At 65.2% G+C, this 57,671-nt stretch carries 46 protein-coding genes, 1 tRNA gene and 1 pseudogene (1 of these 48 running past the window's edge); 25 read left to right on the top strand and 23 right to left on the bottom strand.

What is annotated here, in order from left to right; all coding sequences use genetic code 11:
* A pseudogene (locus tag G513_RS24475) lies at nt 1–240 on the top strand (type II toxin-antitoxin system VapC family toxin); it begins 96 nt to the left of the window's first position.
* Between the two features lie 194 nt (nt 241–434).
* On the opposite strand, the gene G513_RS0116810 reads toward G513_RS24475, so the two are convergent.
* A complete protein-coding gene (locus G513_RS0116810) occupies nt 435–1,313 on the bottom strand; it encodes a fatty acid desaturase family protein (RefSeq protein ID WP_022978027.1) in 879 nt (292 codons plus the stop codon).
* 140 nt (nt 1,314–1,453) lie between these two features.
* Between G513_RS0116810 and G513_RS0116805 the strand changes: the two genes are divergently transcribed.
* A complete protein-coding gene (locus G513_RS0116805) occupies nt 1,454–2,470 on the top strand; it encodes an AraC family transcriptional regulator (protein ID WP_022978026.1) in 1,017 nt (338 codons plus the stop codon).
* A 116-nt stretch (nt 2,471–2,586) separates the two neighbouring features.
* Here G513_RS0116805 and G513_RS0116800 read toward each other — a convergent pair whose 3' ends face one another.
* A complete protein-coding gene (locus G513_RS0116800; RefSeq protein ID WP_022978025.1) occupies nt 2,587–3,435 on the bottom strand; it encodes a UDP-2,3-diacylglucosamine diphosphatase in 849 nt (282 codons plus the stop codon).
* A 258-nt stretch (nt 3,436–3,693) separates the two neighbouring features.
* Between G513_RS0116800 and G513_RS0116795 the strand changes: the two genes are divergently transcribed.
* The 9 genes from G513_RS0116795 (at nt 3,694) to G513_RS0116755 (ending at nt 12,074) form a co-directional block, all read left to right on the top strand.
* On the top strand, nt 3,694–4,953 hold the full coding sequence (locus G513_RS0116795) for an efflux RND transporter periplasmic adaptor subunit (protein ID WP_022978024.1): 1,260 nt from the start codon (nt 3,694–3,696) through the stop codon (nt 4,951–4,953).
* The gene (locus tag G513_RS0116790; protein WP_022978023.1) at nt 4,950–5,954 is read left to right on the top strand and encodes a TlpA family protein disulfide reductase; all 1,005 of its coding nucleotides are present in this window, start codon (nt 4,950–4,952) and stop codon (nt 5,952–5,954) included. The genes G513_RS0116795 and G513_RS0116790 overlap by 4 nt, the downstream gene beginning before the upstream one ends.
* Complete coding sequence (locus G513_RS0116785; protein ID WP_022978022.1) at nt 5,951–6,634, top strand: ABC transporter ATP-binding protein; 684 nt, start codon at nt 5,951–5,953, stop codon at nt 6,632–6,634. Before G513_RS0116790 ends, G513_RS0116785 begins: the two co-directional genes overlap by 4 nt.
* Before the next feature lie 156 nt (nt 6,635–6,790).
* Nucleotides 6,791–7,948 (top strand): ABC transporter permease, encoded by a 1,158-nt coding sequence (locus G513_RS0116780; RefSeq protein WP_022978021.1) that lies wholly within the window; start codon nt 6,791–6,793, stop codon nt 7,946–7,948.
* A gap of 83 nt (nt 7,949–8,031) precedes the next feature.
* Complete coding sequence (locus G513_RS0116775) at nt 8,032–9,216, top strand: ABC transporter permease (protein ID WP_022978020.1); 1,185 nt, start codon at nt 8,032–8,034, stop codon at nt 9,214–9,216.
* Nucleotides 9,217–9,261: 45 nt separating this feature from the next.
* On the top strand, nt 9,262–9,630 hold the full coding sequence (locus tag G513_RS0116770) for a hypothetical protein (RefSeq protein ID WP_156891763.1): 369 nt from the start codon (nt 9,262–9,264) through the stop codon (nt 9,628–9,630).
* Nucleotides 9,631–9,740: 110 nt separating this feature from the next.
* A complete protein-coding gene (locus G513_RS0116765) occupies nt 9,741–10,133 on the top strand; it encodes a nuclear transport factor 2 family protein (RefSeq protein WP_022978018.1) in 393 nt (130 codons plus the stop codon).
* Between the two features lie 66 nt (nt 10,134–10,199).
* Nucleotides 10,200–11,009: an SHOCT domain-containing protein gene (locus G513_RS0116760; RefSeq protein ID WP_022978017.1), complete on the top strand. Its 810-nt coding sequence runs from the start codon at nt 10,200–10,202 to the stop codon at nt 11,007–11,009.
* A 93-nt stretch (nt 11,010–11,102) separates the two neighbouring features.
* Nucleotides 11,103–12,074, top strand: a complete 972-nt coding sequence (locus tag G513_RS0116755) for a 2-oxoadipate dioxygenase/decarboxylase family protein (protein ID WP_022978016.1) — start codon at nt 11,103–11,105, stop codon at nt 12,072–12,074.
* Between the two features lie 129 nt (nt 12,075–12,203).
* On the opposite strand, the gene G513_RS0116750 is transcribed toward G513_RS0116755, so the two are convergent.
* From G513_RS0116750 to ptsP, 4 genes are read right to left on the bottom strand one after another with little or no spacing between them, the layout of a single operon-like run.
* A complete protein-coding gene (locus G513_RS0116750; protein WP_022978015.1) occupies nt 12,204–13,499 on the bottom strand; it encodes a carbohydrate porin in 1,296 nt (431 codons plus the stop codon).
* A gap of 37 nt (nt 13,500–13,536) precedes the next feature.
* Nucleotides 13,537–15,249 carry a PTS fructose transporter subunit IIC gene (locus G513_RS0116745; RefSeq protein WP_022978014.1) on the bottom strand — a complete coding sequence of 571 codons (1,713 nt, stop codon included), beginning with the start codon at nt 15,247–15,249 and terminating at the stop codon, nt 13,537–13,539.
* Nucleotides 15,246–16,322, bottom strand: coding sequence for a 1-phosphofructokinase (pfkB, locus tag G513_RS23685; protein WP_022978013.1), 1,077 nt, complete (start codon nt 16,320–16,322; stop codon nt 15,246–15,248). Before pfkB ends, G513_RS0116745 begins: the two co-directional genes overlap by 4 nt.
* Nucleotides 16,319–18,829, bottom strand: a complete 2,511-nt coding sequence (ptsP, locus tag G513_RS0116735) for a phosphoenolpyruvate--protein phosphotransferase (protein ID WP_022978012.1) — start codon at nt 18,827–18,829, stop codon at nt 16,319–16,321. Before ptsP ends, pfkB begins: the two co-directional genes overlap by 4 nt.
* 174 nt (nt 18,830–19,003) lie before the next feature.
* On the opposite strand from ptsP, the gene G513_RS0116730 reads away from it, so the two are divergent.
* From G513_RS0116730 to G513_RS23675, 3 genes are all read left to right on the top strand, one after another.
* Nucleotides 19,004–19,987 carry a LacI family DNA-binding transcriptional regulator gene (locus tag G513_RS0116730; protein ID WP_022978011.1) on the top strand — a complete coding sequence of 328 codons (984 nt, stop codon included), beginning with the start codon at nt 19,004–19,006 and terminating at the stop codon, nt 19,985–19,987.
* Between the two features lie 66 nt (nt 19,988–20,053).
* Complete coding sequence (gene modA, locus G513_RS25110) at nt 20,054–20,848, top strand: molybdate ABC transporter substrate-binding protein (RefSeq protein ID WP_169560681.1); 795 nt, start codon at nt 20,054–20,056, stop codon at nt 20,846–20,848.
* Nucleotides 20,849–20,943: 95 nt separating this feature from the next.
* Nucleotides 20,944–22,563, top strand: a complete 1,620-nt coding sequence (locus tag G513_RS23675) for an alkaline phosphatase D family protein (protein WP_084711595.1) — start codon at nt 20,944–20,946, stop codon at nt 22,561–22,563.
* A gap of 6 nt (nt 22,564–22,569) precedes the next feature.
* Here G513_RS23675 and G513_RS0116715 read toward each other — a convergent pair whose 3' ends face one another.
* From G513_RS0116715 to thiS, 4 genes are all read right to left on the bottom strand, one after another.
* Nucleotides 22,570–23,604, bottom strand: coding sequence for an NADP(H)-dependent aldo-keto reductase (locus tag G513_RS0116715; protein ID WP_028475664.1), 1,035 nt, complete (start codon nt 23,602–23,604; stop codon nt 22,570–22,572).
* Nucleotides 23,605–23,621: 17 nt separating this feature from the next.
* Nucleotides 23,622–24,359, bottom strand: a complete 738-nt coding sequence (gene trmB / locus G513_RS0116710) for a tRNA (guanosine(46)-N7)-methyltransferase TrmB (RefSeq protein WP_051144478.1) — start codon at nt 24,357–24,359, stop codon at nt 23,622–23,624.
* Between the two features lie 8 nt (nt 24,360–24,367).
* Nucleotides 24,368–25,174 carry a thiazole synthase gene (locus G513_RS0116705; protein WP_028475663.1) on the bottom strand — a complete coding sequence of 269 codons (807 nt, stop codon included), beginning with the start codon at nt 25,172–25,174 and terminating at the stop codon, nt 24,368–24,370.
* A 77-nt stretch (nt 25,175–25,251) separates the two neighbouring features.
* Nucleotides 25,252–25,452: a sulfur carrier protein ThiS gene (gene thiS / locus G513_RS0116700; RefSeq protein WP_028475662.1), complete on the bottom strand. Its 201-nt coding sequence runs from the start codon at nt 25,450–25,452 to the stop codon at nt 25,252–25,254.
* Nucleotides 25,453–25,596: 144 nt separating this feature from the next.
* Between thiS and G513_RS0116695 the strand changes: the two genes are divergently transcribed.
* On the top strand, nt 25,597–26,754 hold the full coding sequence (locus G513_RS0116695) for a DUF3047 domain-containing protein (protein WP_022978006.1): 1,158 nt from the start codon (nt 25,597–25,599) through the stop codon (nt 26,752–26,754).
* A gap of 86 nt (nt 26,755–26,840) precedes the next feature.
* Nucleotides 26,841–26,914 (top strand) — tRNA-Gly (locus G513_RS0116690).
* Between the two features lie 72 nt (nt 26,915–26,986).
* Here the strand turns inward: G513_RS0116690 and rfaD are convergent.
* Together rfaD and glnE are read right to left on the bottom strand one after the other, a co-directional pair.
* Nucleotides 26,987–27,922 carry an ADP-glyceromanno-heptose 6-epimerase gene (rfaD, locus tag G513_RS0116685; RefSeq protein WP_022978005.1) on the bottom strand — a complete coding sequence of 312 codons (936 nt, stop codon included), beginning with the start codon at nt 27,920–27,922 and terminating at the stop codon, nt 26,987–26,989.
* On the bottom strand, nt 27,919–30,693 hold the full coding sequence (gene glnE, locus G513_RS23670) for a bifunctional [glutamate--ammonia ligase]-adenylyl-L-tyrosine phosphorylase/[glutamate--ammonia-ligase] adenylyltransferase (RefSeq protein ID WP_022978004.1): 2,775 nt from the start codon (nt 30,691–30,693) through the stop codon (nt 27,919–27,921). Before glnE ends, rfaD begins: the two co-directional genes overlap by 4 nt.
* A gap of 159 nt (nt 30,694–30,852) precedes the next feature.
* Between glnE and G513_RS0116675 the strand changes: the two genes are divergently transcribed.
* From G513_RS0116675 to G513_RS0116655, 5 genes are all read left to right on the top strand, one after another.
* A complete protein-coding gene (locus G513_RS0116675; protein WP_022978003.1) occupies nt 30,853–32,130 on the top strand; it encodes an NAD(P)/FAD-dependent oxidoreductase in 1,278 nt (425 codons plus the stop codon).
* Nucleotides 32,131–32,289: 159 nt separating this feature from the next.
* Complete coding sequence (locus tag G513_RS23665) at nt 32,290–33,378, top strand: OmpA family protein (RefSeq protein ID WP_022978002.1); 1,089 nt, start codon at nt 32,290–32,292, stop codon at nt 33,376–33,378.
* Between the two features lie 80 nt (nt 33,379–33,458).
* Nucleotides 33,459–34,526: an OmpA family protein gene (locus G513_RS23660; protein WP_169560679.1), complete on the top strand. Its 1,068-nt coding sequence runs from the start codon at nt 33,459–33,461 to the stop codon at nt 34,524–34,526.
* A 39-nt stretch (nt 34,527–34,565) separates the two neighbouring features.
* Entirely contained in the window at nt 34,566–36,131 is a 1,566-nt protein-coding gene (locus G513_RS26140; protein WP_022978000.1) for a hypothetical protein, read from the top strand.
* Nucleotides 36,132–36,142: 11 nt separating this feature from the next.
* Nucleotides 36,143–36,892: a hypothetical protein gene (locus G513_RS0116655; RefSeq protein WP_022977999.1), complete on the top strand. Its 750-nt coding sequence runs from the start codon at nt 36,143–36,145 to the stop codon at nt 36,890–36,892.
* A 145-nt stretch (nt 36,893–37,037) separates the two neighbouring features.
* On the opposite strand, the gene G513_RS0116650 is transcribed toward G513_RS0116655, so the two are convergent.
* The 6 genes from G513_RS0116650 to styA all read right to left on the bottom strand — a co-directional run bounded on the left by G513_RS0116650 (nt 37,038) and on the right by styA (nt 44,557).
* Entirely contained in the window at nt 37,038–38,474 is a 1,437-nt protein-coding gene (locus G513_RS0116650; RefSeq protein WP_022977998.1) for a DNA recombination protein RmuC, read from the bottom strand.
* Nucleotides 38,475–38,638: 164 nt separating this feature from the next.
* Nucleotides 38,639–40,876, bottom strand: coding sequence for a hypothetical protein (locus G513_RS0116645; protein ID WP_156891762.1), 2,238 nt, complete (start codon nt 40,874–40,876; stop codon nt 38,639–38,641).
* 74 nt (nt 40,877–40,950) lie between these two features.
* On the bottom strand, nt 40,951–41,967 hold the full coding sequence (locus tag G513_RS0116640; RefSeq protein WP_169560677.1) for a helix-turn-helix domain-containing protein: 1,017 nt from the start codon (nt 41,965–41,967) through the stop codon (nt 40,951–40,953).
* A gap of 146 nt (nt 41,968–42,113) precedes the next feature.
* Nucleotides 42,114–42,590, bottom strand: coding sequence for a styrene-oxide isomerase StyC (gene styC, locus G513_RS0116635; RefSeq protein WP_245563140.1), 477 nt, complete (start codon nt 42,588–42,590; stop codon nt 42,114–42,116).
* Between the two features lie 134 nt (nt 42,591–42,724).
* The gene (gene styB / locus G513_RS0116630; RefSeq protein WP_022977995.1) at nt 42,725–43,231 is read right to left on the bottom strand and encodes a styrene monooxygenase NADH-dependent flavin reductase subunit StyB; all 507 of its coding nucleotides are present in this window, start codon (nt 43,229–43,231) and stop codon (nt 42,725–42,727) included.
* 51 nt (nt 43,232–43,282) lie between these two features.
* A complete protein-coding gene (gene styA / locus G513_RS0116625) occupies nt 43,283–44,557 on the bottom strand; it encodes a styrene monooxygenase subunit StyA (RefSeq protein WP_022977994.1) in 1,275 nt (424 codons plus the stop codon).
* 221 nt (nt 44,558–44,778) lie between these two features.
* On the opposite strand from styA, the gene G513_RS0116620 reads away from it, so the two are divergent.
* The gene (locus G513_RS0116620) at nt 44,779–45,660 is read left to right on the top strand and encodes a LysR family transcriptional regulator (RefSeq protein WP_022977993.1); all 882 of its coding nucleotides are present in this window, start codon (nt 44,779–44,781) and stop codon (nt 45,658–45,660) included.
* Nucleotides 45,661–45,703: 43 nt separating this feature from the next.
* On the opposite strand, the gene G513_RS0116615 is transcribed toward G513_RS0116620, so the two are convergent.
* On the bottom strand, nt 45,704–47,203 hold the full coding sequence (locus G513_RS0116615; RefSeq protein WP_022977992.1) for an aldehyde dehydrogenase family protein: 1,500 nt from the start codon (nt 47,201–47,203) through the stop codon (nt 45,704–45,706).
* Between the two features lie 166 nt (nt 47,204–47,369).
* A complete protein-coding gene (locus tag G513_RS23650) occupies nt 47,370–48,047 on the bottom strand; it encodes a TetR/AcrR family transcriptional regulator (RefSeq protein ID WP_211219699.1) in 678 nt (225 codons plus the stop codon).
* A 467-nt stretch (nt 48,048–48,514) separates the two neighbouring features.
* Between G513_RS23650 and G513_RS23645 the strand changes: the two genes are divergently transcribed.
* The 3 genes from G513_RS23645 to G513_RS0116595 are packed head-to-tail and all read left to right on the top strand — an operon-like array spanning nt 48,515 to nt 54,461.
* A complete protein-coding gene (locus tag G513_RS23645; protein WP_022977990.1) occupies nt 48,515–49,759 on the top strand; it encodes an efflux RND transporter periplasmic adaptor subunit in 1,245 nt (414 codons plus the stop codon).
* A 42-nt stretch (nt 49,760–49,801) separates the two neighbouring features.
* Complete coding sequence (locus G513_RS0116600) at nt 49,802–52,987, top strand: efflux RND transporter permease subunit (RefSeq protein WP_022977989.1); 3,186 nt, start codon at nt 49,802–49,804, stop codon at nt 52,985–52,987.
* Between the two features lie 55 nt (nt 52,988–53,042).
* Complete coding sequence (locus G513_RS0116595; protein WP_022977988.1) at nt 53,043–54,461, top strand: efflux transporter outer membrane subunit; 1,419 nt, start codon at nt 53,043–53,045, stop codon at nt 54,459–54,461.
* Between the two features lie 193 nt (nt 54,462–54,654).
* On the opposite strand, the gene G513_RS0116590 is transcribed toward G513_RS0116595, so the two are convergent.
* From G513_RS0116590 to G513_RS23640, 3 genes are all read right to left on the bottom strand, one after another.
* Nucleotides 54,655–56,010, bottom strand: coding sequence for an SNIPE associated domain-containing protein (locus tag G513_RS0116590; RefSeq protein ID WP_022977987.1), 1,356 nt, complete (start codon nt 56,008–56,010; stop codon nt 54,655–54,657).
* Nucleotides 56,007–57,146 (bottom strand): hypothetical protein, encoded by a 1,140-nt coding sequence (locus G513_RS0116585; protein WP_211219697.1) that lies wholly within the window; start codon nt 57,144–57,146, stop codon nt 56,007–56,009. The genes G513_RS0116590 and G513_RS0116585 overlap by 4 nt, the downstream gene beginning before the upstream one ends.
* A 329-nt stretch (nt 57,147–57,475) precedes the next feature.
* A partial coding sequence (locus tag G513_RS23640; RefSeq protein ID WP_022977985.1) for a transposase occupies nt 57,476–57,671 on the bottom strand: 196 nt, incomplete at its 5' end.

Here is a 57,671-nt window from a genome sequence, read left to right as displayed (position 1 = left end):
CGCGAAGCGAACCTCGGCCGCGTCGACGCCTTGCGCTTCGAGGTGCTTCCACTGGATGTCGAAGACGCCCGTCACGTCGGCGAAATCCGCGCTCTGCTCGCGGATCAGGGCACCCCGATCGGCGCCTATGACGTGCTGATCGCCGGTCAGGCCCGCGCCCGCAACCTCGTCCTGGTGACGCGCAACCTGCGTGAGTTTGACCGGGTGCCCGGGCTCGTCACGGAGAACTGGCACCCTTGAAGGCCTGTCATTCCCGCCCTCGCAGAAATGACGAGCGCTTGCGGGCATTCCGACGAGCCTGAGCAAGACGGGGAAAGTGACCGGCGTTTGGGGACCGCGCATCCCACCGATTTCCCGAGGACTGTCACGGAAGGCGGGATGCGCCTTCGGCTTTCCCGCCCTACTCAGGCTGGGCAAGTGGGCTCGATCGGCGGCTACCGCTCAAGCCGACTGAAAACCCCGATGATCGGCGTGCCGTGAGCCCGCATGGCTGGTTCGATGCGCTGGTGCAGGGCGTGGTAGCGATAGAACGGCACGCGCGGGAACAGATGGTGGATCGAGTGCAGGTTCTGCCCCATCCAGAACCACTCCAGCGGCTTCATCCACTTCGGCATGATCAGGCTGCTGGTGTTGCGATACCGGGTGGCATCCTCGTAGGGATGGTGAGGGCGGTAGGCAAACCAGTACACGGTGAAGTACGCGCCGATCAGATAGCCGACCAGAAGCAGCGTGACGTCCGACTCGCGTGCTACCAGCAACACGAAGGCCACGCGCCAGCCGATCGAGACCGACACTTCCGCCCAGTAGATCACCCGCTCCCGGAGCGGCGCCGTAGCCCAGTACTCGCGGAACAGAAAGGTGTTCTGCATCCACAGGAAGCGGAGACCGACAAGCACGACCGCCAGCAATCCGTTCCGCATGCCGCTGACGGTGAAATCAGGATCCTTGTCCGGCTGGTTGGTGTAACGGTGGTGCGTGAAATGCTCCACCCTGTGCGTGGAGAAGGGAATGCTGATCAGCGGCGCGACCAGATATCCGCAGAGATCGTTGAGCCACTGATAGCAATCCTGGCCACCGTGGATGTTGCCGTGCGCCGCCTCGTGCAGCGGCGTATACGACAGGTAGGTCAGCACGCCACAGACCGGGATCGCCGCCCACAGGGGCATCAGTCCGTTCGCGAACAAGGCGAGATTCGCGATGTAGGCCGCCAGCACCAGGACCACGAGCAGCACCGTCGGCCATGCCACCTCACCGGTGTATTCCCGGGCCATGGCGATGGCCTGCTTGTTCAGTGCGTTCAGATCCTGTTGCATGACATGCTCCCTAACCGGTTTGACGATGCGCAACCTTAGGCGCGCCCGGCTTCGCGTCACAGGACATTGCGGGCCTGCTTCGACGCATTTCCGGCCAGACATGGCGAGGCGGGGGTAACCGCAGGGGAGAGGGAACAGGATTGTCCGAGGACACGAGCATCCGCCACCCGATGGCGATCGGCCAGGTCATGGTCAACTTCGCCGCGCGCTACGGCGTGGACGTGGAGACCTGCCTGATGGGCACTGGAATCCGGGAGGCCCAGTTGCACGAGGCCGATGTGTTGATCGAGCGGCATCAAGAGATGCGTCTGATCGAGAACCTGATCCTGGCGCTGCCCGAGGTGCCGGCGCTGGGATTCGAACTGGGGCTTCAGTACAACGTCTCCACGTTCGGCATCTGGGGCTTCGCGCTGCGCATCAGCCGTACGCTGCACGAGGCTTTCGACTTCGCGATCCGCTACCTGCCGCTGAGCACGGCTTACTGCCGGTTCGCGACCTGGTCCGACGCCGAGGAGTTCGCTGTCTCCGCCGATCCTGATGCCATCCCTCAGCATCTCCGCCAGTTTCTGCTGGAGCGCGATACGGCGACCGGGATCCATCTGTTCCGCGAACTCGGACTATCCGGCATCCCGATCAAGAGAATCGAATATCAGGGCCGCGCGCCCGATCACGCCGCACGCATCGAGTCGTTGTGCGGTGTCGCCCCCCGATACGGATGTCCGCGCAATGCGATCGTGCTGCGGCGACAGGACGCGGAAATGCTCCTGCCGATGTACGACCCGCACCTGGTGCGCTTGCTGGAGGATCAGTGCCGTGCCCAGCTGGAGCGTCGCCAGGTCGCCGGCGTTGCCGGGCAGGTCCGTCAACTGATCCTCGGGCCCCTGGGCCTGGTCGCATCGATCGAGGCCGTGGCCCAGCAGCTTGCGATGGCGCCGCGCAGCCTGCGTCGCAGGCTGGAAGAGGAGAAGACCAGCTTTCGCGATCTGGTGGACACGGAGCGAAGGCAACTCGCGGTTCAGCTGCTGACCGGCACCGAGATGAAGCTCGACGAGATGGCGCTGCAACTGGGCTACAGCGATACGGCCAGTTTCACGCGAGCCTTCCGTCGCTGGTTCGATCGCGCGCCCGGCGAGTACCGCAAGGCGCGAGGACGGTGAGAAGCAATCGACATCCCGCGAAGGCGGGCATCCAGTTTCCAGCCGTAGCGTTCCGCATCAAAGCTGGACTTCCGCTCTCGCGGGAATGATGAATGTTCGGACGGAAAAGCCCTACCTCAAGCCGCAACCCCGATCGCCTTCGCGGCCCGCTTCAGCGGCGTGACTTTCGGGCGCTCGTTGAGGTGGTCGATCTCGACCCAGCGGATGACGGAGATCTTGCCGTTCATGTCTTCGGCCAGCGCGGTGCAGCTTTCCACCCAGTCGCCGCAGTTGTGGTACTCGACGCCGTTGATGTCGCGGATCTCGGCGTGGTGGATGTGGCCGCAGACCACGCCATCGAGGCCGCGGCGCTTGCACTCGCGGGCCACGGCTTCTTCGAAGCTGGAGACGATGCTGACCGCGTTCTTGACCTTCTGCTTCGCGTACGCCGACAGCGACCAGTAGCGCAGCCCGGCCATCGCCCGCAGGCGATTGAACCAGTAGTTGGTGTGCATCATCGTTTCGTAGGCCATGTCGCCGGCCAGCGCTACCCAGCGGTGATAGCGAGTGATGACGTCGAAGTAGTCGCCATGCAGCACCAGCAGCTTGCGGCCGTCGGCGGTCTCGTGGATGGCTTCGTTGACCAGCTTGATGTTGCCGATTTCCAGGCGGTAGTCGACGAACTTGCGCAGGAACTCGTCGTGGTTGCCGGTCACATAGATCACCTGGGTCTCGCGCTTGGCCTTGGTCAGGATCTTGCGGATGACGTTGGTGTGTTCCTGCGGCCAGTACCAGCCGCTCTTCAGCTTCCAGCCGTCAATGATGTCGCCGACCAGATAGAGCGTGTCGCAGTGGTTGCGCTTGAGGAAATCGGTCAGGAACTCGGCCTTGCAGCCGGGCGTGCCGAGGTGGATGTCGGACAGCCAGATGGTGCGGTAGTGATACGTGGCCTTATCCGGCTTGTCCGGATGCGCGATCTTCGCCATTGCGCTTCTCCCATGGGGTCGTGGTTTTCGCGCGCAGTATCGGAGCCGATTGTGACAAGCCGGAGAAAAGCCGGGCCTGGGTCTGTTTGAACGGCTGCCCGGCATGACAAACGTCATCCCGCCACGATGACGTTCGGGACTGTCTCGGGTCGTCCCGAATACCTACTGTCGAGCCCATGAAGGTCGGTTTTTCCGGCCAGTGACGGAACCGGTTTCCACTATGCTTGTGGCACTCCTTTTACCTTCTCCTTACAGGCCATGGACGACAAATCCGCGTTGCTCGATCAGCTCCGTATCGATCGCAGCAACGAACCCGAGGACAGCGGCCATGGCGGGAGGAAATGGTGGATCGCCGGCGTGTTGCTGCTCATCGGCGCCGGCGTTGCCTGGTTCGTCTTCGGCAAGCCTGCGGGCCTGCCGGTGACCGTCGCCACCGCAAAAGCTGCGGCGTCGAACGGCAGCGCCGGTGGCAGTTCGCTGCTCGATGCCGCCGGTTATGTGGTCGCCCGCCGCGCGGCGACCGTGTCCGCCAAGATCACCGGTCTGGTCACCGAGGTGCTGATCGAGGAAGGCAGCCGGGTGGAGGCCAACCAGATCGTCGCCCGGCTCGATGACACCAACATCCGCGCTTCGCTCGAACAGGCGCGCGCGCAGCTGGAATCGTCCCGTGCCAGCGCCACCCAGGTGAAGGTCAACGTCGCCAATGCCGAGCGCGATGTGTCTCGGCGCAAGGGGCTGGTCGAGCAGAAGTTCATCAGCGTTGCCGAACTCGATACCGCGCAGACCACGCTCGATGGCCTGCGCGCCAGCTACAACGTGGCGGAGCGCAATGTCGCGGTCGCGGCACGCGCCGTCGATGTCGCCCAGCGCAGCTTCGACGACACCACGGTGCGCGCGCCGTTTGCCGGCGTGATCACCGTGAAGGCGGCGCAGGTCGGCGAAATCGTGTCACCGCTGTCGGCCGGCGGCGGCTTCACGCGCACCGGCATCGGCACCGTCGTCGACATGGATTCGCTGGAAGTGGAAGTCGACGTCAACGAGAACTTCATCAACCGGGTCACCGCCGCCCAGCCGGCAGTGATCAAGCTCAACGCCTATCCGGACTGGAGCATTCCTGCCGAAGTGATCGCGGTGATCCCGACCGCCGATCGCACCAAGGCGACGGTGAAGGTGCGAGTCGCGTTCAAGGAAAAGGACGCCCGCGTGCTGCCGGAAATGGGCGCCCGCGTGTCCTTCCTCGGCGCCGCGCCGAAGGCCGGCAGCCCGGAGCCGGCGGGTGTCATCGTGCCGTCCACCGCCGTGCTCGGCAGCGGCCAGCCCAATGGAACTACAGGAGCCGTGTTCCTGATCCGCGGCAAGACCGTGGAACGCCGCGCGGTGAAACTCGGTGCGAAATCCGGCAGCGAACAGACGGTGATCGCCGGGCTCAACGCCGGCGACCGCATTGCCATCGGCGATCTGGCCAAGCTCAAGGATGGCGATGTCGTGCGCATCACCACCGCAGACGCCAAGCCGTGAACGCCGCTCGCCGATTGACCACGCTGGCGTTGCTGCTGCTGTCGGCGCCGGTGAGCACCTTGGCGGCGAACCAGGCGCAGCTGATCGAAATCCGCAGCAGCCCGTGCATCGCCTGCGATGCGATGTCGCAGCAGTTGCGTGGCGATCCGCGCTGGGCGGCGCTATCCGCACGCATCTCGGTGCGCACGCTGGATCGCGATCAGGCGGAAGCCGCCGATCTGCTGAAGCAGCATCCGGTCGGCCGCCTGCCGAGCTGGCTGCTGCTGAATGCCGATGGCGAGGAAATGGGCCGAGTGGCTGGTGCCGTGAGCGCTGACGCCTTCCACGCCCGCATCAGCCAGCTGCTGGCCCAGCGCACCACCTTGAAGGCGCGCCGCTATCGCACCACCGACACCACGGCCGAAGGCGCGGCGGCCACCGCGGAAGCACTGGAAAGCTTCCACGCGCAAGGTCTGGGCGATGCCGGCTTTGCCTGGTGGATGCGCCTGCCGCTCGCGGTGCGCGGCCAGCACACCGGCACCGTGGCTGTGCAGCGCTGGCGCAACCGCATCGAATTCCTGCAGGCCGCCCAGCGCGGCCAGCCGATGGAATCCGATATCGGCGGCCAGAAAGTGCTCGCCGATCCCGCGCTCGGTTGCGACCGCGGCCTGGAACTGGATCGCTATGTCGCATCGACCATCGGCCTGCCCGCCGAGACGCGGCGCAATCATCTGCAAGCGCAGTTGCCGGCGATGCAGGCCGAACTGGCACGCGGCTGGTTCAGCGAAGCGCCAGCCTGCGTCGACGGGGCTTCGCTGCTGCTGGCAACGGCCGATCTGTACGCGGCCCTCGATGACGCGCCCGCCGAACGCGCACTGCTGAAACGAGCCGCTGCAGACACCGAACGACGACTGGCCGGCAAGCCGCTTTCGTCCGACCCGGCACTGGCTGGCCTGCAGACAGCACTGCAGGATCGCCTGAACCAACTCGACACCGAATCTCACCCAGGAGCTGCCCGATGAGCACCCTCGTCTCCATTCGCGGCGTGGCCAAGCGCTACACCCGTGGCAAGCAGACCGTCGACGTGCTGCAAGCGCTCGACCTCGACATCGCCAGCGGCGACTTCCTCGCGCTGATGGGCCCCAGCGGCTCGGGCAAGACCACCTTGCTGAACCTGATCGGCGGCCTCGACAAGCCCAGCGCCGGCGAGATCGTCGTCGACGGCAAGCGCATCGATCAGTTGTCCTCCGGCCAGCTCGCCCAATGGCGCGCCCGCCACGTCGGCTTCGTATTCCAGTTCTACAACCTGCTGCCGGTGCTCAGCGCTGAAGCCAATGTCGAACTGCCGCTGCTGCTCACCTCCCTGAGCAAGGCGCAGCGGAAGAAGAATGTGGCCGCTGCGCTTGCCGTCGTCGGCCTCGCCGATCGCGCCACGCACAAGCCGAGCGAGCTGTCCGGCGGCCAGCAGCAGCGTGTCGCCATCGCCCGCGCCCTGGTGGCCGACCCCACCCTGCTGGTCTGCGACGAACCCACCGGCGATCTCGATCGCAAGACCGCCGACGAAATCCTCACCCTGCTGCAACAGCTGAACCGCAACCATGGCAAGACCATCGTCATGGTCACGCATGATGCGAAGGCTGCGGAGTATGCGACGCATCGGCTCGATATGGATAAGGGCGCCTTGGTCGGAGACGTGCCTTGAATGGCACGTCTCCGACCAAGGCGGCCCGCACATGGATGTGCGGGCGGGGCGTAGCGCGTGAAGGACACGGCCTCGCCAGGGACGGCATGAAACACGTCAACGCGAAAGGGAACGCGGTGACTCGCATTAACCGCCAGAACAGCCCGAAGTGATCCCATGAAATTCCTGCCATTGGTCTGGGCCAACCTGTTCCACAAGAAAACCCGTCTGATCCTGACGCTGCTGAGTCTGATCGCCGCGTTCATGCTGTTCGGCCTGTTGCAGGCGGTCAGCGTGCTGTTCAGCTCGGGCGCCGATTTCGTCGGTGCCAACCGCCTGATCACGCAAGCCAAGGTCAGCTTCACGCAGCCCTTGCCGTTGTCGCTGCTGACCCGCATCGAATCGGTGCCCGGCGTGGCCCGCGTCGCCTGGTCGCAGTTCTTCGGAGGCATCTACATCGACGAGCGCAACTTCTTCGCGCAGTTCGCGGTGGACCCGGAACGCCTGCTCGATGCCTACCCCGAATGGATTTTGCCGGCCGAGCAGCGCGAAGCCTTCACGCGCACCCGAACCGGCGCCATCGTCGGCCGCAAGCTCGCCGAAAAGTACGGCTTCAAGATCGGTGACAAGGTGCCGCTGAAGTCCTTCATCTTCACCCGCAAGGACGGCGGCAGTTCCTGGGAATGGGACGTGGTCGGCATCTTCGACGGCAAGGACGACGACTGGGCCGGCCGCTCGAATCTGATGTATCTGAACTTCGGCCAGTTCGATGAAGCCCGCCAGTTCGGCCAGGGCTCGGCCGGCGTCTACATCGTCCGCGTCGATAACCCGGACGATTCAGAACGGATCGCGAAGGCCATCGACACCCAGTTCGAGAACTCGCCGGACGAAACCAAGACCCAGACCGAGAAGGACTGGAACCTGAGCTTCGTGCGCCAGATCGGCGACATCGGCCTGATCGTCACCGGCATCCTCGGCGCGGTGTTCTTCACCATCCTGCTGGTGATCGGCAACACCATGAGCCAGGCAGTGCGCGAACGGATTCCCGAATTCGCGGTGCTGAAGACCCTCGGTTTCAGCGACGGCCAGGTCACCGGCCTGGTGCTCGCCGAAGCCTTGCTGCTGTGCTTCGTCGGCGCCGCAATCGGCATGGTGTTCGCGATCGGCGCGGCCAAGGGCGTCAGCGGCGCACTGAACGGCGCGCCGGTGGCCGTGCAGCCGATCGTCTGGGCGCAGGCCTTCGTGACGATGCTGTTGCTGGCGTTTGCGGTGGGGATTTTCCCGGCGCTGCGCGCAAGAAGACTGCAAATAGTCGACGCGCTCGCAGGGCGATGAAACTGCCATGCGAGCGCTGCGGACATCCTGTCAAGACCGGGCCATCCATGGCCCGGACTATTCAAACAAGCGGGAGCTGATCGATGAAGTTCTTGGCCCAGATGTTCAAGCTGATCAGCATCAACCTGAAAAGCGTGCCGGCGCGCTGGGGCGCAACGCTGGTGATCGTCGTCGGCCTGGCGGGTGTCGTCGGCGTGGTCACCGCGCTGCAGTCGATGTCCGCCGGCATGGTTGCTACCTTGCGCGCCACCGGCAGCGCCGATCGCGCGATCGTGCTTCGCGGCGGCTCGAACTCGGAACTGTCGAGCTTCTTCACCCGCGATCAGGCCATCGTCATCGAGCAGGCACCGGGTGTCGCGAAAGGCGAGGACGGCAAAGCACTCGCTTCCGGCGAACTGAGCCTGATCGCCGAACGGCCGCTGCGCCGCTCGAATACCGACAGCAATGTCTCGCTGCGTGGCATCGGCCCCGCCGGCTTCGCGATCCGCCCGGAACTGCAGATCGTCGAAGGCCGCAGCTTCAAGCCTGGCTTGCAGGAACTGATCGTCGGCCTGAAAGCGCGCGAGCAGTTCGTCGGCCTGGACATCGGCAGCGCCGTGCAGATCCGCGGCTCGCAATGGACCGTGGTCGGCGTCTTCTCATCGAACGGCGATGCCCATGAATCCGAAGTGCTGGCCGACATCGAAACCGCGCAGTCGGCGTTCCGCCGAAACGGCTATTCCTCGCTGCTGGTGAAGCTCGACGACCCATCCGCATTTCAGGCCTTCAAGGACAGCCTGACCACCGACCCGCGCCTGCAGGTCGATGTTCAGAACGAAATCGAGTACTTCTCGTCGCAGTCGCGCAGCTTCACCAAGACCATCGGCGTGCTGGTCAGCGTCGTCGGCGTGATCATGGGCTTCGGCGCCATCTTCGCCGCACTGAACACCATGTACTCGGCCGTCGCAGCCAGAACCGTAGAGATCGCCACCCTGCGCGCGCTCGGCTTCGGCGGCGGCGTGGTCATCGCCGCAACGGTGATGGAAGCCATGGTCCTCGCCCTGATCGGCGGCCTGATCGGCGCCATGGGCGCCTATGCCTTCTTCAATGGCTACACCGTCTCGACACTCGGCGCCGGCTTCACCCAGGTCGCCTTCAGCTTCCGCGTGACGCCGACTCTGCTGATCAATGGGCTGGTATTGAGTCTGTTCGTCGGCTTTCTGGGTGGATTCTTTCCGGCACTGCGGGCGGCGCGGATGCAGATTGCGGTGGCTTTGCGGGCAGCTTGAGGGCGGCTTTCAAACAACATGAGATCTACGTATTGGGACGCGATCGTGCTGGCCCTCGAATCACGTGATGTCGAGACTGCTGTCGCAGCCGCAACGAAGCTTCATGCAGAGGCCACTCTCGACGACGTCCCGAAACTACTGGATTTGCTAAAGAACGGTCGTGATTTTTTCGTTCGAGAGGCTGCCGCGTGGCCCTTGGCGGAACTCACAGGGCCAACAGTGATTCGCGAGTTGCTTATCGCCTATCAGCTGGGCTTTGAAGAAGGACATGACAACGATGGGTTTACCGCAGCGCTACTTGAAATTCCTGCGCTGCAGCCATCGGAAACCAGACGTAGCTTGGAAGACTTGGCCGGCAGTGAAACTGCGCACATCCGCCAGCATGCACGGTGGCTATTAAAGTTCTGTAATTGAAGCGTGGCAAAGCCCGCGTAGGGCAGGAAAGCCGCAGGCGCATCCCGCCTTTCGCGATACGCCGAACGGCGGGATGCGCGACCCTACCCCCTAGTTTCAAAGAGAGATCCATGACCAGCCCCTGCGACCGCAACAGAAAGAACGTCATTGCCTTCTACGAGCTGATGTTCAACGAATGCCGCCCTGCCGAAGCGATCGAACGCTACGCGGGCGCGACCTACATTCAGCACAACCCTCGCGTGGCCGATGGCAAGCAGGGCTTCATCGATTACTTCGAGCGAATGGGCAAGGAATATCCGGGCAAGCGGCTGCACATCAAACGCACGGTGGCCGAAGGCGATCTGGTGGTCATTCACTGGCATCAGGAATGGCCTACCGATCAGGACAAGGACTGGGCCGGCATCGATATCTTCCGGCTCGATGGTGACGGCAAGATCGTCGAGCATTGGGATGTCTTGCAGGCGGTTCCGCAAGAAGCCGCGCACGGCAACACGATGTTCTAGTCACGAGAAGTGCGCGGTATTGCCCTACTCTCCGTTTCATCAGCAGCGCCACCAAGGAAGGAAGCCATGCAGCAGTTGACCCCCGCAGGACAGAACGTGGTTGATGATCTGGCCCGCCGTTACAACCTCAGCCAGAACGCGGTGATGGAGATGCTGGTTGCGGTCAATCAGGGCGGCGGCTTCATGGCGCAGTTCTGGTGCGGCGAACTCGGCGGTGGTGGCCAGTGGATGCGCGGCGGCATGACCATGGTTGGCGACATGTTCAACCACGGCTTGAAGAACACGGTCGACAACCTCTGCAATGACTTGTCCAACGCGCTGGCCAACACGCAGATGTTTCCAGTGGCGCCTCCCGGCTCGCGCAACAGCAACCAGTGGTGGCCCGGCGATCTCGGCAGCCCGTTCAGCAGCGGTGGCCAGAACAACATCCGCTATGCCGTATTTCCGCAGCGGCTGGCGGTGGAACTCAATGGTCAGGTCACGGTGTACGACACGCTCGATCACAGCATCGGCGGCGTCAGCCAGCAGCAGGGTGGCGATAGCTCGCTGAGCTTCAGCAGCCAGTTCGGCACGGTGTCGGTCAATAGCCTGCCGATCGTCTCCGGCCCGGGCCTGCCGCAAGCGCCGCAGCACAATTTCGCGACTCAGGCTCCGCCGATGGCATCGGAACCGCAGCCAAGCGCCACGCCGTCTTGGAACCCGCCGCCGCAGCCGAGCTTCGATCCGCCGCCTGCCAGCGCGCAGCGATCCGGCAACGCCTCGTCGTCCGACGACTTGATCGGCCTGATCGAAAAGCTGGCCCGGTTGCGTGATGCCGGTGCGCTGACCGATCAGGAGTTCAACGCCAAGAAGAGCGAGCTGCTGGGCCGCCTCTGAAGCGACGCGCAGGCTTCGCGGCGGGATGCGCGGTGTAGCCACTTTCCCGCCCTACAATCGAGCCCTCCGCGTTTTCTGCCGGCGAGGCTGCCCATGAATGCATCCACTTTCCTGCTGTCGCCTCGCGCATTGCGCGAACGCTTCGTCGACCGCGCCACCGCGAAGTTCGCGCGCAACGTGCCGGACTTCGTTCGGCTGCAGGCCTTGGTCGCTGCACAAGGTGGGCGCTTCCTGAACGATCACGGCGCGATCCGCACGGCGGACCCGGCGGTGGCGGCGCTGTTCGTTCGCGCCGCTCGCGTGCTCGGCCTGCAGCGCGAGCGTGGCTATGCGTTCCCGGCCAAGAAGCTGGTCAGCTTCGATCTGCAGGTGGTCGGCGATGACGCGCATCAGTTCAAGGTGTTCGTCAGCGAAGTCGATCTCGCCGCGTTTCCGCCGGCGGTTTCAGCGCTGGTTCGCGAGGACTGCGCGACGCAGACCGCCGCTGTCGATCACGGCGCGTTCATCGCGCTGATTGCGAAGGCCGAAGCGCAGGGCGGCTTGAACGAGGCCGACGCCGAAGCTTTCATCGCGCATTTCGTCGACGTGCTGATGGCACGCAACGGCCCGCCAATGCAGCGGGCGACACTCGATGCGGTGGCCGCCGTTTCCGGCGAAGCGGCCAGTGCGCTGGCGTTGGGCCCGGACTTCAATCACGTCACCATCGACGTGCCATCCGCTGGCTTCGGCGGCATCGAAGCGATGACCGCGGCGATGCTCGCGGCCGGCTTCACGATGCTGCCGGCGATTCAGGGCGCGCCCGGCACCAAGCTACGCCAGACGGCGACGATGGCCGCGACGATGGCGACACCGGTGCTGGAAGCCGACGGCAGCGTCGGCAACGCGCAAAGCGAGAAGCAGTTCGTCGAGATCATCGAGCGCGCACAGGCTGTTGATGCCGATGGTGCGCTGCTCTGGGCCGATGACGGCTCGCCGCTGATCTTCCGCAACTTCCTCGCTGCGAACGCCGAGAAGATCTTCGATGCGGCGTCGACGCGTGGCAGCGGAGCTGCGACGAACTGCTAGCGTTCCATGAGCTGAATGGACGCATGAAATTCTGTCATGCCCGCGCAGGCGGGCATCCAGTTCTGGCCGTAGCGCACCGCATCGAAACTGGATTCCCGCCTACGCGGGAATGACAGGGACTTGTAAGCCTTAGCGCCCCGTTATCGCCTCGATCGCCGGCGTCAGCGCCAGATCGACTCTCAGGCCCACGACCAGCGCATCGTCGAGATCGCGGGTCCGGCTGGGCTCGGAGAAGCTGTCCGGGTGGATGATGTAGTGCAGATTCGGCGCGACTCTCAGCAGCTTGCTCACCTGAATGCCGTAGCTCAGTTCCATCAGGTATTGGCTGTTGGCGGGCGTGTCGCCGCCGCCGGCCGCGTCGCGAGCCAGGCGCAGATTCTCCAGCGCCGCGCCGCTGTAACGCTGGCGGTTGATGACGAAGGCCAGGGTGTCGCGGTCACGGCCGGCGAAGGTGCCTTTCTGGACGAAGCCGAGTTCGAGGAAGCGATCCTGCGTCAGCTCGCCGGAAGTGCCCCAGAGCGCTGCGCCGAACAGGATCAGGCCGCGGGGGCTGCTGCGATCCGGCCGGGTGACTTGCTGCTCGAAGCGCGCGAACACGCCGGAGCGTTCGCTGCGTGAAGCATAGGGCTGGCCGCTGACCAGGGCCGCGTTGCCGTTCGCATCGCGCAATGGATCGCTGTAGCGCGAGGTATCACGCCAGCCGCCGATTTCATAGAAGGCTGGCAGCCGCGCCTGCGCCGGCGAGCTGCGATAACCGAGCGCCACCGGGGCGATCACGCCGGTGGCGTCGGCGATGCCCCAGTTCAGACCGTGCTGGTTATCGCGCGCCTGCAGCGGGTTAATCTCGAAGACACCGGCGTGGATGTAGATCTGCGGCGTGAGGAAGGTTTTCACGTAGCCGCCCCAGCTCGACACCGGCCAGTAGGTGAAGCCGCTGGTGCGGAACACGAAGGTAGGATTGCCGCAGGCGGAGTTGGTCTGGAAGTAGTTGCACAGCTCCGAGCCGAGGAAATGGATGTTGGCGACGGTGCGCCCGGCCTCGATGATCACGCGGTCATCGAACAGCTTCTGCTCGATCGTCAGGTTCGCCAGCCGCTCGGTCTGCGCGCCCCAGATTTCCTGCACCGAGACGCTGTTGCCGATCTCGTCGATCGCCAGATTGTCGCCATGCCGGCTCGCCACATAGAGCTTGAACTTGGCACCCTGCCAGCCGATCAGGCGGCCGAAGTCGGCTTCCGCGCCGACGAAGAACTGCCCGGCGTAGGCGCTGCCGCGCTTCTTGCCGCCATCGACCAAGGCCGCCGATTCGCCGGTGTAGCTGGCGAGCAAGGCATAGCCGTGATCCTCGTAACTACCGGCAAGCGCGGACAGCGAGCACAGCAGGGCCAGCAGGGCGGCCAGTGGCCGCCCGAGGTACATCGTCATGGGTTTCTCTTGGCGGGCGCAGCCCGCCGGTGCAGGGTCAGGCCACCGTAGCCAGGGGTGCAGGTTTCTTGAGGACGCGCAGCGCGACCGCGGTGAGCACCGTGCCGACCACCAGCGCCAGCAGATAGCCGCCGAGTGAAGTCACCGCGTTCGGGATCGGCAGCACGAAGACGCCGCCATGCGGCACTTTCAGTTCTGCGCCGAAGGACATCGAGATCGCCCCCGCCACAGCCGAGCCGAGCACCAGCGAGGGAATCACCCGCAGCGGATCACGAGCCGCGAACGGAATCGCGCCCTCGGTGACGAAGGCCAGGCCGAGCACCGCCGCTGCGCTGCCGGCTTCGCGCTCTTCTGCCGTGAAGCGATCGGCGAACAAGCGGGTGGCCAGTGCCACGCCGAGCGGTGCGGTCATGCCACCGACCATCGCCGCCGCCATCGGGCTGTAGACCTCGCTGGCCAGCAGGCCGGTCGAGAACGCATAGGCGGCCTTGTTGACCGGCCCGCCCATGTCGAAGGCCATCATCCCGCCGAGCAGCAGACCGAGCAGGATCGCGCTCGAACCCTGCATGCCGCGCAGCCAGGTGGTCAGCGCGGCGAGCAATTCGGCGACCGGCCCGCCGACGACGTAGATCATCGCGAGGCCGGTCAGCAGGGTGCCGAGCACCGGCAGGATCAGAACCGGCTTCAGCCCTTCCAGATTGCGCGGCAGCTTGATGTGGCGGTTCAGCCAGTCCGTGCCATAGCCGGCGATGAAGCCGGCCGCGATGCCGCCGAGAAAACCGGCGCCGAGATTGGCCGCGACCAGGCCGCCGATCATGCCGGGCGCGATGCCGGGCCGATCGGCGATCGAGTACGCGAGGTAGCCGGCGAGCGCCGGCACCATCAACACCAGCGCCGCCTTGCCGCCAATCTGGAACAGCGCGTGGGCCAAGGTGCCGCGATGGGCATCGTCATAGGCGTAGATGCCGCCGAACGCGAAGGCGAGCGCGATCAGCAGGCCGCCGGCGACCACGAACGGCAGCATGAACGACACGCCGGTCATCAGATGCTTGTACGGGCCGCTGCGGGCGTTCGCTTCAGCCTTCTTCGCGTTCGGTGCCGGCGCAGCACCGCCGTGCACCGTGGCCTCGGCCAGCGCCCGCGTCAGCAGCGCCTTGCCATCGTTGATCGCCGGCTTGGTCGCCGATTTGAGCAGGCGCTTGCCGGCAAAGCGGGCGAGATCGACTTCGCGATCGGCGGCGATGACCACGACATCGGCGGCGCGGATCTCGGCGTCGCTCAGTCCATCCCGTGCGCCGACCGAACCCTGGGTTTCGACGCGGATCACATGGCCCAGCGCTTTCGCCGCCTGCTGCAAGCCTTCGGCGGCCATGAAGGTGTGGGCGATGCCGGTCGGGCAGGACGTGACGGCAACGATGTGCATCTGCGTGACAACGGCCTTGGCTGGCGGCGGTTCCGGCAGCCGGGCGAGCACGGCCGCGGCATCGCTCAACACGTCTTCGATGCTGACCGCGGTGGTCTGCAGGCTGGCGAAACGTTCGGCGTCGAGATCTTCATTGCCGACCAGCAGCACGCGGCCGGCGCTGGCGATCTGCGCATCGCCGAGCGCGTTCAGCACGCCGCGATCGCTGCGCACTTCCACGGCGAAGACCGCGCCAATGGCCTGCGCCGCGCGGCGCAGTGCTTCAGCGGCGAGCAGCGCATGGGTGCTGCGCGCGCCGGCGCCGATGACGGCGATGGTGGTGGTCATTGCGGGTCTCCGTGCGGCTGGCTGCGTTTGGTTTGACTGATCGGGCTGAGTCCCTCACCCCCACCCCTCTCCCGGGGGGAGAGGGGAAACGGTTGCGCTTTGCTTCGTCGATCAGCTTCGCGACCCAGCCTTTGAATCTGTACTTGCTTCGCCAGCGCCAGCACCTGTTCGCGCGGAGGCAGATGGGCACCGTCGCAGCCGAGTTTCGCTGCAGCAAACGCGGTGGCCAGACGTGCGAGATCTTCGAGCGAGGCGTCGGCGAGCAGTGCGGCAGTCAATCCCGCGACCATCGCGTCGCCGGCGCCGACGGTGCTGCCGACCGCGACCGGCAGCGGCTTGGCCTGCACGATCTCGTCCCCACGCAGGAACAGCGCGCCGTCCGCACCTTGCGAGATCGCGACCAGCACGATGCCGCGTGTCTGCAGCTCGCGCGCCGCGGCGATCAGCTCGGCCTGCGTCGACAGCGCGCGGCCGGCCCAGGCTTCGAGTTCGTGGCGGTTCGGCTTCACGGCGTACGGCAATGCGTCGCGCGGTGCATCGAGTGCGGCCACCAGCGGCGCACCGCTGGTATCGAGCACGCAGCGCACGCCGCGCGCCGCCAGTTCGGCAATCAGCCGCGCATAGCTGTCATCGGCCAGACCGGCCGGCAGGCTGCCGGCGAGCACGACGATGCTGCCGGCGGTGCTGTGCGCCAGAAGCCTGGCGCGCACGGCATCGAAGTCAGCACCATCGACGACCAGGCCCGGCAGATTGATGTCCGTGGTGTCGGCGGCTTCGAGATCGAGCAGCTTGACGTTGGTGCGGGTGTCGCCGGGCCGGCGCACGAAACCATCGGCGATCTGCTTGGCGGCGAACAGCGCGTCGAAGGCTGTGGCATTGCCGGCGCCGAGCACGCCGGTGACGGCAGTGGCGACGCCCCAGTCGGCGAGACAGGAAGCGACGTTGACGCCCTTGCCGGCGACATCGATGCGCACCGAGCGAGCACGATGCACTTCGCCGAGGCGCAGGCGATCAAGGGTGATGGTCTGGTCCAGCGCCGGGTTCAGGGCGACGGTCAGCACGGGTGCGCTCATGACGCGGCTCCGTCCAGCGCGCGAACTTCGGCCGCGGTCTCGCAGGCCAGCGCGCGTTCGGCCAGCGTCCGCAGCGCGTCGACGCGGCTACCGCGCAGGCGCGATTTCACCGCGGCGATCTCGCGCGGCGTCATCGACAGTTCCTGCACGCCAAGCCCGGCGAGCAATGCCGCGCCGAACGGATCGCCGGCCAGCCCGCCGCAGACGCCGACCCAGCGGCCGTGGCGAGCCGCACCTTCGACGGTGAGCCGGATCAGGCGCAGCACCGCCGGGTGCAGGCTGTCGGCTTCGGCAGCGAGTTCCGGGTTCTGGCGATCTATGGCCAGCGTGTACTGGGTGAGGTCGTTGGTGCCGATCGAGAAGAAGTCGGCATGGCGGGCCAGCACATCGGCCTGGATCGCGGCGGCCGGCACTTCGATCATGATGCCGAGCGGCACGAACGGCGCCGCCAGCTCGATGCGGATGCGCTCGCAGATCGCCCGCAGCGCCAGGATTTCCGGCACCGAGGTGATCATCGGAAACATGATCTTCAGCTGGGCACCGTCCTGCGCGGCACGATACAGCGCGCGTAGCTGCGGCTCCAGCAGATCGGCGCGGCGCAGCAGCAGGCGCGCGCCACGGACGCCGAGAAACGGGTTTTCCTCGTGCGGCAGATCGAGATGGGCGACCTGCTTGTCGCCACCGATGTCGAGCGCGCGGACGATCAGCGGCCGGCCGCCGAGCGCCTGTGCCATCGCCACGTAGATCGCGTGCTGCTCGTCCTCGCTCGGCGTCGATGCCCGTTCCAGGAACAGGAATTCGGTGCGCATCAGGCCGACGCCTTCCGCACCCTGCTCCAGCGCCATCGCGGCCTGCTCGGGCAGGTTGATGTTGGCGCCGATGTCGACCGCATGACCGTCGACGGTGACTGCCGGCTGGCTGCGGCTTTCGGCTTCGCGAGCGCGCACGGCGGCCTGTTCGGCGATCCAGGCCCGAGCCGAACCGATCGCGGCGGGCGACGGGTTCAGATACAGGCAACCGCCGCTGCCATCGACGATCGCCGACGTGCCTTCGGCGACATCGAGCAGCGCCGCGCCGCCGCCGACCAGCGCCGGCAGGCCGAGCGTGCGGGCGAGGATCGCGGTGTGCGAAGTCGGCCCGCCCTGCCCGGTCGCCAGGCCGATGACCTTCAGCGGATCGAGCGTCGCGGTGTCCGATGGCGACAGATCGGCGGCGACCAGGATGCAGGCGTCCGGCAGCGCAGCCAGGGTGTCGCGCGCCAGCGCCGGATCGATGTTGGCGAGCACGCGGCGGCCGACGTCACGCAGGTCCGCCGCGCGGCCGGCGAGCACGGCGTTGCCGAGTGCCGAAAGCTTCGCCGCCATCCGCTCGACGGCTGCATTCCAGGACCAGGCGACGCCATGACCTTCGACCATCAACTGGCAGGTCAGGGTGATCAGATCGGTGTCGTTGAGCAGCTCGCCGTGAGCCTTGAAGATCGCGGCGTCGGCGGCGCCGAGGCGGCGCGCGGTGTCGTCAGCCAGCGCGGTCAGCTGCTGGCGCGTTGCGCACAGCGCTTCGTGCAGACGCGTGCCGCCTTCGGCGAGCGGCGTCGGGTGATCGGCGATCGGCGCTTCATCGGCAGTCAACCGATGGACGACGCCGATCGCCAGGCCCGGGCTGGCGGCAATACCGGCGATGCAGACCAGCTGCTCCGGCGGCGTCCAGCCCGGCGTCTTCGGCTGTGCGGCGCGGCGGGCGGCGAGCGCGGCATCGGCCTTTTCCTGGGCGATCAGACTGTCGATCAGGCTGCGGAAACGGGCCAGCGCAGCGGCGGCATCGCGGCCTTCGGCGGAGATGTTCAGCTGATCGCCAGCCTTGGCGCCGAGCTGCAGCAGTGCCACCAGATTCTTGGCGTCGGCCACTTCATCGCCATTGCGAACCTGCACACGCGAAGCATGGGCGCGCGCCGCTTCGACCCAGCGCGCCGCCGGCCGCGCGTGCAGGCCGGCCGGATAGCCGACCGTCCAGACGAAGGCTTCGGCGAGATCGGCGGCCGGCGCGCTGTCCGCCACCGCGATGCGGTCTTCGTCGAACGCGGCGATCAGCGCCTGCGGATCGTTGGTGGTCGCCAGCTGCGCCAGGGTCGCTTCGTCCTGGATCAGCCGGGTCAGCCGCCTCAGGATCGCCAGATGGGCATCGGATTGCGCGGCGATGGCAACCACCAGATGAGCGCGCTGGCCAGGATTCCACTCGACGCCGCCCGGCACCTGCAGGATCGCCACGCCATTGCGGCGCACCAGATGACGGTCCTCGCCCAGGCCATGCGGAATCGCCACGCCGTGGCCGAGAAAGGTGTTCGCCACCGCTTCGCGGCGCGCCATGCTGGCGGCGTACGCCGGCTCGACGCAGCCGCCGGCGATCAGCAGTTGCGCGGCTTCGTCGATCGCCTGCTGCTTGTCGACCGGGCTCGCGTTCAAGCGCACCAGTTCGCGGGACAACAGGCTGTGGGTGATGCTGCTGGACATGGCGGACTCCTCCAATGCACGTCTCGTTGTTCGTGTACTGAAATCGTTTTCATAACTACTGTCAAGCGTCCGACCGCCTGCTGCATTGCGATATTTCTTCATGCCATTGCAATTTCAGGGATTATTGTTCGACAATCCGGCCATGTTTTATGAAAACGTTTTCTGAAACGCGCCATGACAGTCGGAATCAAGGACGTGGCGAAAGCTGCCGGCGTATCACCGGCAACGGTGTCGCGGGCGCTGTCTGGCGGGCCGGTCAGCGAGGAGCTGCGGGCGCTGGTGGCAGCGGCGGTGACCGCAACCGGCTACCGGCCGAATCTGGCGGCGCGGCGGCTGCGCTCGCAGCAGAGCGGCACCATCGGCCTGGTGGTGGCCGATCTGCGCAACCCCTTCTTCACTGCGGTATCGCGCGCCGTGGAGGACAGCGCCTATCGCGCCGGCATGCGGGTGATCCTGTGCAATACCGACGAAGACCCGGAGCGTGAAGCGCTGTATCTGCGGCTGATGCAGGACGAGCGGATCACCGGCCTGATCTTCGCGCCGACCCGGACCACGCTCGATCAGCTCGGCAAACGGCGGCTGGAATTCCCCACCGTGCTGATCGATCGCAGCAGCCCGGCCGGCCTGTACGACTGCGTGGTGCTCGACAATCGCGAGGCCACCGCCGAACTGGTGCGGCATCTGGTGGAACGCGGCTATCGGCGCATCGGCGGCCTGTTCGGCAATGCCAGCGTCACCGGCCTGGAGCGGCGCGATGGCTATGTCGCCGCGCTTTCCGCTGCCGGTCTGACGCCCGATTTCCGGCTCTGCGCGCCCTCTGCCGACGCCGCTCGCGCCGAGCTGGCGACCTGGTTCGCAAGCCGGGATCGGCCCGAAGCGCTGTTGGTCAGCAATAGCCTGTTCCTGAGCAGCGCGGTACGCGCGGCGCGTGCCGCTGGCCTGTCGATCCCGAACGATCTGGCGCTTGCCGGCTTCGACAACGAAACCTGGACCGAACTGGTCGAACCGGGCCTGACGGTGATCGAGCAGCCGGTCGAGGAGATTGGCCGGCAAGCGATGGCGCTGCTGTTCGAGCGCCTGCAGACGCCGAACCTGCCGGTGCGCAAGCTGGTGCTGAGCGGGCGCTGCATCGTGCGTGGATCGACGGCGGCGCGCTGACGCCAGCTCACGTCATCGAGCCGCGGCTGGCACACTCGAGCTCCTGATTCGCTTGAGGAAATGCCGATGCTGCCGTCCATCCGCAAGCACGTCGCTGCGCTGCTGACCGCCGTACTGCCGCTGATGCTGGCCGGCATCGCCCAGGCCGACGGCGACCATCTGGCGATTGCCGCAGTGCCGAGCATCGCACCCGCCGCCGCCACCCTGAACACCGAGTTCCTGCGCCAGCATCCGGGTGCGGCGATCACCGTGGCCAGCGCCGCATCGGCGACGCTGGGCGCACAGATCGAGGCCGATGGCGCGTTCGACGTGCTGCTCGCCGATGATCAGGCACTGCCGCAGCGGCTGGCCGCCAGCGGCAAACTCGATGGCGGCAGCACGCGGGTGATCGGTATCGGTCTGCTGGCGCTGTGGACCAACACGCCGGGCGTCAATCCGGGCCGTGGCCGGCCGCTGTTCGCCGCCGACTACATCAACGCCATCGCCATCGCCGATCCGACCAGTTCGCCGTTCGGCGTCATCGCCACCACCGCGCTGGACCGCCTCGGCGTCGCCGAGATCGCGACCCCGAAACTGAAGCGGCTCGCCGACGATCTGGCGGTGGCCGAGGAGATCAAGGCCAAGGGTTCGGACATCGGCCTGCTGCCGATGCCGATGGTGAAAGCACCGGCCTATCGCGACATCGGCCAGTACATCCTGCTGCCGATCGGCGTCTACGAACCGGCGCAGTACACGGCGACCCTGAGCAAGGCCGGCAGCGGCAATGCGCTGGCGCAGGCCTATGTCGAGTTCCTGCGCTCGGCACCGGCGCGGGCGCTGCTGGCCACGGCCGGTTTCGAAGCGCCAGCCCCGACACCCTGAGCGGATCGGGCTGAGGCGACACAGCGGCGGGAGCGTCACCGCGCTGTCATCGACGGTGGCGAGCATCGGGCAGTGCTTCCGCTGGCTGCTGCCTCATGCCCCCGATACGTTTCGCGAATTTCCGTTTGAGCCGTCGCGATCTGCTGAAAGCTTCGCTCGCCATCGTGCCGATGCTCGCGGCCTGCACCGAAAGCGGCGAGACCGATGCGCCGCTGTCACCAGCGCGCTTCGAGCACGGCGTGGCCAGCGGCGATCCGACTGCCGATCGCGTGATCCTGTGGACGCGCGCTACACCGGAAATCGACGGCGAAGTGGTCATCGACTGGCTGCTGGCCCGTGATCCGGCGTTCAGCGACATCGTGTTGCAAGGTCGTGTGCGCAGCGACGCAGCGGCCGACTACACGATCAAGCTCGATGCCACCGGCCTGGCGCCTGGCACCGTCTACTGGTACCGCTTCACGTCGGCGACGGCTACATCGCCGATCGGCCGCACGCGCACGGCGCCGGTGGGCGCGGTCGATCATCTGCGCTTCGCCTTCGTCACCTGCGCCGATTTCAGCCGCGGCTTCTACAACGCCTATCGCCGCGTGGCCGAGCGCGACGATCTGCAGGCCGTGGTCCATCTCGGCGATTACCTCTACGAGAACGGTGCCCAGGATCGCGTGCGGCCGCATCAGCCGCCGCGCGAGATCGTCAGCCTGGCCGATTACCGCGAGCGCTACACCCAGGTCCGCCGGGATGCCGATCTGCAGGCGCTGCACGGTGCGCATCCGATGATCTGGGTCTGGGACGATCACGAGGTCGCCAACAACGCCTGGCGTGACGGTGCGGAGGCCCACGATCCGGCGACCCAAGGCGCCTACGCCGATCGGCGCGCCGCTGCGTTCCGGGCCGCGCACGAATGGCTGCCGATCCGCACGCCGGAGCCGGGCAACCTCGCCCGCGTCTATCGCGCGTTCTCGTTCGGCGATCTCGCCGATCTGACCATGATCGACGCCCGCCACATCGGCCGCGACCAGCCGTTGCCGCCGAACACCGTGTTCGGCGAGGGCATCGGCGCGTTCACGCAGACCGGCGCCTTCGCCGATCCGGCGCGGCAGATCCTCGGCGCCGAGCAGGAAGTCTGGCTGGGCCGACAGCTCGCGGCTTCGAAAGCGCGCTGGCAGCTGCTCGGCAACCAGGTCTATTTCTCGCCGCTGAAGCTGCTCGGCGCGCCGCGCGCCAGCAATCTCAGCCTGTTCGTGTCGAACGACAAATGGGACGGCTACGAACCGGCGCGCGACCGGGTGCTGGCGATGCTCGATGGCCTGCGCAATCCGCTGATCCTGACCGGCGATGCCCACGAGGCCTATGCCTTCGATGTCACGCCGGACCCGAACAGCCTGAGCTACAACGCGCTGAGCGGCGAAGGTTCACGGGCAGTGGAATTCGTCGTCACCTCGACGACCTCGCGTGGCGATGCGCCGGAAGGTTTGTCGATCAGTGGCCTGCTGGAACGCGTGCAGACCGGCATCACGCCCTTGCTGCGGCTGAGCAATCCGCATCTGAAATATTTGAACAACCGGCTCAACGGCTACCTGCTGCTCGACCTGACACCAGCCCGCGCCCAGGCCGAGTTCTGGACCGTGCCGATGGTTTCGAACGTCACCGATGAGCAGAGCCTCGACGCCGTCTGGATCTGCGATGACGGAGCCAAGCGCTTGCGGCGCGGTTGATCCTGCTCAGGGACAGGGAATCGTGTAGCGCTTGTGGATCGCTTCGATGCCTTCGATCACGGCCTTGGACAGCTTCAGCTCGTGCGACGCGATGTTCGATTTGAGCTGCTCCATCGACGTGGCGCCGATGATGTTCGCAGTGGTGAAGTGCCGTGAAGTGACGAAGGCCAGCGCCATCTGATTCAGCGCCAGGCCGTGCTCCTTGGCGAGATCGGCATAGGCCTGGGTGGCAGCCATCGCGTGATCGCCGTTGTAGCGGCTGAAGCGCGCGAACAGGGTCAGCCGCGCGTTCGCCGGGCGCTGGCCGTTCAGGTACTTGCCGGCCAGCATGCCGAAGGCCAAGGGCGAGTAGGCCAGCAGGCTGAGCTGTTCGCGGTGCGAGAACTCGGCGAGGCCGACCTCGAAGCTGCGGTTCAGCAGGCTGTAGGGATTCTGGATCGACACCGGGCGCGGCAGGCTTTGCTCGCGGCTCAGGCGCAGATATTCGGCAACGCCCCAGGGCGTTTCGTTCGACACGCCGACATTGCGCACCTTGCCGGCCTTGACCAGTTCGCCGAGCGCGCCCAGCGTCTCTTCGATCGGCGGCGCGCGGCTGTCATCGCTGGGCTTGAAGCCGAGCTGGCCGAAGTAGTTGGTGGCGCGTGACGGCCAGTGGATCTGGTAGAGATCGATGTAGTCGGTCTGCAGGCGCTTGAGCGAGGTATCGCAGGCCGCAAGCACGCTCTTGCGATCGAGCTTGGCACCGCCGCGCATGTAGTCCATCTGGCCGGGACCGGCGACCTTGGTGGCGAGGACGATGTCCTTGCGCTTGCCGGTCTTGGCGAACCAGGTGCCGATGATCTCTTCGGTGCGGCCATAGGTTTCAGCCTTCGGCGGCACCGGATACATCTCGGCGACGTCGAAGAAGTTGATGCCCTGGGTCACGGCGTAATCCATCTGCTCGTGGCCTTCGGCTTCGCTGTTCTGCTCGCCCCAGGTCATGGTGCCGAGGCAGATGCTGCTGACTTCGAGATCGGTACGGCCGAGCTTGCGCATTTCCACGGGCATCACTCCTTGAACTAGAGACGAATGAATTCGAGGTCGGCGACCTCGTGACCGAGGCGCAGGCCGCGGTTCTCGAAACGGGTCAGCGGGCGATCGTCCGGGCGCGGCACGAAACGGCCATCGGGGCTGAGGTTCTTCAAGCGCGGCTCGGTGGCGATCGCTTCCAGCATGTGCTCGGCGTATTGCGCCCAGTCGGTGGCGAGCTTGAAGCGGCCGCCCGGTGCCAGCGCTTCCGCCACCGTGGCGACGAAGGCCGGCTGGATGATCCGGCGCTTGTGGTGCTTGGTCTTGTGCCAAGGGTCCGGGAACTGCACGACCACTTCGCAGAACGCGCCTTTCGGTGCCGTGGTGCGCAGGAACTCGGCGGCGTCGGCGCACATCACACGGACGTTGCCGAGGCCCGCCTTCTCGACTTCCTGCAGCACCCGGCCGACACCGGGCCGATGCACTTCGGCGCCAATGTGATTGATCTCCGGATGCGCCGCCGCCGCCTGCGCCAGACGCTCGCCATTGCCGAAGCCGATCTCCAGCGACAGCGGCGCAGCGCGGCCGAAAGCTACCGCGAAGTCGATCAGCGGCAGCGGATGGACATGCTCGCCATCGGGCATCGGCCCCAGGCCGTACTGCGGCCACAGGCGCTCCAGCGCATCGGCCTGCGCATCGGTGATTCGCCCTTCGCGGCGGACGAAGCTGCGGATCGCGCGGGCGCGGCGGTCGCCATCCAACTCTGGGAGTTCCGGAAGTTCGGACATGCGTGGCTTCAGCCGATGACGCCCGTGATCGGCGACGAGGCCGAGGCATAGCGGCGCATCGGCATGCGGCCGGCGAGCTTGGCCTGGCGGCCGGCGATGATCGCGTGCTTCATCGCGCTGGCCATCAGCACCGGGTCGCGGGCTTCGGCGATCGCGGTGTTCATCAGCACGCCGTCACAGCCCAGTTCCATTGCGATCGCGGCGTCGCTGGCAGTGCCGACGCCGGCGTCGATGATGATCGGCACCTTGGCGTTCTCGATGATCGCCAAGAGGTTGTAGCGGTTCTGGATGCCGAGGCCGGAGCCTATGGGTGCTGCCAGCGGCATCACCGCGACGCAGCCGATCTCTTCGAGGCGCTTGGCCAGCACCGGGTCATCGCTGCAGTAGACCATCACGTCGAAGCCGTCGCGGACCAGGATTTCGGCGGCGGCCAAAGTGCCGATCACGTCCGGGTACAGGGTCTTCGGATCGGCCAGCACTTCGAGCTTGACCAGCTTGTGGCCATCGAGCAGCTCGCGGGCCAGACGGCAGGTGCGCACGGCCTCTTCGGCGGTGTAGCAGCCGGCGGTGTTGGGCAGGATCGTGTAGCGGCTCGGCGGCACGACATCGAGCAGGCTCGGCTCGTTCGGGTTCTGGCCGCCAGGATTGGTAAAGAAGGGCACCCGGCGGATCGCCACCGTGATGATTTCGGAGCCGCTGGCTTCGGTCGCCAGCCGGGTTTCTTCGAGGCTCTTGTACTTGCCGCTGCCGACAAGCAGCCGCGAGCGATAGCGCTTGCCAGCGATGACCAGCGAGTCGTCGGTAGCGGAGGACATCGGTTCAGCCTGGGTCATCTCGAATCTCGATCAGTGCGACGAAGCCCTCTCCCGAGGGAGAGGGGAGACCAGCAGTTCTATCCACCACCGATGGCACGAACAACTTCCAACCGGTCATCCGCCACCAGCCTGCGCTCGCCCCAGCTGCTGCGCGGCACGATGTCGCCGTTCAGCTCGACAGCGCAGCGCTGGCCGGACAGGCCGAGCGCTTCGATCACGGTGGCGACGGTGGCGGCGTCGGCAGAGTCGCGGGACTCGCCATTGACGATGATCTGCATGGCAGGACGAGGGTTTGCGGGAGGCGTGAAGTTTAACCGACCGGGTCTGGCGTCGCCGCCGGCCCTGGCCTTCCCTCGGATGACGAGGCCGGAGGCTGCGCCTACCATCGGCAGCACTTTGCCTTGACCACAGGAGCCCGCCGCATGCCGATCCGCAACGCGCCGTCCGCGGTGCCGACCACGCTGCGCTTCATTGGCAGCCGCCTGGCCCACCGCCTGCGCGGGCCGACTGCCGGACCACGCCCGGATTTCAGGGCGCGCGTCGAACAGGTGCTGGCGTCCCTTGGCGATGCCGTGCTGCGTTGCGACTGGCTGCGCGTCGATGCCGACACGCCGCCTTGGCGCGATACCGGCCTGTCGCTCGCCGACGGTCGCGCCGTCACCTTGATGGCCGATGGGGTGATCCAGGCCTCGCCGGCGCTCGATGTCGCGTTCGCGGCCAAGGTCGGCCTGTGGTTCCGGATCGGCGACGGCGAGCTGGCCAAGATCATCGGCGACGCCTGCACGCTGTACGTCGAAAACGGCGGCAGCCTTCGCTTCACGGCGAAACCGCCGGGCGAGTTCGCCGACCGGCAGGGCGCGTTCGAAACCGGCATTCCACGTGGCGGCATGCGCGGCGGCTTCGAGCTTGCCGTGATCCAGTGGCGCGATGATCCGGTGCCGCCACTGAAGGCCGCCGCCGCGCACGATGCCGCGCTGTTCGGCCCGGCGCTGCAACGCCTGCAAGCGCCGGTGCAGCCGCCGGAGGGCTGGCATTACCTGTGGCGACTCGGCGATGGCGAAATCTTCGCCGCGACACCGCACCGCGATGGCGAGCTGGCCTGCTGCACGCGGGCCGATGTCGGCATCCTGCAGTTCCCGGTCGACCGGCCGCTGACCGAAGCCAGCCGGATCGGCTGGTCCTGGTGCGTCGAGCAATTGCCGTCGAAGCTGCCCGAGCATATCGAGCCGACGCATGACTATCTGTCGATGGCGGTCGAGTTCGATAACGGGCTCGATCTCACCTGGATGTGGAGCGCGGCGCTGCCGATCGATACCATCTTCCAGTGCCCGCTGGCCTGGTGGAAGGATCGGGAGACGCACTGGGTGGTGCGCAGCGGCAGCCTGCAGCTCGGCCAGTGGCTCGATGAGCGCCGCTCGCTCGCGGACGATTACCGAAAGGCGATCGGCGGCCCGCTGCCGAGCAGGATCACCGGCGTCTGGCTGATCGCCAATTCGGTGTTCCAGCGCGGCGAAGGCCGCTGCCGCTATCGCGACATCGCGCTCGAAGACAACGACGGGCGCTGGCCGATCCGCAGCTAGTTCCGCATGGCTTGCCCGGCTCGCTGTCTGCAACCGCAGCCGGCCTTCACGCTGCGGCCGTGCGCGCGGTACGATTGCGGCCTCGTGCGGGTGTAGTTCAATGGTAGAACTGCAGCTTCCCAAGCTGCTGGCGTGGGTTCGATTCCCATCACCCGCTCCATCCCTTCCCGTTCGGCGGAAGGGATTCCCGCCTCGGGAACGCTCAGGCGTTCAGCCAATCCCCGCAACGCCCTCAGGCGTTGAGCCAATCCAGATAGCGTTTGACGCCTTCCTCGACGGTCAGGAACGGGCGGTCGTAGCCGATGCTGCGCAACCGGTCATGGCTGGCTTCGGTGAAGCTCTGGTAGCGGCCACGCAGGTTGTCCGGGAACGGCACGTAGTCGATCCGGCCCTTGCCGTGCCAGGCAATCACGCTGTTGGCGATGTCGTTGAACGGCTGGGCGCGGCCGGTGCCGCAGTTGTAGATGCCGGAGTGCTCCGGGTGATCCCAGAACCACAGGTTCATGGCGACCACGTCGTCGACGTGGATGAAGTCGCGGCGCTGGCCACCGTTGTCATAGCCGTCGCTGCCTTCGAACAACTTGCAGACGCCGTCCTTGGCGATCTGGTTGTTGAAGTGGAATGCGGTCGAGGCCATGCCGCCCTTGTGCTGCTCGCGCGGGCCGTAGACGTTGAAGTAGCGCAGACCGATCACCTGCGACTGCAGTGACTGGCGACGCACGTACTGGTCGAACAGGAACTTCGAATAGGCGTAGACGTTCAGCGGCTTTTCGCAGTCGCGTTCCTCGCGGAAGCCATTGCTGCCCATGCCGTAGACCGACGCCGAGCTGGCGTAGAAGTACGGCACGCGATGCACCTGACAGTAGTGCAGCAGGCGCTTCGAGTAGTGGTAGTTCACGTCCATCATGTACTTGCCATTCCACTCGGTGGTCGCCGAGCAGGCGCCCTGGTGGAAGATCGCGTGGATCTTCGGCAGATCGCCGCTGTCGATGCGGGCCAGGAACTCGTCCTTGTCGAGATAGTCGGCGATCTCGCCGTCGGCGAGGTTGCGGAACTTGGTGCCGTCACTCAGTTCGTCGACGGCGATGATGTCGCTGCGGCCGCGGGCATTGAGGCCGAGGACGATGTTGGATCCGATGAAGCCTGCGGCTCCGGTGACGACGATCACTGCACTTCTCCAGATGATGAGGGGGCAACGACGAGTTGCTGCCAGAGCGCCGCGACGGCAGCGCGTTCCGCCGCAAAGTCTGCCTGATCGGCCAGGCCATCGGCCTGCTGCAAGGCCCGGCGATGCAGCCAGCCGCGATAGACGCGGGTGGCGTGCAGCAGGCTGTCCTTCTGCTCGGGCGTGATCCGCTGTGCGTCGGCCAGCGCTTCAAGCTGCCGCCAGTTGTCGGTGTATTCGATCAGCCGCGCTTCACTGTGGGCATCGCGCAGACACAGGTACTGGGTCAGGAATTCGGCATCGATCAGGCCGCCGGCACCCTGCTTGACGTCCCACTTGCCAGCCGTGCGCTTCTCCAGGCTGGTGCGCATCCTGGCGCGCATCTCGGCCACTTCGCGGCGCAGGGTTTCGGCATTGCGGACCCGGCACAGCACTTCGCGGCGCACGTCGGCGATCGCCGCACAGAGCGCCTCACTGCCGGCGATGGATCGCGCCCGCAGCAGCGCCTGGTGCTCCCAGGTCCAGGCCGATTCGCGCTGATAACGGGCGAAGCTCGGCAGGCCGCTGACCACCAGGCCGGAGTTGCCGCTGGGCCGGAGCTGCAGATCGATTTCGTAAGCACGGCCCGCCGGCGTCTGGGTGGCCAGGTAATGGACGATGCGCTGGCCGAGCCGGGCGAAGAACTGGGCATTGCTGAGCGGCCGCGCGCCGCTGGTGGTGGCGTCCGGGGCATCGCAGTCGTAGACGAACACCAGGTCCAGATCGGAGCCGTAGCCGAGTTCGATCGAGCCGAACTTGCCATAGCCGAGGATCGCGAAACCGGCCGGACGGCCATCGGCATGACTGGGCTCGCCATGCGCTTCGGCGAGCTGCGCCCAGCCGCTGGCCAGCGCGCGATCGACGATCGCTTCGGCCAGCCAGGTCAGACGATCGCTGACCTGGACCAGCGGCAGGCTGCCGGCCAGATCGCTGGCGGCGATGCGCAGGGTCATCTCCTGGCGATAACGGCGCAGCACATCCATCTGCGCCTCGACATCGCTGGCTTCGACTCGGGCGTAGCGAGTCACCAGGTCGTCCCGCAGCTGGTCTTTCGACGGCGCCTCGGTGGCCAGCCGCGGATCGAGCAGCGCATCAAGCAGCGCCGGTGTGCGCGCCAGCAAGGTGGTCAGCCAGGGGCTGGCGGCGCACAGGCGCAGCAGTGCGGCGCGCGCCATGGCGGAGTCGTGCAGCAGGATCAGGTAGGTGCTGCGGCCGAGGATGGCGGCAATCACTTCGAAGACGCGGGTTGCGGCAACCGCCGGCTCCGGCTGCTTGATCGCTTCATCGAGCAGCAGCGGCAGCAAGGCGCGCAGGCGCTGTTGGGCGGCATCGCTCAGGGTGCGCATCTGCCGCGACTGGCGCAGATCGGTCAGTGCTTTCGCGACCAGCGCGGCACCGCTGCCGAAGCCCTGTGCCGACAGGGTTTCCGGATCTTCGGCCGAGACGCCCCAGGCTTCGCCGGCGGCACTGTCGAAGCAACGGGACTGCGGCGTCTTTTCCGGTTCCGCGAACAGGCGCTCGAACTCGCGGCGCACGCGTTGGCGGGCGGCTTCCAGCGGCGCCATCGCGGCGACGTAGTCGGCACAGCCGAGTGCCGCGGCAAACGCTGCGCGCGCGGTTTCCTCGGTCGGCAGCACATGGGTCTGGAGATCGCCATGCAGCTGCACGGCATTCTCGGCACGGCGCAGCAGGACGTAGGCGGCATCGAGCGCCTTGACGGCATCGGCAGGCAGCAGGCCGGCCTCGCCGAGATAGGCCAACACCGGCCGCAGCCGAGCGTCGCGCAGGCGAGCGTCCTGGCCGCCGCGGGTCAGCTGGAACAGCTGGACGATGAACTCGACCTCGCGGATGCCGCCGGGGCCGAGCTTGAGGTTGTCGGCAGCGCCCTTGGCCTGGGCATCACGATCGATCAGGCCTTTCAGCTCGCGCAGGGAGTTGAGCGCGCCGTAGTCGAGATAGCGGCGGTAGACGAACGGCCGCAAGCGATCGAGCAGCGCGCGGCCGGCGGCGAGATCACCGGCGCAGGGCCGCGCCTTGACCATCGCGTAGCGCTCCCATTCGCGGCCGTGGGTCTGGTAGTAGTCCTCCATCGCCGAGGCCGAGGCCGCGAACGGGCCAACGCTGCCGAACGGCCGCAGCAGGGTATCGACGCGGAACACGAAGCCGTCCTGGGTCGGTGTGGCCAGCAGGCGGCTGGTATCGCGGGCCAGCTTGGCGAAGTACTCCTCGTTGGCCAGCGAGCGCGGGCCGTCGGTGTCGCCGTTGGCGCTATAGCCGAAGATCAGGTCGATGTCGCTGGAGAAATTCAGCTCGCGGCCACCGAGCTTGCCCATGCCGAGCACGAACGGCAGCGCCAGACTGCCATCGGCCGCGATCGGCCGGCCGTGACGCGCCTGCAGCGTGCTGGCGACGAAGCTCAGGGTGACGTCGATTGCGGCGTCGGCAAGATCGGAGAGATCGCCGAGCGTGGCGTCGAGCGTCGCGTAGCCGGCGATGTCGCGCACCGCGATGCGGGCCATCTCGCGATTCCGGAACCGGCGCAGCGCGCGCATAAAAGCGGCTTCATCGGTGCTGCCGGCGCAGGCTTCGCTCAGCCGCCCGGCGACCGGGGACAGCGGGCCCGCGAACTCGCCATCCGCCCAGGCGACATCGGCCCAGGCCTGCTCGCGCCGGAATACCGACGCCACGAAAGGGCTGGCGGTGAACACGCGGGCCAGCAGGTCGGTAGCGCTCATCGATCGGGGCAGCGGCATCGAAATGGTGCGCGAGTGTAGCGTTCGACGGCGATGATTCCAGGCGCGAAAGCCTGAACGGAAATCCTGCCCGCTCTATAGTCCGCGCGCTCGGCCGCCATCCCGCCCGAGCCTCGTTCCCGCACCGGTTCCCGTCCTTCGATGAACAACAGCAGTTCCCAGCCCGCCAGCGTTTCTGCCCGCGCCTGCGATGTCCTGATCCTCGGCGGCGGCGTCATCGGCCTGAGCGTGGCGCTGTTCTGCCTGCGCGCCGGCCGGGCGGTGACGATCCTGGAGCAGAAGACACCGGGCAGCGCGGCCAGCCATGGCAACTGCGGCACCATCACGCCCAGCCATCTGCCGCTGCATGCGCCAGGCACGCTGGCCAAGGCGCTGAAGTGGATGCTCAAGGCCGATGCGCCGCTGCGGATCAAGCCCAGCCTCGACCCGGCCCTGCTCGGCTGGCTGCTGCGTTTCGCGAAGCTGTGCAACGAGCGCGACTTCCTGGCCACGGCGCAGACCAAGGCGATCCTGCTGAAAGCTTCGCGCCTGCGTCTCGAACAGCTGATCGCCGACGAAGGCCTGGCTTGCGAGTTCGAGCGCAGCGGCACGCTGTACGTCTATCGCGAGATCGCCGGCTACGAGCACGCCGCACCGGACGCGGCGCTGCTGCGTTCGCTCGGCATTCCCTGTGTAGCGCTGGATGGCCCGGCCCTGCGCGCCAGAGAACCGGCGCTGAACGATTCGGTGGCCGGCGGCTATTTCCATCCCGATGACGCGCGGCTGCGGCCGAACACCTACATCGCCGAACTGGTCCGCGCCGTGCGCGCAGCCGGCGGCGTCATCGAGCAAGGCGTGCAGATCACCGGCTTCGAGACCGCCAACGGCCGCATCGACTCGGTGCAGACCTCCGGCGGCCGGTATCGCGGCCGCGATGTGGTGCTTGCCCTCGGCGCCTGGTCGCCGCAGTTCGGGCAGGCGCTGGGGCTGAAGATTCCGATCCAGCCGGGCAAGGGCTATTCGATCACCTACAGCCGGCCGGGAATCGCGCCGGTGATCCCGATGGTGCTGAAGGAGCGCAGCGTCTGCGTCACCGCCTGGGATTCCGGCTACCGGCTCGGCAGCACGATGGAATTCGCCGGCTATGACAGCAGCCTGAACCGCCTGCGGCTCGACGCGCTTTCGCGCGGCGCGGCGGAATATCTGCAGGAACCTGTCGGGCCGACGGTGGAAGAGGAGTGGTACGGCTGGCGGCCGATGACCCCGGATGATCTGCCGATCATCGGCCGTGCACCACATCTCGCCAATCTGACCCTGGCTACCGGCCACGGCATGCTGGGCGTCAGTTTGTCGGCGATTACCGGCCAGCTGGTAGCTGAATTATTGTCCGACCGCCCCCCTTCGCTGGATCTCGCACCGTACGCTCCGACCCGCTTTTGAGTGCTTTGGCGACGGGTCCGGATATTGCAATTTTACCTACCCCTTTGACGATGGCACGGCCGATAGCCAAACTGTGAGCAAATAACCATTCAAAATCTCGGCAAGCGTTCCGCGCTGACCGCCGTTGCAGCTACTGATTACACCGACTCAGGAAGGGAAATGCTCAAGAATCTCGCGACCTTGACCTTGATCTGCGCCAGCAGCGCGGCGCTGGCCGAAGGTGAACCGATCGTCCGCGATCGCCTCGTCTACACCTCGAACGACTACGTGAGCGTGATCGCTTCCGGGGTGTTTCCCGACAACGGCCGGGGAACCGACAACATCGGCGGCGGTATCGCCTTCATGTACGGCAATCAGTTTCATGAACTGCTGTCGGTGGAAGGCCGAGTGGCTTTCCAGCTCTTCGAGACCGGGCGTGGCAAAGGCTCCGATTTCTATCAGGTGCAGGGCGGCGTCGATCTGACCGTGACGCCTTGGGATCGCCGCGACGAACGGCCGATCACCCCGTTCGCGCTGATCGGCATCGGCGCGCACAGCGACGACGTGGCGATCGACACCCGTGACGATTCCAGCTTCGCGGTCAACGCGGGCGTCGGCTTCGTCACCGCGCCGGTGTTTCACAACGTCCGCATCCGCGGCGAAGCGCGCTATACGTACTCCACCTACAGAAGCGGCTACGGCGACCCGAGCGTGGGCATCGGCGTGGAAATTCCGCTCGGCCGCGTCCGTCAGACGCTGACCACGCTGTTCACGCCGCAAGCGACCAAGATCATCGAGACGGAGAAGGAAGTGCCGCGTCCGTTCATCGACACCGACGGCGATACCGTCATCGACGAACTCGACAAGTGCCCGGATACGCCGAAGGGTCTGAAGGTTGACGCCGAGGGTTGCATCCTCGCCGGCCAGCTGATCGAACTTCGCGGCGTCACCTTCAACCTCGACGAAACCAAGCTCCGTCCGAATGCACAGTCGGTGCTCGACGTCATCGCCAAGGGCATGGCAGGCCAGCGCTCGCTGCAGGTCGAAATCGCCGGTCACACCGACAGTCAGGGTTCCGCGGCCTACAACCTGAAGCTGTCGCAGGGTCGTGCCGACGCTGTCCGCGCTTACCTGATCGAAAAGGGCGTTTCGCCTGATCAGCTGAAGGCGGTTGGCTACGGCGAATCTCAGCTGAAGATCAAGCCGGAACGGAATCAGGACGACTACCTGCTGAACCGTCGCGTCGAGTTCCGGGTCAAGGCCCGCTGAAGATGAACACGAACCCCTTGCCGATGGCCGGGGGTTCGTCGTTATCGCTACACACTGAACAGGCTCATACAGGGAAAAACATGCGTAATGCATTGATTGCGGCAGCGGTGCTCGCCAGTGGCGGCGCTCTTGCCCAGGGCGAGGAAAATGTTGGCGAGCACGATTACCTCAGCGTGCTGCCGACTTACGAAATTCCCGATAAAGCCCGCACCGGTGTCCGCAGCGGCAGTGGTGTATCACTGCTCTACGGTCACTCGTTCACGCCGCACCTCGGCATCGAAGGCGGCGCCCACTGGGCGATCTACGCGACCGGCAACGGCAACGGCACCGATTTCTACCAGTACAGCGGCATGGTCGATCTGGTTTACACGATCACCGAGCGCCAAGGCTCGGCGCCTGTGCACCCGTTCCTGCTGCTCGGTGTCGGCGGCGCCTACAACGACGTGACGCCTGACAAGCGCGACGCTGCGAGCGTGATCTATGGCGCCGGCGCCGGCCTGGTCAGCGCCGACCTCTATCACGGCATCCGCGTTCGCGCCGAAGGCCGCTACATCCGTGACGAATTCCGAGCCGGCAACGAAGACATCCGCTTCTCGCTGGGTCTCGAATTCCCGCTCGGCCGCGGCGAGTCGAGCACCGTGACCATCCCGGCTCCGGAACCGAAGATCGTCGAAGTGATTCGCGAAATTCCGAAACCGTTCATCGACACCGATGGCGACACCGTCGCTGACGAACTCGACAAGTGCCCGGATACGCCGCGCGGCCTGAAGGTCGACGCTGAAGGTTGCGTCATTCCGGATCAGATCATCGAGTTGAAGGGCGTCACCTTCGAGTTCAACAAGGCGCGTCTGACCCCGAACGCCGAAGCCGTGCTCGACACCGTGGTCAAGGCCTTCGTCGGCCAGCCGTCGCTGCACGTCGAGATCGGTGGACACACCGATTCCAAGGGCAGCGATGCCTACAACCTGAAACTGTCGCAGGCCCGTTCCAACTCGGTCCGCAGCTACCTGATCTCGCAGGGCGCGAGACCGGATCAGCTGACCGCAGTCGGCTACGGCGAGTCGCGTTTGCTGATCAACCCGGAAACCAGCGAAGACGATTGCGAGCTTAATCGCCGCACCGAATTCAAGGTTATCGGCGTCCGATAAGCCAGTCGTCCTCAACCAGATAATGTAGTGGAGAGCACCATGAACAATCTTCAAAAGCGCATGCGCAAGATCCCGATCGTCGCCGCGATGGCGTTGGTCGTCGGCCTTGCAGGCTGCGCGGACGACGCCAGCGGGCTGGGCGGCACGACCTCGGGCACCACCGGCGGCACCACGGGTGGCACGACTTCGGGAACCACCGCAGGTACCACGGGCGGCACGACCTCCGGCACCACCGCAGGTACTACCGGCGGCACGACGTCGGGCACTACCGCAGGCACCACGGGTGGCACGACTTCAGGCACTACCGCAGGCACCACGGGTGGCACGACATCGGGCACCACCGGCGGCACCACTTCGGGTACCACCGGCGGCACGACCTCCGGAACCACGGGCGGCATCGGCGGCATCATCTGTAATCCGACGTCGAGCACCTACCGGCCGATTCAGCTTCCGAATGCAACCGCTATTGGCGTAACCAATGGCATCTGCCTCGGCTGCAGCGTTGCCAACCCGAACAACACCATCGATGGCGATATCAACACGATCTCGTTGCTGAGCACGCCGGTCGGCCTGCTCGGCGGCTCGGCGGAACTGCAGGTGCAGGACACTGCCACGCTCTACCCGGCTGGCCGTCGCGCTGGCTTCGTGATCTTCGATCCGGCTGGCGCCCTGCTGACCGCGGCCCTGCTGCAGCAGGTCACAGTCGAGGCTGTTAACAACGGTGTGGTCCAGTCGAGCGCCGACAACACCACCCTGTCGCTCGACCTGCTTGGTTCGGCGATCATCGGCAGCACCGAACCGACCTTCGCCAGCTTCATCCCAACCTCGCCGTTCAACGAACTGCGCATCCGCTTCGGTTCCGCGGTCAATGCACTGGCTACGCTAGGTGTATTCCAGGCCTGCGTCGCCGTGGACCCGAATGACCCGGGTACCACCACGGGCGGCACAACCGGCGGAACCACCGCAGGCACGACTGGTGGTACCACTTCGGGAACCACCGGCGGTACGACCTCGGGCACGACTGGCGGCACGACGTCGGGCACCACGGGCGGCACGACGACTGGCGGCACGACCGGCGGCGCGGTGGCTTCGTTCTGCGATGCCCTGCCCGATGCCTCGAGCCCGCTGCTGAGTCCGAACGCGGTCGCCACCGAAGAGCGCGAAGGTCTTTGCCTGGGTTGCAGTGTTCAGGATCCGGGTTTCGCCACCGATACCAACCTGCTCACTCTGGCTTCCGTCAACGCCCCGGTACCGCTGCTTGGCGGCACCTCGATCCTGTCTGTCAAGGACACTTCGACGCTCTATCCGGCCGGTCGCCGTGCTGGCTTCGTGATTGGCGATCCTGCGGGCGCCCTGCTGACCTTGACCTTGCTGCAGAACGTCAGCGTGAGCACCTTGCGCAATGGCGTGCTGCAAACCGAAGTCGGCCTCAGCAGCGTGTTGAATCTGGATCTCTTGGGCACGCCGCTGATCGGCGGCCGGGCACCGATCTACGCCAGCCTGGTCTCGACCGGCGAGTTTGATGAAGTTCGTCTGAACTTCCGCAACGTCGTCGGTGCACTGGCCCAGCTGAAAGTCGCCCAAGTCTGCGTCTCGAATAACTGAGCCCATCGCGAATGAACAAGTGTGATCTGAGCCTGGTGTCCCTGACCGCAGCCGTGATGCTGGCTGCGGGTCTTGCAGGCTGTGCAGACGAGAAAGATGATCTTGGCGGCGGTACGACCAGCGGGGGGACCACCGGTACTACTACCGGTGGCACCACGACGGGCGGCGATCCAGGCGAGTGCGTGATCAGCTGCTCGCCGAACCCGCCGCCGCCGCCGACCAGCCTGGAAGACTGCAATCCGAACAATCCGAACGCCACCTATGCACCGGTGGCCAACGTGACTTCGGTTGATGTCGGCACGGAAGGTCTTTGCCTCAACTGCCGCGTCGCTTCTCCGGTGTCGGCTTTCGATGCCAACGTTTTCACCTTTGCGGTGGAGACGGCGGGCCTCGGGGTAGCGGGAACGATCGATCTGAACGGCTACGGCACGACCAACTACGTCAGCTCACCGACGGTGTTGCGTCGGGCAGGCTTCTTCGTGGCCTACCCGCAGGACTCCGTCGCCGATGTGGCTCTGCTCTCTCGCGTTTCGGCTTTCAGCGTCAACACGACGGGTGCCGTCGTGCAGGGGCCGGGCGTGCAGACCAGCGATACGGCACTGAGCCTGCAGTTGCTCGGCCTGCCGCTGCTGGCAGGTCAGTCGCTGGCCTTCGTCAGCGTCGTCACGACACAGCCGTTCAACGGCGCAAGGCTCGACTTCTCGCCGACCATCGGCGTGCTGGCGGGCCTCAATGTGATCGAGGCCTGCATCTCGAAGTGAGCGCCTGAGCAAGGGGGGCTCAGCCTTCAAGCTTTTGCCTTCAGAAGGGCCTGCAGCAATGCAGGCCCTTTTTCTTTGAGCGCTCGATTCCTGCAGAGCCGCGATCGCCATCACCGAGACCAGTGGTCCGGCTCGGCGCCGGCGATCAATCCTCGCTGTCGCCTTCCTCTGCTTCCAGGCCAAGGATCGGCGCGACCACGGCGCCCGGCAGCGATTCGACGTTCTTCAGCTTGCGACTGATCTGCCGGCTCCGCGTCTCGGCTGCGCCAATCGAGTTCTGCACCGCTTCCAGCTGCTTCTTGGCGCGCGCCAGCACGTCACCGAACTTCTCGAACTCGTTCTTCACACCGCCCAACAAGGTCCAGACCTCACTGGCACGGCCCTGGATCGCCAGGGTGCGGAAACCCATCTGCAAGCTGTTCAGCAGCGCCGTCAAGGTCGTCGGCCCAGCCACTGTCACACGGCATTCGCGCTGCAACCATTCGCTCAGGCCCGGCCGGCGGATCACTTCGGCGTAAAGGCCTTCGGTCGGCAGGAACAGCAGCGCGAAATCGGTGGTGTGCGGCGGCTCGATGTACTTGTCGCGAATCGATTTGGCCTCCAGGCGAATGCGCGCCTCGAGCTGCTTGCCGGCCTCTTCGACACCGGCCGCATCGGCGCGCTCCTGGGCATCGAGCAGGCGCTCGTAGTCCTCGCGCGGGAACTTGGCGTCGATCGGCAACCAGACCGGCGTATCGATCGCATCGCGCCCCGGCAGGCGGATCGCGTATTCGACCTGCTCGCGCGTGCCCGGCCGCGTCACCTTGTTCTGCTCGTACTGTTCGGCGACCAGCACTTGCTCCAGCAGGCTGCCGAGCTGCACTTCGCCCCAGGTGCCACGCGTCTTGACATTGCTCAGCACCCGCTTCAGACCACCGACATCGGCCGCCAGCGACTGCATCTCGCCGAGACCCCGCTGCACTTGCTCCAATCGCTCGGCGACTCGCGAGAACGATTCGCCGAGGCGCTTCTGCAAGGTGTCGTTGAGCTTTTCGTCGACGGTGCGGCGCATCTCGTCGAGCTTGGCCGTGTTGTCGGCCTGGATCGCCGCCAGGCGCGTTTCGACCGTGCCGCGCAGCTCGTTCATGCGCTGCGCGCTGGCTTCGCTCAAGCTGTTGAACTGCGTGGCCAGCGCTTCGCCGAAGCGCGCCAGCACCTGTGCCTGCTGCTCGCGTGCGGCCCGGCCTTCCGCCAGCGTCGCCTGCTGACGCTCGTCGCCAAGACGGGTCTGGGTCTCGAGCTGACGGGCAAAGGTTTCCAGCTGGCCGGCGAGCTGCCGTCCGAGCACATCGGCCTGAGCGGTCTGCGCCTGGCCGAAGCGGGCCAGCGCCGCCGCCAGTTCATCGCGGCCTCGCGCGGCCTGCTCGCCGGCTTCGCGACGCGCCGTCGCCGCCTCGTCACGCACCGCAGTTTCGAGCCGGGCGGCATCGCGGGCACCGTCGTTCAATCGGGACGACAGGGCGCGCGCCGCCAGCCAGGCAAGCACGGCGGCAACTGCGGCAATCAGGGAAACTGCGAGCAGTAAAAGATCAGGAGTGGTCATCGCCGGATTGTACGGGCGAGCTTCGCGCCTGATGAATCCGCCTGGACAGTCGGGTCAGTTCCGAGACTTGAATCGCCGTTGCCGAGATCGGCAGATGCATGCAACGGAAAGTCAGATTCGATACGAGGATCAGAAAAACGAGATCAGTTCAGGCTGCAGCACGCTCAGCGGCAGTTGCGGATGCAGTCGGCGCTGCCGCGTCCAGCCAGCGCCGGATCATCGTCGAGACGCGCCAGGGAAAACAGCGCAGCAGTCAGGTACTGGTGCAGCTGCTCGGTGCGGCTGTCGAGCAGCAACAGCGCCTGGGCCTCGGCGTCCTTGAGCAGCTGCTCGCGCTGAGCTGCGATCTGTTCGAGCAACGTGGGCTCGACCAGCGCCGGCGGATCGGACTGCAGCGCGGCGCCAACGTAATCGCTGCCGGCAGACGATGAAGCCAGTTGATCGGCCGCCAGACGCAAGGCCACGTCCAGCTTCTGCCAGCGCCCATATTCACCCAGCAGGGCGTACAGCGCGACGCTGTTGTCCTCGAACGGCAGCTGCAGGCGATCCATGGTCTGGTACAGCGCGGATGACGCGGAACCCGATTCGACGGCTGCGCGCAGTGCACCGGCGGCGACCTGGCTGCGCTGCATCGCCAGATCGGCTTCGACGCGACGCATCGCATCGATGGCCAGGCGATACGCGCCCCGCGCGGACTCGGCATCGCGCAGCTGATCCTGCGCGTAGCCGATCGCCAGCATGCCTTCCAGCACGGCCGTGGATCGTTCGTCGCGCGTCAGCAATGGCTGCCACACAGTGATCGCGGCGCGGAGCGCATCGTCCGGCTTCTTCGGCGCCAGATCGCGCTCGATGGTCGCCGGCGCCATCGCCCCATTCAGTTCAGGTTCCAGCGCCCGGAGTCGCAACAGCGAGGCCTGCAGCGGCGCCGGCAGGTTGGTGCGGAGCGACTTGCCGTCGCGATTGAGCGCGAGATCGACTCGCGGCTGACGGGCGCCATTCGGCGCCAGCATCGCCCAGCCCATGCCGAGCAGCGCGCGATCCGCCTGCAGGCCATCGACGGGAATACGACCCAGCACACCGAGCGCCGTCCGCCCCTGTCTGGCCTTCAGAAAATGCCAGCCGAGCGCGAGATTGGCCTTGTCGCGCAGCGCCTTGAGTTCCGGATCGGTCGAGACATTGCGGCCGAGCAGATCGAGCCAGCTCAGGCCTCGCGCTTCATCGCCGTTGCGCAGCATCGCCACCGCGAGGTTGTAGCGGCGATAAGCCGTGGCCTGCACCGTCTGGCCGGACTGCATGTAGCGAAAGGCGTCATCGGTCAGGTCGCCGGTATCGAGTGCGACGACGGCATCGGCACTGCGCTGGCGCGCCAGCAGCACACGGCCCTGCAGATGCTGCCAATCCTGTTGGCGGGATTGCGGCAGCTTGCGGCGCGCCAGCGGCAGCAGCCGCTCGGCAGCGTCCACCTCACCGAGTGCGAAATGAGCTTCGATCAGCGCCAGACGCTCGACGGCCAGGTCGGCCGCGCTGTCGTCACTGGCCGCCAGATGCTCGCTCAGATAGTCGCCGTACTGCTCGGCACGATCGAGACGGCCGAGCGCTATCGCCACCCGCATCCGCTCCAGCCACCAGGCGGCGGGCAGCGCGCGTTCGCCGCCCGCGCGCGCCGCAATGGCCAGCAACTCCCGTTCTGCGGCTTCTGCATCAGCGTCACCACGGAGGCTGCGCACCTGACCTAGTGCCGGATCATCAGCACCGCCCGGCGCGTACGAAGACGATGACGTGTTGCCGATCAACGGCAGTTCCGGAAGCTTCATGCCGAACAACGAGGATCGGGCACTGCCGCCGGCGACGCGCAGCAAGATTCCGATGTCGGGTGTACCGACCACCTTGCCGTCGACGACGATTTCCAACGCCCTGTCGACCGGAGACGGCTCGATCGTCAGACTGCGGGCGATCAGCAAGGGCTCGATCGTCGGCTTGGTCATGTCCACCAGCGACACCGTGACTTCAAGGTTCCGCGCCACCGCCGTTGCCGGCAGGCGTTCGATGCGAATTCGATTGCCCTGCCCTGCCAGGCTGCCCATTGCTGCAGAAACAGATGGGTCCAGCGTGCGCTCGACAGCGGCTTGCTGATCAATGCTCCAGCGCAGGGATTTCAGCGCCCAGCGCGACGACCAAACTTGGCCGATGTAGACATCCAGCCTGCCGGGCGCAGCCGTGGCATCGCGTACTTCCAGTGCCTGAGCCGCTTCTGCCAGCGACGCAAGTCCGGCGTCATACAGGGCATCTGCTTCGGCAAGCTCGGAGGCCGATACCGGGTGAAGACCACTGGGCAGCAGCAGGGCAAGCACGAACGTCAAAGCGCTTGTTGCGGCGGATCTGCGGGGCGATTTCGTATTCATGGCTCGGCTCTCTTTCAGGCCCGCTTCCCGGCTTCCGGCGACAAGACGCGCGAACCGCCAGGAAGATGGCCAGCTCAGCTGCTCAGTCGCGGCGACAAGGCACGCAGACGGTACTCGCTTGGCGTGAGGCCGTACTGCACCTTGAACAGACGGCTGAAGGTAGCGCAATCGCTGAAGCCGTGATCGAAGGCGATACCGGTGATCTTGCGATTCGGACGGCTGATGTCATCGAGTGCCTGACGGCTGCGCTCCAGGCGCAGGTCGTGAATCATCTTCGAAGGCGTCAGCCGGCATTCCTTGAACAGCATGTACAGGGAGCGCCGCGACATGCACAACGCCGACGCCAGATCATCCGGATCAAGTCCGGGATCGGAGATGTGCTCGAGGATGTGCTGCTGAGCCCGGCTCAAACGATCATGCAGACGGACGTTGTTCACGCTCGGCAAGCCCAGCTCGCTCGCAGCCTGATGCAGCGAAGACGTGATCATCGACTGCACAGCGTGCAGCACGGATTCGCCAACACCGTCCTTGCCGCCGAGGCCCGCGCCACTGAGTGCCATCAAGGCACCGAACGTGGCACGCAGGGAAGCGCTGTCGCCGAGCTGTTGGCCGCATAGCTTCTGGCTGATCCGCTCCCAACCGGGGCAGGCCACATGCGGCAACATCAGCACCGCGAAATGGGCGTTGTCGGATACGCGAATGCGATAGGGGCGCGTGCTGTCGCAGACCGTCGTCTGGCCCGGCGTGATGTGGCAGCGACGATTGTCCTGCTCCAGCTGGATATCGCCGGACAACTGCCACACGAGCTTGATGTAGCCGGATTCCGACCGATCGGCGAGATGACGCGTGCGGATCACTTCGCTGGCATCGGCGTTGATCATCGTCAACGCGCCGTCACCAAACTTGAATGCACTGACCTCGGCTTCGAAGAGTCCACCGGAATAGTTTCGGTGTTCCAGCCACGGGAAGTTGTTGTTGACGAAATCTTTCCACTGCCCGAAACCGTGTACGGCTTCCGAAGGGCCGGGGCGAAACATCACACCGCCATCCGCCGGCCGGGAAAAGCTCGGCACTGCATTCATTCCAATCATTTTCATTTCTCCGTCAGCACATTCGCGAGGATGTCCAAGGTTTGGACGTCCTGGCGTTCGGGGCTCGTTGGCCCTCATCGAGCCCGGACTTCATGGTCCGGGCCCGATATATCGGTTCTGCCTTCAAATCATCTTTAGCAATTGCTTCAGCGTGAGCGCAGCGCCTGGCGTCCGATGATGAACAGCGCGATCAGCGCCAGCGCACCGAACAGGTAAGCCGGTGCCAATGCCAGTGCACTGAAGATGTCGCCCGGGCCGAGGCGGCTGTCACCGAAACTCAGACCGCGGTTGGCGGAGAAATTGCCGAAGAAATAGAAACAGACATTGCCCCAGCCATCGAGAACGATGATCCAGCCCAATCGCGCTGCAGTCTTTTCGGTGAAATCCAGCAGCGGCAGCACGAAAGCCACCGTGATCACCATCATGCCGTTCATGGCCGGACCGGTATGAGCCTTGGCCCAGCCTTCAGGCGTGCCCGGAATATTGAAGTGCAGGATGTAGCCCGGGATGATCTCGAAACCGCCGACCAGATTCATCCACAGAAAAACGCCGAACAGCAGCGTCGAGAAAATCATCAGGATGCCGTGGCCAGCCATCTTGCGTTGCAGTTCCTTTGCCGCCATTTCGCTCTCCCCGTTTTTTGTGTGTCGACCAGATCTCATCGGATCCGGCCATGCTTGATTGCCACTTTCACTACGACCCTCTACTTCGCTTGCAGATCATCCCGACCGATCTGCACTGTTTTCTAGAACTCCACTCAGGCGGCAATGGCCGTCCGGTGATAGCGGCTGCCGTAGAACATCAGCGGCGCACCGCCTTCGCTGCCGCAGGCCGTGACCTGTGCCACGAACAAGGTGTGATCGTGAATCTGTACCTTCTCGACCGTTTCGCATTCGAACCAGGCCAGGCAGTTGCGCAGGGTCGGCAAATGCTCGCGAACCACGAAATCCGGCAGCAGCGCTTCCTGTGGGCGACCACTGAAGTGCGCTGAAAAACTCTGCTGCCCTTCATTGAGGATGCAGGCGCCGTAACGGCCATTGCGCGAGATCAGGCGATGCGCCTTGCCCGGCTTCAGCGAGACCAGCACCGTTGGCGGATCGAGACTCACCGACGTGAAGCTGTTGACGGTCATGCCGTGCACCTGACCATCGTCATCCTCGCAAGTGAGGACGACGATGCCGGTGGCGAACATCGAAACCGACTTCCGGAAACTCTCCGGATCGACTCGACTACGTTTGCCCGGCGCCGGGGCTGCATTACTCATGGCTGACACTCCAGAAGGATCTTGATGTCCTCGTCACTGTGCCGGCGGTGATCAGGCGGCCGTGGCCATCTTCGGCCGCTTGGTCGCCACTGCCATGCGCGTCTCGACCCAGGCTTTCATGCGATCGACGCTGGCGAAACAGTCCCACTGCTTTTCGGGGAAATTGAAGTTGTCGGTGAACTCGTCGGCCAACGCGCGGTTCTGGCTCAGCGCGCCGATGAACTGCTGCAGCTCGACCGGCATTGCCTTCAGATTGGTCATCATGAAGTTGGTCCAGCGCGCAGCGCCGAGCACGCGATCATTGCGGCGCATGTTGACGTGCTCCACGAAGCGCTCGTCGAAGACATCCTGGCGAACGATTTCCTCGCCGAGGATCCAGGCCGCGTGCGACGCGACGTTGGCGCCCTGACCGAGCAGCGGATCGACGGTGACCTGCACGTCGCCGAGCGCGATCGCCATCTTGCCGCCCTCAAGCGCGACATGAGAGCGGCGAACGGTCGGCGTCACGCCGCCCTGCAGGAGATCCAGCGGGCCGTTGGCGAGGTCGAACTCCTGCTCGTCGATGCGCTCGGCGCAGGTCGGATAATGCTTGCGCAGCTTGTCCAGCAGCAGCGCCATGAAGGCCTTCGGATTGTCGTCGTACTTGGTCTTGGCCAGCACTTCGAGATCGCCACCGGGAATGTTTTCGATGACCAGCGCGTTCTGCATGCCGTTGAACGTGGTGGTCGGGATTTCGATCATTTCGCCAGCGCCGGGCGAGAAGTACATCGTCACCGCACGGACCGGACGCTGCTTGATGCCCTTGAAGATGCCGACGCAGAGCGCACGCTGCGGCTTGTCGAACGGCGAGTGCTGCGGTTCGTAGGTGAACATCTGGCCGAACGGGCCCTTGCCGGTGCAGATCACCAGCAGGTCATAGCGCGCGCTGAGCGACGAGATTTCATCGCTCTTGATCTCGCGGTATTCGATGTTGCCGCCGGCGTTCATGAAATCTTCCATCAGCCGGGGCTGATAGATGCGGTAGTCGACCGCGCGGCTCGGCGCATGCAGGTCGCCGTAGAACTGCAGCGGCTGAGGCTGCAGGTTGATGAAGTAGTGATGGCCGAAGTAGCCGAACTTCTGGTCCGGCCAGTGATTGACGCCCAGCGCGGTTTCGCGCTTCACGGTGACGGCGTGGTGAGCCACGGTGTTGAGCAGACGCATGCCGTGATACTCGTCCGGCTTGCGATCGGTGTGGAGGGTCACGTCGACGCCGTGCTGGCGCAGATAAAGACCGAGATGCAAGCCGGCCGTGCCGGCACCAATGATTCCGATCTTTTTGCTCATCCCGATCAAGCTCCTCAGCTTTTATTGGACAGTCTTACTTTCTGTATCGGATTCTGCGTCCGCGAATCTCGCTTGAAAACCTCGAAATCTGATAAAGACTTATTCCAGTCTGGACTGAATGCCTGATTTCGATTCCGGGTCTGGCCGGAGTTTGCGCCGATCCGCGCAAGCCGATCCGAAGCCGCCTACAGCCGTAAACCTCACAGGAGCAAAGCCCGCCGGTGGATATCACCAAAGCCTATTCGACCTTCGTCAGAGCCTTCGAAGCCGGAAGTTTCTCGGCCGTTGCCCGCGAAACCGGCATGACCCAGTCGGCGGTCAGCAAGGTCATCGCTGCGCTGGAGGCCAGCCTGGGCGTGCAATTGTTCACGCGGACCACGCGCAAGCTGCATCCGACCAGCGAAGCCACGCAGCTTTACGAAGCCGCCCGTCAGATGCTCGACACGCTGGATTCGCTCAGTTCGGTCGCGCGCAAGACGCCGGTCACCGAGCCTTCAGGCGTGCTGCGCCTGACCATCCCCAGCTCGTTCGGCCGGCGGCGCGTGCTGCCGGTGCTGACCCGCTTCATCGAGCGTTATCCCAAGATCAAGCTCGACGTGGTGATGACCGACAACGTGCTCGATCTGATCGAAGAAGGCCTGGAGCTCGGCATCCGCATCGGCACCCTGCCGTCGAACACGCTGATCGCCCGTTCGCTGGGCATCGTCGAACACACCTTGCTGGCGTCGCCGGAATATCTGGCCCGTCACGGCCGGCCGGACTCGCCGCTGGAACTGGGCGAGCATCAGTGCATCGTCTACGGCAACACCTCGCGCTGGGATTTCGAGTCCGAGCACGGCCGGCAAAGTGTGGAGATCAGCGGCCCGCTGCGGATCAACGATGCCGATTCGATCTGCGATGCAGTGCGCGCCAACCTCGGCATCGCCCAGGTGCCGGACTGGATCATCAAGGACGATTTCGCGGCGCAGGGCCTGGTGCCGCTGCTCGACGATTACTACCCGATTCCGAAGCCGGTCAGCATCATCTACCCGCAGACTCGTTTCCTGAGTCCGAGGGCACGCTGCTTCATCGATCTCGTGGTCGCCGAGCTGCGGCGCATCTGACGTATCACCAGCAGGCAGCTTCGCTGCCGGTGATGTCGTCCGGCTAGCCCGCGAGCAGCACCGTGATCGCCTTTTCCTCGGTGTAGGCCAGCACGCCGGACAAGCCGCATTCGCGGCCGATGCCGCTGGAACCGACGCCGCCCCAGGGCAGGCGGGCATCGATCGGCGCCCAGCAGTTGATGCCGACTGCACCCGCACGGACCGCCTGCGCCACGCGATGCGCGCGGGCGACGTTGCCGGTCCAGACCGTGGCGCCGAGGCCGTAGCGCGAGTCGTTGGCGATGCGGATCGCGTCTTCCTCGGTATCGAACGGGATGATCGTCGCCACCGGCCCGAAGATTTCGTCCTGGGCGATGCTCATGCTGTTCTTCGCATCGGCAAAGATCGTCGGCTGCACGAACCAGCCCTTGGTATGCGTGGTCTCGCCACCGGCGAGCAAGGTGGCGCCTTCGGCAATGCCCTGTCGGATGTAGCGGTTGACCCGCTCGAACTGGCCCTTCTTCGATACCGGGCCCATCTGCACGCCTTCGTCGAGCGGATTGCCCACCTTCACGCTCTTGGCCGCACCGGCGAGCATCGCCGCGAAACGCTCGGCGATGCCACGCTGAACCAGCACGCGGGTACCGGCTGCGCAGATCTGGCCCTGGTTGAAGAACACGCCCATCGCGCAGCCCTGGGCAGCGGCGTCCAGCGCAGCATCATCGAAAACGATTTGCGGGCTCTTGCCACCGAGTTCCAGCGACACCCGCTTGAACAACGGGCCGGCGATGCGCTGGATTTCGGCGCCGACTTCCGGGCTGCCGGTGAAAGTGATCTTGTCGATACCCGGGTGCTCGCACAGCGCCTTGCCGACCACGCGGCCGTAGCCGGTGACGATGTTGACCACGCCATCGGGAATGCCCGCTTCCTGGCATAGCTTGGCCAGGTGCAGCGCCGACAGCGGCGTTTCCTCGGACGGCTTCAGCACCACCGTGCAGCCGGCGGCGAGCAGCGGGCCGAGCTTCCAGCAGGTGATCATGAACGGCGTGTTCCAGGGCACGATCGCACCGACCACCCCGACCGGCTCGCGCAGCGTGTACGACATCGTCGGCATGCCCATGTAGCCCGGCGTCGGAATGGTCCGGCCTTCGATCTTGTCGGCCCAGCCGGCGGCATGGCGCAGGGTTTCGATCGCATTCGGCAGATCGAGCAGGCGCGGCTCGATCGGCGAGCGGCCGATACAGCTGGCGTCCATGTCGGCGATCAGCTCGGCATCGCGGGCCACCAGATCGGCAAGACGATGGATCAGCAGGCCGCGCTGCGAGCCGCTCATGCGCCGCCATTCGCCGCCGTCGAGCTGCGCGCGGGCCGCCTTCACTGCGGTATCGACATCGGCAGCGGTGCCGCTGGCCGACGTCGCGATCACGTCCTCGGTGACCGGGCTGACCACGTCCAGGGTGCCGCCATCGGAGGCAGGCACGAAGCGCCCGCCGATGAACAGTTCGAGCGCGGCAATGTCTTGGGCCGCAGCGAGCTGCGCGGCAGGGGTGGATGGGCTATTCATTCGGCAACTCCGGGGTGGCGGCGATATCAGCGGCAGCGTCCGTACGACGCGGCGACTCGATTATCGAAACCCCCACCGAAGTCGCTAGGCACCGCGTGCAAGCTGCCTGTCGATGCGTGCAAAGCGCTCCCAAAGCACTTCAGGGGTCAGCCTTGGCCCCGTCGATTCAGGCCTTGCTGCGCTTCGAACTCGCTGCCCGCACGGTCCGCGCCGTGGAGGCGACCGCCGGAATATGCGCATCAAGCAAGGTCCGCACCGCCTTGCCGGCGACCGAGATCGGCCCCTGGCTGCAGAAGCTCAAACGGGTCAGATAGCCGCCTTCCATCAGCAGCATCAAGGTGTCGCCGAGCGCTTCGGGATCAGTCGCGCCGGCCTCGCTGGACAGCGTGCGCAGGCGGCCGCGCATCTCGGCCTTATGCTGCTCGATGACCCTGCGACCCGGGTGGTCGCCTTCCGGCAGTTCGACCACGGCGTTGCCGAACGAGCAGCCACGCGAGCCGTCCTTGCAGGTCAGGGTCATGTAGTTGTCGAACAGCGCTTCGAGCTGGCGGCGGGCATCGCCGGCATGCGGGGCGATCGCTGCGTCCCACCAGTCCCAGTAGCCGCGGCCCTGTTCGCGCAGGTATTCGGCGATCAGTTCGTCCTTCGACGGGAAGCAGCGGTAGAAGCTCATCTTGTTGGTGCCGGCTTCGGTAGCGATGGCTTCGACACCGACCGCGCGCAAGCCGTAGCGATAGAACAGGCCCCGCGCGGTATCGAGGATACGGTCGCGCACACGGACTTTCGGCACCGCTGCTGCGCTGCTGCCACTGCCGGCTGAAAGGGTCTTGGTCATCGTGTTCATGCGGGCCTCCATCGAAATCACTTTGCCAGTCCACTGATCTGAGTAGTGTTACTGACCGGTAACACTTTAACAGGTTTCATCGATATGACAGAAGGTGCTGACACGCGGCAGAAATAGGCAAGCGGCCGCGACGATCAGGTATTCGCTTGTTGCCGCCCCACTCGCAGAATGCTCGCAGTCCGAAGACCTCCGATCAGACATCGATCGGAGTAGTCACTGCATCGACGCAGTCCGGGCAAGCCGCAGCTTCGCGAGCCACGCGCTTTTCGCCGCTCCGCCGCAGTTCCGTCTCGGCGTCAGCTCGCCCCGACAAGCACCCGTTCAAGCCGAGGCTTGACAGATACGTTACCGGTCAGTAACGTGCCGCAAATGTTACTTACCGGTAACACCCAAGAACAACTGATTCACAACTGATTCGCCGCCACACGCCGCTCCCCCGAACGGCCGACATTCCAGGAAGGAACCCCATGACCACGAAGAAATTGACCTACAGCCTTACCGCCGCCGCTGCCAGCCTTGCGCTGATCGCCGGAATCGCGATCGGCAAGGAACCGAAGCCGGACGCCGCTGCCCCCGCCGCGACCAAGGTCACCGCCGCCGAGATCATTGCCCGCGACATCACCGTGTCCGACGAATTCACCGGCCGGCTCGAAGCCGTCAACACGGTGCAGATCCGTCCCCGGGTCAGCGGCTACATCCAGCAGGTCGGCTTCAACGAAGGCGAGCTGGTGAAGAAAGGCCAGCTGCTGTTCCAGATCGATCCGCGTCCGTTCCAGAGCGAAGTCGACCGCCTCAAGGCCACCTACGCCCAAGCTCGCGCCCAGGCCACACTGGCCCGCTCGAACAGTGATCGCGCTCAGCGTCTGCTGGAGCAGAACGCGATCGCCAATGAAGAGGCCGATCGCCTCGCCACCGCTTCGCTCAGTGCCGAAGCCGAACTCGGCGCGATTGCCGCGCAGCTCGACATGGCCCGCCTGAACCTGAGCTACACCCAGGTCACCGCGCCGATCGACGGCCGCGCCAGCAATCAGCGCATCACGCTCGGCAACCTGGTGACCAGCGCCGACGTGCTGACCGCGGTGGTCAGCGTCAATCCGGTCTATGCGAACTTCGATGTCGACGAGCAGACCTTCCTCAAGTATTCGCAGGGCGCCTCGCTGGCCGGCAAGACCAGCCCGGTGCGCCTGGGCCTCGCCAACGAGGAAGGCTTTCCGCACGAGGCACGGCTGAACTTCGTCGACAACCAGGTCAGCACCACGTCCGGGACGATTCGCCTGCGCGCCGTGCTCGACAACGCCGACGGCCGCTACACGCCGGGCCTGTTCGCCCGCTTGCAGTTGAGCAGCGCAACGACCCAGCACGCCACCCTGGTCGACGACCGTTCGGTCGGCACCGATCTCGGCAACAAGTTCGTCTACGTGATCGGCGACGGCAACAAGGTCGAGTACCGGCGCGTCACCGTCGGCCCGATGGTCGATGGCCTGCGCGTGGTCAATGCCGGCCTGACGCCGGGCGACGTCGTGGTCGTCAACGGCTTGCAGCGGGTCCATCCGGGTGAGGTCGTCGAAGCCGAGAAGGTGGCGATGGACCTGCGCGTGGACACCCAGCGGAAGCTCGCCGAAGCAGCTGCGCGTCCTGCCGAAACGGACGCCAACGTCGACCAGAAAGTTGGCGAGAACGCCGTCGTGGCAACCGTCGCGAAGCAGGGTTAAGGCAACAGGATCAGCAGTCCAGAAGCACCGCAGGGGAGTCACATGAACATTTCGCAATTCTTCGTCAACCGCCCGATCTTCGCCGCGGTGCTGTCCCTGCTGATCCTGATCGGTGGCGCGCTGTCGCTGCCGAATCTGCCGATCAGCGAATACCCGGAAGTGGTGCCGCCGACGGTGGTCGTGCGCGCCAACTATCCGGGCGCCAATCCGAAAGTGATCGGCGAAACCGTGGCCACGCCGCTGGAAGAGCAGATCAATGGTGTGGAGGGCATGAGCTACATGTCCTCGCAGTCGACCAGCGATGGCGCGCTGCAGCTGACCATCACCTTCGCGCTCGGCACCGATCTCGACAAGGCGCAGGTGCAGGTGCAGAACCGCGTCTCGCAGGCGCTGCCGAAGCTGCCGGAGGAAGTGCAGCGGCTCGGCGTGACCACCAACAAGAGCTCGCCCGATCTGACCATGGTCGTGCACTTGCTGTCGCCCGATGACCGCTACGACATGCTGTATCTGTCGAACTACGCCCGCCTGAACATCAAGGACGAGCTGCTGCGTCTCGATGGCGTCGGTGACGTGCAGATCTTCGGCCTCGGCGATTACAGCATGCGGGTCTGGCTGAATCCGCAGAAGCTGGCCTCGATCAGCATGACCACCGGCGATGTCGTCAAGGCGATCCGCGAGCAGAACATCCAGGTTGCCGCTGGCTCGCTGAACGCGCCCCCGGCGCACAGTGACCAGAGCTTCCAGCTGAACATCAACACCAAGGGCCGCCTGGTCACCGAGGAAGACTTCAGCAACATCGTGCTGCGCAGCGACAGCAATGGCGCGGTGATTCATCTGCGCGATGTCGCACGCATCGAACTCGGCTCCAGCCAGTACGCGCTGCGCAGCCTGCTCAACAACAAGCCGGCAACCGCGATTCCGGTGTTCCAGCGCCCGGGTTCGAACGCCATCGAAATCTCCGATGCCGTGCGCAAGAAAATGGAAGAGCTGAAGAAGAACTTCCCGCAGGGCGTCGACTACAACATCGTCTACGACCCGACCGTGTTCGTGCGCGGCTCGATCGAAGCTGTGGTGCACACCTTGTTCGAAGCGGTCGTGCTCGTGGTGCTGGTGGTGATCCTGTTCCTGCAGACCTGGCGCGCGTCGATCATTCCGCTGGTCGCGGTACCGGTCTCACTGATCGGCACGTTTGCCGTCATGAAGATCGCCGGCTTCTCGCTGAACGCGCTGTCGCTGTTCGGACTGGTGCTGGCGATCGGCATCGTCGTCGATGACGCGATCGTCGTCGTCGAAAACGTCGAACGCAATATCGCGCTCGGCAAGACGCCGAAGGAAGCCACCAGGCAAGCGATGAAGGAAGTCACCGGGCCGATCGTCGCCACCGGTCTGGTGCTCTGCGCGGTGTTCATCCCGACTGCCTTCATCAGCGGCCTGAGCGGCCAGTTCTATCGCCAGTTCGCATTGACCATCGCCATTTCCACGGTGATCTCGGCATTCAACTCGCTGACCCTGAGTCCGGCGCTCGCCGCGATCCTGCTGAAGGGTCATGACGCACCGAAGGATCGCCTGACCCGCTGGATGGATCGCGGCCTGGGCTGGATCTTCCGGCCGTTCAATCGCGTGTTCGAAGCGGGCTCGAATCGTTACGTCGGCATTGTCGGCAAGGTGACACGGCGCAGCTCGATCGCGCTGCTGATCTACGGCGGCTTGATCGGCCTGACCGTGCTCGGCTTCCGCCAGGTGCCCGGTGGCTTCGTGCCGCCGCAGGACAAGCAGTACCTGGTGTCCTTCGCGCAGTTGCCGGATGCCGCGTCGCTCGATCGCACCGAAGACGTGATCCGCCGCATGTCGGATATCGCCCTGCAGCAGCCGGGTGTCGAGAGCGCGGTGGCGTTCCCGGGCCTGTCGATCAACGGCTTCACCAACAGCACCAATGCCGGCATCGTCTTCGTCACCTTGAAGCCCTTCGATCAGCGCAAGGACAAGACGCTGGCTGCCGGTGCCATTGCCGATGAGCTCGGCAAGAAGTTCCACAACATCCAGGACGCCTTCATCGCGATCTTTCCGCCACCACCGGTGCAGGGCCTCGGCACCATCGGCGGCTTCCGCATGCAGATCGAGGATCGCGGCGCGCTCGGTTTCGAGGAACTGCACAAGCAGACCCAGAACCTGATCGCCAAGGCCAAGGCCTCCGGCAAGCTCAAGGACGTGTTCTCGAGCTTCCAGGTCGCCGTGCCGCAAATCGATGCCAATGTCGATCGCGAAAAGGCCAAGGCGGAAGGCGTCGATCTCAACGACGTGTTCCAGACCATGCAGGCCTATCTCGGCTCGGTCTATGTCAACGACTTCAACCGCTTCGGCCGCACCTACCAGGTCAATGTCTCGGCCGAGCCCGGCTTCCGCCGCGAAGCCAAGGACATCCCGCAGTTGAAGACTCGGAACGCCGCCGGCGAGATGGTGCCGCTGGGCTCGTTCGTGACCGTCAGCCAGGGCGCCGGGCCGGATCGTGTCAGCCACTACAACGGCTATGCCACAGCCGAGATCAACGGCACCGGTGTCGACGGCATCAGCTCCGGCCAGGCGCAGGCGCTGATGGAGGAACTCGCCGCCAGCAACCTGCCGCGCGGCATGAGCTACGAATGGACCGAGCTGACCTACCAGAAGATCATTTCCGGCGACACCACCACGCTGGTCTTCAGCCTCTGCGTGCTGCTGGCCTTCCTGGTGCTGGCCGCGCAGTACGAAAGCTGGAGCCTGCCGCTGGTGGTGATCCTGATCGTGCCGATGAGCCTGTTCTCGGCGATCAGCGGTGTCTGGCTGACTGGCGGCGACAACAACATCTTCACGCAGATCGGCTTGATCGTGCTGGTTGGCCTCGCCTGCAAGAACGCGATCCTGATCGTCGAGTTCGCCCGTGAACGGCAGCTTGAAGGCATGGCCGTGGTCGCTGCGGTGAAGGAAGCGGCCCGCCTGCGTCTGCGGCCGATCCTGATGACCTCGTTCGCTTTCATCATGGGCGTGGTGCCGCTGATCACATCGACCGGCGCCGGTGCCGAGATGCGCCATGCGATGGGTGTCGCGGTGTTCGCCGGCATGCTCGGCGTGACCTTCTTCGGCCTGCTGCTGACGCCAGTGTTCTATGTGGTGATCGAGGGCTGGCACGAGCGCCGCAAGGCTGCGCGCGCCGCCGCCACACCGGAAGCCATCGCCCACCCGATCGAAGCCTGAGCGCCGCATGCGCGCCCGTATCAATGCCCATATCAATGATTGGGAGGTACCTGCAATGAACATTCAATCGCTATCGACATCCCGCAAGACGCTGACCGCGGGCCTGCTCGCAACCCTGCTGTCGGCCTGCGCCGTCGGCCCCGATTACCACAGGCCGGAACTGGCGCCGGTCACGGCGTTCCGCAATGCGCCGGCAACGGACGCTGCGGCGCAGAACTTCGAAGCCCGCTGGTGGACGCAGTTCGGTGATCCCACGCTCGATGCGCTGGTCAGCCGTGCAGTCAGCAACAGCCTCGATCTGAGGATGGCCGTGGCGCGAGTCACGGCGGCACGCGCAGCCGTTGGCGATGCCCAGTCCAATCAGTTGCCGACCATCGGCGCAGACGCTAGCTACACCCGCAGCCGCGCCCAGCAGCCCGGCTTCGGCAGCGACCGCTTCAGCATCAGCCGCTACCAGGCCGGCTTCGACGCTGCCTGGGAACTCGATCTGGCCGGCGGCATCCGTCGCTCGGTGGAAGCCGCGCAGGCGAACTCGCAGGCCAGCGTCGCCAGCCTGCGCGATGCCCAGGTGCGCCTGATCGCCGAAGTGGCGCGCAACTACTTCGAGCTGCGCGGCGCCCAGCTGCGGCTGGAAATCGCGTCACGCGATCTGGCCAGCCAGAGCGAAACCGTGAAGCTTACGCGCGTGCGTCGCGAAGTCGGCACCGGCCCCGAGCAGGATGTGGCGAGTGCATCCGCAAGACTGGCGGCGACCGAAGCCCGCATCCCGCTGCTGCGTGCCGCCGAGAAGCTGGCCGGCTACCGGCTCGACGTGCTGACCGGCGCGCGGCCCGGCGAATCCGGTGTCGATCTGTCGCCGCAGCTGTTCAAGACGCTGTCCAGCCAGTTGGCGATCGGTGCCCCGCAGGATCTGCTCGCCCGCCGTCCGGACGTGCAGCGCGCCGAACGCGAACTCGCCGCCGCCACCGCCGGCATCGGGATCGCCACCGCGGACTTCTATCCGCACATCGAAGTCGGCGGCTTCATCGGCTTCCTGTCCGGCAACAGCGCCGATCTCGGCACCGTGGCCTCACAGGCGTTCTCGATCGGCCCGAGCATTTCCTGGAACGGCCTGAACTGGAAGCGCGTGCAATCGCGCCTCGACCAGAGCAAGGCCAACGCCGACGAAGCCTTCGCGAACTACCAGCAGACCGTGCTGCTCGCGCTCGAAGACATCGAAGGCTCGCTGACCCTGTTCAACACCCAGCGCGAACGCAGCAACCACCTGCTCGAACAAGCCCAGCAAAGCCGCCGCGCCGCCGACCTCGCCGGCATCCGCTACCGCGAAGGCGCTACCGACTTCCTGGTGCTGCTCGACGCCCAGCGCACCGCCCTCGCCGCCGAAGATGAGCTGGCCCAGGCGGAGACGGCGATCAATACCAGCGCGATCGCCGTCTACAAGGCGCTGGGTGGTGGGTGGGAAGCTGGGGCTTGAATGGGGAAGCAGAGCGCACGCCTGACGTCAGGCTTGGAGGTGCTTTGCGCCGTGTGCCGCTGCTGATGCCTCCTCGTTCAAGGATCGCGCACCAACCTCGGAGAAGCGAACGCAACTGCTTTGAACGAGGTGGCCTTGGTCGATAGGCCGTCGTGTGTCAGAAGCGGACGTCGGATAAGACCGACTTACTTCTCTACGTGAGCGCGGTCCACGCCGAGGGACTTGGGGGTTGTACATGCGACGGCCAGTATCGGACGCTTTGCAAGTATTCGGTCGATTCCGCGTGCTCAGCAAATTCAAGCAAGTTGCCTAGCTTCTCTGCAAGCACATCGCGGACTTCTGCTGGCGTCGCGAAAAAGAACTCCCTTCGATCGTTCGCCCAGTTCACGCGGCATGGCGCGAAATGGTTGTGGAGTTCGGCTTCGAGCTTTACTGCGTCCTCCGAAAAGTAAATCGCGTGCACGTCGAATCGAAAGGGCACGGAGGCACTTCCTAACTCGTAAATGCGATCCAAGGGCTCGAGCCGACGAGTCAGGCCGATCTTGACGACGTGTTGTCCAAAGGCCCCTCGATTGGAGATCACGTACACGTAGCCCGCACGGATGTTTGCCGCACGGAAATCGTTCTGCGCTATGGCGCTATCGACGTCAGCGAGTTTGCGTTCGAGCTCTGGATCACTATCTCCAGTAGTCTTCAGCTTCTCGATAACCGCGGCCAAGTGCGAGCGCTCTTTATCGAGCCGCTCACGCGCTGCGGCCAGCTCTACCTCAACCTTTCGCTCTTCTCGCAAGCGCTCCCGTTCCGCACGAGCCTCCTCCCGTTCCTCCTCTTTCTTCATCTGGTAATCGGCTGTGAGTTCGATTTCCTCAATCCGCAGCACATGGTAGATGTCACCGATACGCATCTCCATCATCGCGCCCAACTTCGCGATGGCATCTCGTGCAGAGCCTAGGCGCTTAAGCGCGAGAACCGTGTTCCCGGCCCGAAGCGTCCGGACGACGTTCTCGGCCTCAGCGTTGTAGGCGCGGAGCATCAACTTCGCGAGGTCGTTCGTCATGTTCCGCCCCTTCGCCAGCGAGCCGTCGAACGTGAAACTGCTCGACCTTTCGATGGCCGTGCCGCGCTTAACCATCTCAGCAATTTGAATGGAGAGCAGATCTAGGCGATCGCGGTAGGCGACAGCATTTTCGAGCGGATGGTGGTACCGATATATCCCGACGTCCTGCAAGACCCGCTCGTCATTGAGCTCGGCAACTCGTGTTGAATCGGCTGCAATTGTCTCCAGACGTGCTCGGAGAGCTGCGTTCTCAGCCTCAAGAAGCGCGATCCGTCCATCGGAGCCGGCGGCCATAAGTTGAGGCGCCGCGGCGGGAATTGCCCTAGCAGACTGCTCAGCGGTGGGTGGCACGGTGTCGCCAATCCAGAGCTGCCAACCCGGCGGCGCAGGCGGCCACTTCGGATCGGGCGTCCATCCTTTCGGTGGAAGCCAACCTGCCGGTGGCTTCGGCCATCCCGGAGGCGGATTAAAGGTCAGTCCCTTGCGCGTCATGCGCGTCGGATACCCGCACGCTCAGTGGGTGCCAATGCGTGAGGGTTCTTCGACAAGGCGGCGCCGAGCCGCGTCAAAGTCATTGCCGGCACGACGGCCGAAAGGTCGAACTCGAGGAAGCCGTCGCGCTCCGCCGCTGCAATTACGAAGGGAATGTATCCACGCCGTCCAGTCCCCGGGTCTACCGCCGTCGTACCAACTTCTAGCGACACTGTTCGGATAAGGCCACGCCGGTCCGCTTCGAAGATCTCGTGGAACGAACGCAGGGCTACTTGGTGAACCGCACTCGCATAACGCTCACGGCATTCCTTCTGCGACAGCGCTGTTGAGACAATCTCATCCGACGCCTTCATGTACTTGTAAACCTTCACAGACGGGAGCTGGCCAGGTTCGGGTATCTCTACGCGAAGCTCGAGCTCCGCAGCTTCTGGGGCGAAGTTGAACTCGTGGGTCACCGGAAACTGATTCGGGTAAACCGAGTTCGATAGGACGATCGAAATATATTCCTGAACAGCGTCAACCGTGCCGTATCCCAAGTTGGCGATCAGCTCATCGAGCTTGTTGTTCTTGGATGCCACATCTTCTTCACGTTCTCGGCATTCTTTGGCGTACCGAGCCCTCTCAATTGCCAAGCGCTCAAGTCGATTCTGCTCGGCGCGCACGTACTTCTCGTTGGCGTCCTGTTGGGCCACTTCAATCTGTCCGCACGTGACCTGCCACTCGGCCACGGCTCGTTCATTTGCACGCTTAGCCGCTTCAACGGCCTGCACGTACTTCTTCTTCCCAAAGAGGTTGGCGAGCCCGCGCGGTGGTACCGGCAGTTTCAGATCCGGTTGCATAGGGTTGGGAATCGGCGACAGAGCGGAGACAGGCTTCTCCAAATCCGTACGGTCGAAAGGCGGGTGCTGCACCTCGACGCGAAGCGTCGCGAGGTCGACGTAGTCGTCTTTCGAGAGAGTGGATGCAAGCAGCGTATCGATTTCGGCATAGCTATCCGACAAGTCCTGATTACGCTGCTCGACCTCCGCCTCCTTTGCAGCTATGTAGGCTTCACGAAATTCCTTCTCGAGTCGCTTCTGATCGGCCGCCTGTGCTTTCGAAAGCTGCACACGAGCTCGCTCCGCGGCTTTCTGCATATGTTCAAGGTGACGAACTCGCGTGGCATGGTTGCGAGCCGCCTCCCGATCTCGTTGCTCTCGCTCGCGTTGCGCGATACGTGACTGGCGCTGCAACTCTGCAAAGAATCCCCGTCGTGCCACGATATTCCCCCATGCGATAGCAAGAGGATACCGGACCTTCTCACTTAGGATTTGACGGCTCCGACAATGTCCGCTTCAGGCTGAGGCTGTGTGAAAACGCGTCGGAATAGATTATGTCGGTGAGCTGGCGCGATCGAAAGTTCGAGATTGTCCTGTCCTTTCGTCAATTTGGTGCGACGGCAAAGGTTGAAAAATCGGGCGCAACCTCACGCCCTGATCATTCCGATCAGTTGCTTCGTTCCGAAGATGTTCAGTGCCCGTGTCAGGTTGTAGGCCAGCACATGCAGGCTCATCTCGGTACTGACGCGAGGCAGGGTTCTGGTCAGGAAGTGTGTCGCGCCCATCCGGGCTTTCAGCGTGGCAAAAGGATGCTCCACCGTCTGCCGTCGTATCCGCGCGACC

The organism is Nevskia ramosa DSM 11499 (assembly GCF_000420645.1).
GTDB lineage: Bacteria > Pseudomonadota > Gammaproteobacteria > Nevskiales > Nevskiaceae > Nevskia > Nevskia ramosa.
Note: the sequence above shows the minus strand (reverse complement) of the source record. Positions and strands in the feature narration are given on the sequence as shown.

Bases quoted from the DNA above. Each gene is read 5' to 3' on its own strand.
- G513_RS0116760 (WP_022978017.1), top strand. From the start codon at position 10,200: ATGCAGCAGTTGACCCCCGCAGGACAGAACGTGGTTGATGATCTGGCC.
- G513_RS0116655 (WP_022977999.1), top strand. From the start codon at position 36,143: ATGAACAAGTGTGATCTGAGCCTGGTGTCCCTGACCGCAGCCGTGATG.
- G513_RS0116675 (WP_022978003.1), top strand. From the start codon at position 30,853: ATGAACAACAGCAGTTCCCAGCCCGCCAGCGTTTCTGCCCGCGCCTGC.
- G513_RS0116595 (WP_022977988.1), top strand. From the start codon at position 53,043: ATGAACATTCAATCGCTATCGACATCCCGCAAGACGCTGACCGCGGGC.
- G513_RS23665 (WP_022978002.1), top strand. From the start codon at position 32,290: ATGCTCAAGAATCTCGCGACCTTGACCTTGATCTGCGCCAGCAGCGCG.
- G513_RS0116745 (WP_022978014.1), bottom strand. From the start codon at position 15,249: ATGACCACCACCATCGCCGTCATCGGCGCCGGCGCGCGCAGCACCCAT.
- G513_RS23645 (WP_022977990.1), top strand. From the start codon at position 48,515: ATGACCACGAAGAAATTGACCTACAGCCTTACCGCCGCCGCTGCCAGC.
- styB (WP_022977995.1), bottom strand. From the start codon at position 43,231: ATGAGTAATGCAGCCCCGGCGCCGGGCAAACGTAGTCGAGTCGATCCG.
- G513_RS0116810 (WP_022978027.1), bottom strand. From the start codon at position 1,313: ATGCAACAGGATCTGAACGCACTGAACAAGCAGGCCATCGCCATGGCC.
- G513_RS0116590 (WP_022977987.1), bottom strand. From the start codon at position 56,010: ATGACGCGCAAGGGACTGACCTTTAATCCGCCTCCGGGATGGCCGAAG.
- G513_RS0116585 (WP_211219697.1), bottom strand. From the start codon at position 57,146: ATGCAGAAAGCCGCGGAGCGAGCTCGTGTGCAGCTTTCGAAAGCACAG.
- G513_RS23650 (WP_211219699.1), bottom strand. From the start codon at position 48,047: ATGAACACGATGACCAAGACCCTTTCAGCCGGCAGTGGCAGCAGCGCA.
- G513_RS0116695 (WP_022978006.1), top strand. From the start codon at position 25,597: ATGCCGATCCGCAACGCGCCGTCCGCGGTGCCGACCACGCTGCGCTTC.
- G513_RS0116775 (WP_022978020.1), top strand. From the start codon at position 8,032: ATGAAGTTCTTGGCCCAGATGTTCAAGCTGATCAGCATCAACCTGAAA.
- G513_RS0116705 (WP_028475663.1), bottom strand. From the start codon at position 25,174: ATGTCCTCCGCTACCGACGACTCGCTGGTCATCGCTGGCAAGCGCTAT.
- pfkB (WP_022978013.1), bottom strand. From the start codon at position 16,322: ATGAGCGCACCCGTGCTGACCGTCGCCCTGAACCCGGCGCTGGACCAG.
- styA (WP_022977994.1), bottom strand. From the start codon at position 44,557: ATGAGCAAAAAGATCGGAATCATTGGTGCCGGCACGGCCGGCTTGCAT.
- G513_RS23660 (WP_169560679.1), top strand. From the start codon at position 33,459: ATGCGTAATGCATTGATTGCGGCAGCGGTGCTCGCCAGTGGCGGCGCT.
- G513_RS0116645 (WP_156891762.1), bottom strand. From the start codon at position 40,876: ATGAATACGAAATCGCCCCGCAGATCCGCCGCAACAAGCGCTTTGACG.
- G513_RS0116800 (WP_022978025.1), bottom strand. From the start codon at position 3,435: ATGGCGAAGATCGCGCATCCGGACAAGCCGGATAAGGCCACGTATCAC.
- modA (WP_169560681.1), top strand. From the start codon at position 20,054: ATGCTGCCGTCCATCCGCAAGCACGTCGCTGCGCTGCTGACCGCCGTA.
- G513_RS0116780 (WP_022978021.1), top strand. From the start codon at position 6,791: ATGAAATTCCTGCCATTGGTCTGGGCCAACCTGTTCCACAAGAAAACC.
- G513_RS0116785 (WP_022978022.1), top strand. From the start codon at position 5,951: ATGAGCACCCTCGTCTCCATTCGCGGCGTGGCCAAGCGCTACACCCGT.
- G513_RS0116750 (WP_022978015.1), bottom strand. From the start codon at position 13,499: ATGACGATGTACCTCGGGCGGCCACTGGCCGCCCTGCTGGCCCTGCTG.
- G513_RS0116640 (WP_169560677.1), bottom strand. From the start codon at position 41,967: ATGATTGGAATGAATGCAGTGCCGAGCTTTTCCCGGCCGGCGGATGGC.
- G513_RS0116600 (WP_022977989.1), top strand. From the start codon at position 49,802: ATGAACATTTCGCAATTCTTCGTCAACCGCCCGATCTTCGCCGCGGTG.
- G513_RS0116730 (WP_022978011.1), top strand. From the start codon at position 19,004: ATGACAGTCGGAATCAAGGACGTGGCGAAAGCTGCCGGCGTATCACCG.
- glnE (WP_022978004.1), bottom strand. From the start codon at position 30,693: ATGAGCGCTACCGACCTGCTGGCCCGCGTGTTCACCGCCAGCCCTTTC.
- ptsP (WP_022978012.1), bottom strand. From the start codon at position 18,829: ATGTCCAGCAGCATCACCCACAGCCTGTTGTCCCGCGAACTGGTGCGC.
- styC (WP_245563140.1), bottom strand. From the start codon at position 42,590: ATGGCGGCAAAGGAACTGCAACGCAAGATGGCTGGCCACGGCATCCTG.
- G513_RS26140 (WP_022978000.1), top strand. From the start codon at position 34,566: ATGAACAATCTTCAAAAGCGCATGCGCAAGATCCCGATCGTCGCCGCG.
- G513_RS0116765 (WP_022978018.1), top strand. From the start codon at position 9,741: ATGACCAGCCCCTGCGACCGCAACAGAAAGAACGTCATTGCCTTCTAC.
- G513_RS0116615 (WP_022977992.1), bottom strand. From the start codon at position 47,203: ATGAATAGCCCATCCACCCCTGCCGCGCAGCTCGCTGCGGCCCAAGAC.
- G513_RS23675 (WP_084711595.1), top strand. From the start codon at position 20,944: ATGCCCCCGATACGTTTCGCGAATTTCCGTTTGAGCCGTCGCGATCTG.
- G513_RS0116795 (WP_022978024.1), top strand. From the start codon at position 3,694: ATGGACGACAAATCCGCGTTGCTCGATCAGCTCCGTATCGATCGCAGC.
- G513_RS0116650 (WP_022977998.1), bottom strand. From the start codon at position 38,474: ATGACCACTCCTGATCTTTTACTGCTCGCAGTTTCCCTGATTGCCGCA.
- thiS (WP_028475662.1), bottom strand. From the start codon at position 25,452: ATGCAGATCATCGTCAATGGCGAGTCCCGCGACTCTGCCGACGCCGCC.
- G513_RS0116755 (WP_022978016.1), top strand. From the start codon at position 11,103: ATGAATGCATCCACTTTCCTGCTGTCGCCTCGCGCATTGCGCGAACGC.
- trmB (WP_051144478.1), bottom strand. From the start codon at position 24,359: ATGTCCGAACTTCCGGAACTCCCAGAGTTGGATGGCGACCGCCGCGCC.